The following is a 42,577-nucleotide window of genomic DNA, read 5'->3' as shown; positions in this document are numbered from 1 at the left end:
AGTTGCTCCGCAAACCGGGCATCTCCAGGAATCGGGGAAATCCGAAACTCCTGTATTCCGGCTTATTCCTGTAAGAGGGTCACCTTTCTCTTCGTCGTAAACGTAGATATTGCAGACAGTGCAGAGCCATTTAGCCATGATGTTCAAATAGAATTGTTACATTCCAGCCTGCTCTTTTCCTGAACCCTTCATGCAGTAACGATCCCACCTCAGGGAAAGGGTATTCTGAACCGGACAGCCAGGACAGAGACAACCTTTATCTTTTTCGATTATCGTACTCTTTCCTGTTGCACAGAACAATAATCTCGTTTCCCCTGTCCCCATATACGTAGGGCATCCGCCGCAGATGCACATCTTTGTAAGTTCTGCCACTTTAGCATCTCTTTCTGCGGGAGACATCTTATCCATTGCTTCCATATTCTGTTCAAAAGTCATTTTTTGAGTTTCTTTTGTCATATCTTAACCCCCGAATACTTTGAATTACCAAATTAATTATTCTAATTGTTCGTATATAATGATTTTCCAAATAAATTTCTCAAGGTTTGACTAACAACATGAACTTTCCAGTATCACATTTTACAGCAACCTTTTTGTTATCAGGGGCTAAAAATTATTCATGGTGAAGAAATGACAAAATATCGATGTACTGTTTGCGGTTATATATACGACCCGGCTGCAGGTGATCCTCCAAGAGCAAATCCCGGTACTGAATTCTCAAGTCTTCCTGATGACTGGGTCTGCCCTGTGTGCGGCGCGCCCAGGAATATGTTCGAGAAAGTTGAATAATAATTCTTGCGGAACAGCGCCAGAACTTTTCTCTAATTTTTTTTGTCATAAATGAACCGCTTTCCCAAGGGCTACTTCTGCGGCTTCTGCCAGCATTTCGGGAAGAGTCGGATGAGGATGGATCGTCCCGGCGAGGTCATCTAAAAAAGCAGCCATTTCTATGGAGTGCGAGGCTTCGCTTATCAGCATGGATGCATTCGCCCCGACTATGTGTACGCCAAGTATCTCACCGTTTTTTTTATTCGCTATCACTTTCACGAACCCATCGGTCCTGTCCAGGGTAAGCGCGCTCCCTGATGCGCGGAAGGGGAACTTGCCGGTTCTTATTTCAAAGCCGCTCTCTTTTGCGCTCTCTTCATCCAGCCCCACGGATGCTATTTCGGGATCGGTGAAAGCTGTCTCAGGTATCGCCCTGTTATCAAAAGCGCTTGGCAAACCTGCTATTACCTCTGCTGCGACCTTTCCTTCCCTGAAGGCTTTGTGTGCCACGAACGGGGCACCTGCCACATCCCCGACAGCGAATATTTTCGTATCCGTTGTTCGTCGCTTCTCATCAACTTTTATAGACCCGTCCTTTTCAAGCTCGACTTTCGTATTTTCAAGTCCCAGGCGTTCGCTGTTCGGTATTACGCCCACAGATACCAGTATTTTATCAGCGGTCAATTCGGTTTTCTTCTCCGCGCTGCTGATGGTCACGATGGCTTTGCCGTTTTCTTTACGCATTCCTTCAGGTTTTGAATTATAATAGACTTCCATTCCAAGTTTTTCCATTTTCCGGCTTACTACCTCAACCAGTTGCGGATCGAACCTGGTAAGAACCCGGGATGAGCGCTGTATCATCTTTACTTTAGTACCAAGCTTGGCGTACGTCGTCCCAAGCTCCATACCGATGTACCCGGCTCCAATTATCACCATTTCCTCAGGCACTTTAAAGAGACTGAGAGCTTCATTTGAACTGATAACAAGTTTACTGTCAAAAGTGAATCCCGGGAACTCTCGGGGACGCGAGCCTGTTGCTATTATGGCATTCTCGAAATGCAGGGTAGAGATGATGCCGTCCGGTGCGGTAATCCTGGCTTTTTCCGAGGATTCAAAGAACGCCTCGCCTTTTATTACCTGTACGCTGTATTTTTTGCACAGACTGCTGATGCCGTCCCTGAGTTTTTTTATGACCTCGAATTTCCACTGCTGGATCTTTTTTAAATCGAATTCTACCGAGCCCTTTATTCCTATATTCCCCGGGTTTTTTATATCATATATGAAGTTTGCAGCATGTATCAGCGCCTTGGAAGGTATGCAGCCGCGATATACGCACACGCCCCCGAGATCGTATTTTTCCACAAGTATTACATCCTTTCCAAGCTGGGCTGCCCTTATTGCAGCGGTGTATCCTCCCGGTCCCCCGCCCACTACCAGAACATCGCAGCCTGTGATAATATCTCCCATTACCATTTGAATGCCTCCTGCCCGGATGATGCACCATAATCCAGAACTCTTTCTTTGGTCAGATTACCACACTCTATACAAATTTAAATTGGTTCTGTACCTTTTTAACCTTTACTGAAACCCTCAACAATAAAATCAGCCATGTATGAACTTCTGACAAGAGGACCGCTGATGACTGAAAGGAATCCCATCTCCAGCGCCTTTTCCTTATAATATGCGAATCTTTCCGGAGGGATGAACTCTTTAACTTCCAGTTGCCTGACAGTCGGTCTGAGATACTGGCCCAGTGTAAGGATATCTACTTCTGCATTTTTTAGCTCTTCCATCGTCCGGAGCACCATCTCTTCAGTTTCACCGAGACCAAGCATCAGGGAGGATTTAGTGTAGATAGAGGGTGCCATCTTTTTTGCGTTTCCTAATACGTCCATCGATAGCCTGTAACCTGCCTTTTTGTCCCTCGCAACAGCCTGGAACTCTTCGGTAGTCTCTATGTTATGTCCCACTACGTCGGGATGAGCCTCAATTACTTTCCGCAGGCATTCCATATCGCCCTGGAAATCAGGAATAAGCGCCTCTACGATTAAATCCTTATTGATATCCTTTATTGCCCCAATGCAATCTGAAAAATGTCCTGCCCCGCCATCGGGAAGATCATCCCTGTCCACAGAAGTCAGAACAACGTACCGCAAGCCTGTTTCCTTCACAGCCTGCGCGATCCGTGAAGGTTCGGAATGGTCAAGAGGCTCGCCGTGCTTCCCTTTATCCACCGCGCAGAACCGGCAATTCCTTGTGCAGACCGAACCCATAATCATAAAAGTGGCTGTGCCCCTGCTCCAGCACTCCCCTACATTGGGGCATCTGGCGCCTGTGCAGACCGTGTTCAGGCCGTGCTCATTCAGGGCACTCTTTAAAGTTAAAAATTTAGCTCCAGCAGGAGGTCTTGTCTTGAGCCATTCGGGCTTTGTCATTTTTTCAGGCTTTCCTCAGCGTGGCTTTTCCCGGTTTCCACCCGACCGGGCACATTTCCCCTGTCTGCAGGGCGTTCAAAACGCGGAGTATCTCATCAACGTTCCTGCCGATATCAAGGTCATGCACTACCTGGTATCTGAGCACGCCTTCGGGGTCTATTATAAAAGCGCCCCGCAGGCTTACACCCTTGCTCTCTATCAGTACGCCGTAGCTCCTGCTTACATCTTTGGTTATATCGCTGAGCAGCGGATACTTCAACTCTCCAAGCTCTTTGAGCCATGCACTGTGAGCATGCACGCTATCCACGCTTACCCCCAGCAGCTGTGCATTTAATTCCGCGAACTCATCGTTCTGTTCACTGAACGCGGTTACTTCTGTGGGGCAGACAAATGTAAAGTCGCCGGGATAAAAGAAAAGCACGACCCATTTTTTTAAATAATCCTCAAGACGGATATCGCGGATTTCTCCTTTAACTATTCCCTGCACCGTGAAGCCAGGAGCTTTCTGACCGACCTGGATATTCATATTTATCACTCGCACCTGTGATAATTTATGGTAATTGTTTGGATATAAAGGTGTCTGAGATCTCGATGAATGGCAAATTTCAGGGTATATCCGGTCGCTGAGGCGGTCTCGTGAATTTTCTGGCGGATGAGAACATTGACAAGGCAAATCGCTGATAGTCTTCGATTGATGGGACATAATGTAGAGTACGTTGCCGAAAAGGACGCCGGGATTTCTGATGATGAAGTGCTTGAGATGGCTAATTACTTCATTGGGCGCCATCGTTCTTAAAAACCCTGTCTCCGGCTCAAGTCTCCCACTCTCGTAATTTCTCTTACAACTGCGATGATACAGCAGATGCAGGATTTTTATGCCGCTTAAGCAAATATTCTTTCTTTTCGTGCTATTTTAGTTCTATCAGTTTCTTCAATATCTCTTATTACTTTTTCAATCTCTTTCCTATCAAGCACTTGCTTCAGGTAGCATAATCTGAGGATATCAACAATATCCAACCACTCAACACCGTTCTCTTTGCAAAATCTCTTAGCTCTCGTATCGTTGGTTGCAAAATCCATACCTCTCTTTTTGCAAAACAGAATAGATGTCAGTTCACCTGCATGGAGGCTTTTTAAACTGTCTTTTTTCTGTTCATACTCTTCGATAAGATCAGCGTCTAAATGAACAACTTTGAATTCGTGATTTATAATGTCATCTATATAATCATATCCGGCTTCTTTTGCCCTTAAAAGCTCGTTATAGACCTCAAAAGTAATCAGAAGGCTTGATTCTGGAAATAATTTCTTTAGTAAATCAACCCTGCCGATCTTAGCAAGCATGCTCAAAATATCAGTATCGAACATCATATTACAGGTATTTTTTGAGCTTTTTGTCCATTTCTGCAGTCGGTCTTGCTTCTATCTCTCTTACAATCCCCCTTTTCCCTAAAATTTCTTTAAATTCGACTGTGGTCATCCCGGCAATCTCTGCCGCTTTGCTCAATGATACCTGTCCTTTTTTGTAAAGCTCTATCGCAGCGTTAATATTCAATTCCGCATTCTCGCGGAAAAGGCTTTTTACAGCATCTTTTATTACTTCGATTTCACTTGAATAATAGCCGCCGCTAACTAATGCCTTAACTTTTCTTTCAAGATCCACAGACAGGGCTTCCATTTTATTGTACCTCGTAATATAATATGATTATTACCTTCTATGATAATATCTTTTCCTATTAGGTTATAATTCTCACTATCGCATTTTTCATTAGCAGCGAACTTTTATAAACTCAAATTGAAAAGTTGTTAAGGTCCTGTATTCACTCGCGGTTTTCAGTCAGCGGCACTGCTCTGTCGTCGATTCAGAGAAGGCGCGCCTTCCCAAATCATCTCTATAATATTAATTTTTCAAGTTCTTCTGCCTCTTGGATATTCTCTAGAATAGCCGCTTGGATATTCTCTAGAGTACCGACATTTTTCATGTTTTCTATTCGCCCTTCTTTTCTTCCACTTCCTCCAGCTTCACCTGCTCTCCATTCCCGTTCTCCCCATTCCCATTTTCTTCCTTCGCCATCGTCGCCACGCCGACCACGCGGTCCCCATTCTCAACATTCATTATCTTAACGCCCTGCGTGTTCCTGCCCTGGACGCGAATGCCCTTCACAGGCACACGGATAATGATGCCTTTCGAGGTCGTAACCATGATTTCATCATCCTCGTGGACCGTCCTTATATCCACCACGTTCCCGTTCCTTATGCTTACATCTATAGTAATTACGCCCTGCCCGCCGCGGTTCATGGTTCGGTACTCTTCAAATCCTGTGCGCTTCCCGTAGCCGTTCTCCGTAACAGTGAGAAGAGTAGATCCTTCCTCTACCACTGCCGTACTGACAACTTCATCCTCGCCGACGAGTTTCACGCCCCTGACGCCGTATGCGCCGCGCCCCATGTCGCGGACGTCGTTCTCGTTAAAGCGGATCGCCTTTCCATGTTTTGTGCCTATCACGACATCCTTTGTGCCGTCTGTAAGCTTCACAGATACAAGCTTGTCACCATCATCAAGCGAGATGGCGATTATCCCGCTTTTCCTGGGATTTGAGAATTCAGAAAGCGCAGTCTTTTTGGCTGTGCCTTTCTTTGTTACCATAATGAGATAGTGCGTCTCGTCAAACTTATTGATAGGGATGTAAGCGCTTATCTTTTCACCCTGCTCAAGCTGGAGCAGGTTGACAATCGCTGTCCCGCGCGCCTGTCTGCCCGCGGTGGGTATCCCGTACACCTTCAGCCAGTAGACCTTGCCCTTGTCCGTAAAGAACAGGATGTAATCATGGGTATTGCCAATGAAAAGGTCGCTCACGAAATCCTCTTCTTTGGTCTCCATGCCCATCACGCCCTTTCCGCCGCGGCGCTGCTGCTTATATGCATCAACGGCGATGCGCTTGATGTAACCGCTGTTCGTGATCGTGATGACATCGTCTTCCTTCGGTATAAGGTCCTCTGTCACAAGGTCTCCCGTGCTCTCGATTATCTCGGTCCGCCTCTTATCCGCAAAGCGCGCCTTAAGCTCCGAAAGCTCCGTTTTTATAATCGCAAGTATCTTGCTCTCGCTGGCGAGAAGTTCCTTGAGCCATGCTATGGTCTTTAAGAGTTCATTATACTCTGCGTCTATCTTCTCGCGCTCAAGTCCTGTCAGGCGCTGAAGTCTCATATCGAGTATAGCCTTCGCCTGCTCTTCGCTCAGGCTGAACTGGGATACAAGTCCGGCGCGCGCTTCATCTGGCGTTTTTGAAGCCTTTATCAATTTTATGACTTCATCAATGTGTGAGAGCGCGATGCGAAGACCTTCGAGAATATGGGCACGCTGCTGTGCTTTCTTAAGCTCGAACTGGCTTCGTCTTGTGATTATGAGCTTCCGGTGGTTAATATAATGGACAATCAGGTCTTTTAGCGGGAGAAGTCTGGGCTGCCCGTCAACGAGCGCAAGATTGATCACACCGAAGGTATCTTCAAGCTGGGTGCTGGAATACAACTGGTTCAGGATAATATTTGCCTGCGCCTGTCTTGAAACCTCAATGACGATGCGTATACCATCTTTATCCGACTCATCCCTCAGGTCGGTGATGCCTGCTATCTTCTTATCCCTGACAAGACCGGCGATCGCCTCTACCAATTTTGCCTTGTTCACCTGATAGGGGAGCTCTGTAATGATAATCTGCTCTTTGCTCTTTATCTCTTCAATCGTGGCACGGGCACGCATCTTGATAGAGCCCCTGCCGTTTAAAAACGCATCTCTAATTCCCTGCCGTCCGTAGATTATGCCTGCTGTGGGGAAATCAGGACCTTTTATAACTGCCATAAGCTCATCCAGTCCGGTATCAGGCTTGTCAATAACCATGGTTATGCCATCGATCACCTCTCCCAGGTTGTGCGGCGGCATGTTGGTCGCCATGCCAACTGCTATGCCTGTTGAACCGTTTATGAGAAGGTTCGGAAGCTTGCACGGCAGGACCGTTGGCTCCTTTAACGACTCATCGTAGTTAGGCACGAAATCTACTGTCTCTTTATCAATATCCACAAGGACTTCTTCAGCTATCTTTGCAAGCCTGACCTCCGTGTATCGCATCGCGGCTGCGCTATCGCCATCGATCGAGCCGAAGTTCCCCTGCCCGTCTATAAGAGGATAGCGGAGCGAGAAATGCTGCACCATCCTGACAATGCTATCATAGACAGCCATATCGCCGTGCGGATGATACTTACCGAGGACATCTCCCACGATCCTTGCTGATTTCTTGTAAGGCTTGTCAGATGTCATTCCCTGCTCGTTCATCGCATAGAGGATGCGGCGGTGGACTGGTTTTAAGCCGTCCCTCACATCGGGCAGGCGCGCCCCACGATGACGCTCATCGCGTAATCTATATACGAGCGTCTCATTTCATCCTCGATATTTACTGGTATCGGGATTTTTTTCTGTACAAGCGTCTGCTGTGGGTCCTTGGGTTGTTGTTCTGGCATGGTATCAGCTCAAATAAATTAAGTTTTCATTAAGCCATCTTTCCGCGTCTCGCATCATAAATTTCAATTCCTTCTTCTTCAATAGTCATTATGAAATCTCTTTTTTCTTTTTTCATAGTTTCAAGCTCTGAAGGTGAATACACCAATGGCTCCAGTGGAAGCGATGTATTGTTCAGTTTTATTACATCTGCGATTCTATCAATGAACCTTTTTGATGTTTCTTTAATCAGCATGAGATCAATGTCGCTGCCTTCATGCGCTTCTCCTCTTGCATAAGAACCAAAAAGCACGATTTTCTGAGGTGCATAGTTGCGGATTATACTTTGGATAATGTCGGTGAATGCTTCCTGAATTTTCTTATCTTTTGAAATTTGTGCGATGTTTAAAGGCATTGTGAATCAACTCCCCAGACGTGCCTCGGAGAGGCGCGCGCACGTATGCCCTGCAGGCAGCGTAAACTGGATACCCGATAAACTAATCTGCGTTCATCTGCGTTTATCTGCGGTTTTTTATTTAATTTGATCATATTATCCATAAATGACCTTTCCTTTTTTCATACAAGAATATCTTTTGGAACACGTATGTCTCGAATTAATTTTCTTATTCTCATAATTCTTTTATGCATCGGCTCTTCTGTAGGAAGAATTACTAATAAATCCAGATCGCTGTCTTTCGTCGGGTTTCCATAAGCATACGAGCCAAAAAGTATAATCTTCTCAGGATGGACTCCTTTAACAATGCGGTTTTAATTTCCGGGATTATTTCTTCGGTTATTGGCTGCATAATTTTTTACTCTACCACCAGGCGCCCTAAACATCCAGATTCTTAACATCCTTCGCATGCCTCTCGATGAACTCGCGCCTCGGCTCTACCTTGTCGCCCATGAGTATGGTAAAAATCTCATCAGCTTTTATGGCATCCTCAAGTGTGACTTTAAGCATGGTACGCGTCTCAGGGCTCATCGTAGTCTCCCAGAGCTGCTGGGGATTCATCTCACCAAGACCTTTGTAGCGCTGTAATGCAATCCCGTCCCTTCCCATCTCAGCCAGTTTCCTGGTAAGTTCTTCCTCGTTATACACGTAAAACTCGACCTTGCCTTTCTTGACCTTGAAAAGCGGCGGCTGTGCTATATAGACGTATCCGGTATCGATAAGCTGGCGCATGTACCTGTAGAATAAAGTCAGTAATAAAGTTCGGATGTGGCTTCCATCAACATCAGCATCGGTCATTATAATTATCTTGTGATACCGCGCCTTGTTGATATCAAATTCCTCGCCCTCTCCGATGCCTGCGCCTATAGCTGTAATGAGCGCGCGTATCTCCTCGTTCTTCAGTATTTTCGTGAGCCGCGCTTTCTCCACGTTCAATATCTTGCCGCGAAGGGGAAGTATTGCCTGAAACTTCCGGTCCCGTCCCTGTTTTGCGCTATTGTGTACAAATACACCGTTTGCAAGAGCAAAGTTATGCGTATGCGGAACCTCGAAGTCGTAAACATCCATGCATTCTTCCAGGCGTTCAATGGCGATAATGCGGTGGTTAAAATTAGCTATAGCTTCACAGGCAAGTGCTTCATGATGGCAGTGTTCTCCATTGTCCTGCGCATATATACCATGCCAGCGATTGTACCAGTCTGCCAGGAGGTGTGTGAACAGCCAGGACTCCGAACGCGGATCCCACACCATTTCATAACCTTTGATTGTAATGCCGGGTTCGCTCATATCAGAAAACTTACGGTACAGCGGCATAAGTGAATCATCCTGAGTCAGATCCACAGCTTGCTTAAAACAGCCATCCTGAAGCATGAAGTTGTGATCAGGGGTACAGATAATATGTTCGCCTGTATCTAAGGTAACTCTGATAACTTCGGCTTTAGCCCTCGTCATGCGCGGGTTAATGATGCGCTCAAGTCCGATTGTGCCATCGCTGCGAATGGTGTAGCAAAAATTCTCTTTTCCCATCTCATATTCAGCTACAATCTCCTTAAAACTGAGTGCGCGACCATCTGCCAGAGCAACACGTGTATCACCGGAAAAACAGCCGCCTGCGGAGTCGCCCTCCACGATATATATCTCACTGAGTTTCGGGTCTTTCTCCGAGCAGTCAGCAAGCTTGCCGGGCAGCGAGCTTACCTCAAGTGCGTTCTTTCTCCGCGTGAGTTCCCGTGCCTTGCGTGCCGCCTCTCTCGCTTCAGCCGCTTCAAGAGCCTTGGACAGGATGTTCTTGGCTGCTGTGGGGTTCTCCTCAAGGAACTCGGACAGTCCTTCGGAAACGAGCGTTTCAACTATTCCTTTGATATCGCTGTTGCCGAGCTTTGTCTTTGTCTGCCCCTCAAACTGCGGGTTTGTGAGCTTAATATTGATTATTGCAGTAAGCCCCTCTCTTACGTCCTCGCCTGAGAGTTTATCATCGCCTTTCAGCATCGCTTTTGATTTTGCATAATCATTCGTCACCCTGGTAAGGGCAGCTTTGAAGCCGATAAGGTGCGTGCCGCCTTCATGGGTATTTATGTTATTGGCGAACGCGTAGATGTTCTCGATATAGCTGTCATTGTACTGCATGGAGATCTCTACAATGGTGGTGTCCTTTTGTTTCTGGAAATAGATAGGTTTTTCATGCAGCACGTTCTTGTTCTTGTTCAGGAACTCCACAAAAGAGATGATGCCGCCTTCATACTGGAATACCTGCTCTTTCTGGGAGAACTCGTCTTTGATCGCGATCTTCAGTCCTTTGTTCAGGAAGGCAAGCTCACGAAGCCTGCCTGCGATGACATCAATATCAAACTGCAGCGTTTCGAAGATGGTCTTATCGGGTTTGAATGTGACAGTTGTGCCTGTTCCCTGCGCATCGCCTATCAGCACCACATCCCTCGTGGGTCCTCCCTGTTCATATCGCTGCTTGTACAATTTCCCGTCACGCTTGACTTCCACCTCAAGCCATTCCGAGAGAGCATTTACTACAGACACTCCGACGCCGTGCAACCCCCCTGAGACCTTATAGGCATTGTTATCGAACTTGCCGCCTGCATGGAGCTTTGTCATGACTACTTCAAGCGCGGATTTGTTGTATTTTGGCAGTATCTCGACCGGGATACCGCGGCCGTTATCCACTACTCTTACACTGCTGTCTGAGCGCAGATAGACTTCGATACCGGTGCAATAACCTGCAAGCGCTTCATCTATGCTGTTGTCCACTACTTCATATACCAGGTGGTGAAGACCTCGCGCATCCGTGCTTCCGATATACATTCCCGGGCGCTTGCGTACAGGCTCAAGACCTTCAAGTACCTGAATCTGTTCAGCCCCATATTCTTTATTCGTGCTCTCCATGTCGATTTCCCTTATTGGTTTTATTGTTGGTTAATAAAAATAAAATTATTTCGGTTTTGCTTTTTCATTACATGCCCATATATCTAAAATCGGACTCAATGCCTTCGACTTGCTAAATATATTGCATTCAGATTATCCTCATAGCATATATACCTTGTCGCTTCAGAGCGTGTCGATTTTAATTTTTATTAGAGAGAGCAATTAATTATCGTGGCAGAGAAAGAAATATAAATAATTAAATTAAGTAATTAAATATGGCTTAATTAGAGCCCGGCTATTTTTGCTGTACAGCACAACCCCGCAATCTAACGAATACAACAAGGTTTAATACCCCATATAACAATAACATAAATGGGGTGTAATTATATGGGAGTTGTTGAATCTTTAGATGCTACTGTTGGCAGCATAATAGCATTTCTGCCAAATTTAGTTGCTGCAATAATCATACTAATTATTGCATGGATTGTAGGAAGAGCTGTTGGTAAGCTGGTAAGCTCCGGACTGGATAAAGCCGGTGTTGATGACGCATTGAGAAAAACAGTTATTGGGAAGTACATTGAATCATCGGGAACATCAATACCTCACGTATTTGATTTAATAATAAGATGGTTCATATATATTATAGGCATCATGGCTGCTGTCAATGTTCTCGGGATAACTATGCTGACCTCTTTCACACAGAGCGTGGTATTGTATATTCCCAACCTCATAGCAGCTCTGATTGTACTGATAGTCGGGTTCATACTTGCCGATTTCGTCGGTGATTTTATCAGAAGGACGGGGACTGAATCGGGGATGCCGTATATGGGCATTTTCTCAACAGCGATTCAGATATTCCTGTACTTTATAGTACTAATAATTGCACTTGACCAGTTGAGGATTAATACCAGTATTATTTACGTATTCGCAAATGCTCTTGCCTGGGGAATTGCAATAGGCGCTGGCGTAGGTATCGGAGTTGCCTTAGGTTTCGGTTTAAAGGATAGAATGCCACGGTTGCTGGAGAGTGTAACAGGAGAAGAGGCAAAACAAGAAGCTAAACGGAAGTTACAGAAGATGGAAGAGGCAGCCCGTCCTCCACCTGAACCTTCTCCAAAACCTGTCAGGAAACCTGGGGCAGTAGCGGAGTAGCGGAGTAGATATCAGTTACCTATTACTGTTGCAGCAGGTAACTGACTGAATTTTTTATATGTTGATAGCAAAGCTTATCAACCCTTAGTACCAAACATAAGAATGGGAGGTTAGATAATGGACTTATTAACAACTATAGTCGTAATCCTCTTGATTCTCTGGCTATTAGGAGTTGTCAGCTCTAACACAATCGGGGGTTTGATCTATGTGCTGTTGATCGTAGCTATTGTCCTGATACTGGTCAGAATCATTCGAGGACGTCAGCCGGTATAGTCGCTCATGTTTGAGCGTCTGAGATGCTATTAAAAACAACATAGAATCAGCACCCGGGTAATGGTAAATATCTGGTGTGAGATGATAAACTTGGTATAGAAAAGAGAATGGTTTATTAAATCCAGTATAAACCAAAACATATTAAGAAATGAAAAAAAACAATAAAATGAATATTAGCTGAGAGCAGATAGTAAATTTGGGGAGGAAGAACAATATGGCAAAAAATAAAGTGGTATTTGGAATATATACCACAAGGGTCGGGGTTGAAGCGGCTGTTGATGCCCTGAAAGCAGCAGGTTTTCAGAGCGACGATATCTCGGTACTCATGTCTGAAAAGGTAAGTACAAAAGAATTCGCAACCGAGAAACATACAAAGGCTCCGGAGGGCGCTGCCGAAGGTGCTGGAGCCGGAATTGTCATCGGAGGGGTTCTGGGATGGCTGGCAGGAATTGGCGCACTGGCAATCCCGGGTGCCGGTCCGTTCATAGCTGCGGGTCCGATTATGGCAGCGCTGGCTGGTGCAGGCGCGGGTGCTACGATCGGCGGGATTGCAGGAGCCCTTATCGGCATGGGCGTTCCCGAATATGAAGCAAAAAGGTATGAAGGGCTGGTAAATAAAGGCGGGATATTGCTCTCCGTTCACTCCGATAGTTCAGGGGAAACAAAGCGCGCTAAAGAGATTCTGGAGCGTACGGGTGCAGAACATATCTCTTCAACTACAGAGGCTAAAGCTGAGCATGGTGAAAAGGAACGTATTGAAAGGGAGCGTGCTGAAAAGGAGCGCATTATTGAAAGAGAGAGAGTGGTGCCTTATCCGGCTCCTGCTGAAGAGGCCCGTGAAGAGTAGTCATATGAAGACCTCTAATATCTTTTGGGCAGAAATAGAAAAGTAAGTATTAGCAGAGTATAGGGGGGCGGGTCTCCGATCCCCTTCGCCTGCAATCCGGATATCATTTTTTTAGATGATATTTGATTAAGCTTAAGCATAAGCTTTAACTAAAAGTAGAATCATTAAGCAGTACAATAATTAATTAGAAACAGACGGCAGACTTTATGGTACTGGACAAACTGGGTGGCTCTCTCCAGGACGCCCTCAAGAAACTCGTTGGAGCAAGCAGGATAGATGAGAAGATAGTGGATGAGGTAGTCAGGGATATCCAGAGAGCCCTGTTGCAGGCTGATGTGAACGTAAAACTTGTAATGGCGCTATCCCAGAAAATAAAGCAGCGCTCCCTCAAAGAGCCCCCGCCCGGCGGGATGAGCCCGAGGGAACATGTGATACGCATTGTTTACCAGGAACTGATAAACATACTTGGAAAGAGCGCAAACGTCAGGCTGGCCCCGCAGACAATAATGATGGTGGGTCTGCAGGGAAGCGGCAAAACTACAACAACAGCAAAACTGGCGCGTTATTTCCAGAGGAAAGGATTAAAAGCAGCAGTAGTATGCGCGGATACGTTCAGGCCTGGAGCCTATGACCAGTTAAAAACCCTGTGCGACAGGCTGGGAGTCTTTTTTTATGGCGAGAAGGATGTGAAGGATGCCGTGGCTATCACGCAGCGGGGACTTGCCGCGATAGAGAAATACGACGTTAAGATAGTCGATACCGCCGGAAGGCACGCCCTTGAGAAAGACCTGATAAAAGAGATGGAAGATATTCATCAGGTAGCTCATCCCGATCATAAACTGCTTGTCCTTGATGCTGCTATGGGACAGCTCGCAAGCGAACAGGCAAAGGCTTTCAATGCCTCCATCGGGATAACAGGCGTGGTCATAACGAAACTTGACGGTACTGCCAAAGGCGGAGGTGCGTTATCCGCCGTTTCCGAAACCGATTCGGCTATTGCTTTCATCGGAATAGGAGAAACACCTGACGACTTTGAAAGGTTCGAAGCGGACAGGTTCATCTCCCGTTTACTGGGCATGGGAGATATCAAATCCCTTATCGAGAAAGCCGAAGAGACCCTGAAAGGCGAAGAGCTGGATATGGAAGCCATGCTGAGCGGCAGGTTCACACTGAAGGACATGTACAAGCAACTGGAAGCTGTGAACAGGATGGGACCTCTCAAACAGGTGATGCAGATGTTACCTATGGGCAAACTCGGGCTTGGAACGAACATCTCTGATGACATGTATAATGTTACGCAGGAAAAATTGAACAGGTACAAGTATATCATGGACTCCATGACCGATAAGGAACTGGAAGACCCGAAACACATAAATAGTTCAAGAATCACACGGATCGCGCGTGGTTCCGGAACAGAGTATGAGGAAGTACGAGAACTCCTGAAATACCATAAGATGATGCAAAAAACCATGAAAGGTCTTAAAGGTGGAAAATTCAACGTCCAGAAAATGATGAAAAAATTCGGAATGTAAGTTATCGCACTTGAAAAAAGTTATATACTAAAACATCTATTAAAATATACAGGCCTAATTTTGAAGGAGGCTAAAAAATTGGTTACGGATTTAAAAGAATTTGCGAAAACCGCTAAACCCTCTGTTGCTGTGGTCGGGCTGGGTGGAGCTGGTTGTAATATAACGACTTGGATTGCTGAAAAAGGAATGACAGGTGGCAGGATTATTGCCGCGAACACCGATGTTAATCATCTTCATGTCCAGAAAGCCGATAAACTCGTTCTGCTTGGTGAAAAACTGTGCAAAGGGCACGGGTGCGGAGGCTACCCTGAAATGGGAGCCCAGGCTACCAGGGAAAATGTTACTGAACTGAGAGCCGAGCTTGAAGGGACGAACCTTGTATTCCTTGTAGCCGGACTGGGCGGAGGAACCGGGACCGGTGCTATACCAGTAGCTGCAGAGATTACACGCGAGATGGGCGCCCTTACAATAGGATGCGTTACTATCCCGTTCACGATTGAGATGGCAAGAAGGGAGAAAGCGAGGGAAGCTATAAACCTGCTTGCTTCATCCTGCGACTCTGTTGTAATTATCGATAACTCAAAATTAAGGGAAGTAGCTGGAAACCTCCCGTTAAAAGAAGCTCTTAATGTTGCAAATGCGCTTGTCGGAGCTTTCGTAAAGAACCTCACCGATACCATAACCCAGCCAAGCCTTGTTAACCTCGACTACGCAGACCTTCGCGCAGTAATGGAGCGCGGCGGAGTGTCGTCTATCGGAATAGGCGAGGGCGATGGCATGGACAGGGTCGGGAAGGCTGTTGCGCAGGCAATCAGCACACCACTGCTTGATGTCAGGGATATCTCGGCAAGCTACGGCGTTCTTGTCCATATCGTCGGAGGCGAAGACCTGACGCTGGAGGAAGTCGCGGTCGCAGGCGAATTGATAATGGATAAGGTCCCGAATACAAAGAGGATCATCTGGGGCGCGAAAGTGGATAACACCCTGACCGGCAAGGTCCGTGTAATGGCGGTACTGACAGGTGTGGAAAGCCCGTTTATAGCCGGAGAGTCAAGCCATGCCAAAAAAGAAGTCGAAGAGCCGGCACCTGAACCTGAACCACCGGCGAGACCGAAGATAGAACCTCCAAAACCAAAGCCAGTTGTAAAAGTTGAGACGCCAAAACATGAGATCAAGAAAGAAGAGAAGAGCAGCAATTCTTATATCTGGATTGGCTTAATTCTCCTGATAATATTGATCCTGCTCTGGTACTTCATAAATGGTGGAATAGGAATTTAGGTTGGTTGTTTCGGTAACAACCAGAGCCTCCTTTTTTATTTTTTTACAAATGGATAAGATATTATTACACTTTAAAAATCTCTTTCAGGCTGAGAACTTCCGTTTTCATATGTTTTGCGTCTAATCCATTTCTTTTACATATATTGCAGAGTGGAAAGTCATCTGTAAGAACCAGTGCATTATTTTCTTTCGCAGCTAAATCGAAGTATCAGTAAATCCAAATTTTACTACTTCTGGAGAAGTAAGAATCTCAGCTTTTGTTATATATTTTTCATCGATTTTCTCAAGGTTTGGTCTATTTTCTTCTATAAATTCAGAAAACCTATTTTTTAACTGATCAGCAAAATTTGATACTTCAGACAAAACTTGCGGAGTTACTATGATTTTTCTTTTTGCAACGAATTGGTAGAGTAAATCATAATCATTAGAATCATATTCTGAAAGCCTTTTGAAGTTATTTATCGCGTTTTTGTCATATAACCCCATTAAAAGTAATAATAATGGGCTTGTATCTATGACTATTACTTGTCCTTTATCAAGTAATTTCTTTGACATAAAGAATGTCCCCGGTGCTGTCTGCTACTGCTACCTCATATGATAGTGGTTCTTCTTCAAAGACATTTTGGATATCACATTTAACTATCCATGTATTATCTGAGAGTAGTTCAGATTTTTTTCAACACTTCTGACCTCGAACATAAATTTGATTTTTTTAATACTTGTGAAATACTCTCTAACTACCATTGTTGCTTCTTTTGCATCCATATAACCACCAGTAACTCTTACACATAGAAGTTATTAACTCTTTTGTTATTTTTTACCTTTAATCCTGGAATTCAGTGTACTCTACTATATTTTTCAAACCATAAGCTTTTAATTGCATCATCGCCTTACTACCCCCATTCTTTGGAGATTATTTTATGTTAAAAGAGGCTTCGCAGTACGATGCAAAAGTCGTTGAACAGAATATCCAGAAATTCTGGGAGGATATGGATGCTTATTCGCGTGTAAGGGAATCCAGGAAGAACGGAAAGAAGTTCTTTTTCGTAGACGGGCCGCCCTACACCACAGGCAGGATCCACCTGGGAACAGCCTGGAACAAGATAATCAAGGACTCGGTACTGCGCTACAGGTCAATGAACGGCTATCATATCCTTGAGCGTGCCGGATGGGATATGCACGGACTCCCGATTGAAGTGAAGGTAGAAGGAGTCCTTGGATTCAAATCAAAGAAGGATATCGAAAAATACGGCGTAGGTAATTTCGTGGCTAAATGCAAGGAATTCGCGTTAACCCACCGCGATGAGATGACGCTCCAGTTCAAGAACCTGGGGGTATGGCTTAACTGGAAAGACCCGTACATGACGCTGCGCGATGAATATATAGAAGCTGCATGGTGGACGCTGAAACAGGCGCATCAAAAAGCGCTTCTTGAGAAAGGATTGCGGGTCGTGAACTGGTGCCCCCGGTGCGAGACGGCTATAGCAGATTCCGAGGTTGAATATGCAGACGAGACCGATCCTTCGGTATATATAAAATTCCCGCTTGCAGATGAGGAAAATACTTTCATAGTGATATGGACAACCACGCCCTGGACGATCCCTGCCAACATTGCAGTTGCTGTGCATCCGTCTTTTGAGTATGTAAAAGTCAGGGCTGTTAAGGACGGGAAAGAAGAGATACTGATAATGGCGGCGCAGCTTATGGAAAATGTCCTGAAACAGGGGAAGTATAAGGATTATGAAGTACTTGATACCATGCTCGGTGAGGATGTGCGTATCGAATACCTGCATCCCCTGAGCGATAAGGTACCGAAGCAAAAGGATTTTCCGCATAATATTTACATGGCGGATTTCGTTACTGCGGAGAACACAGGATGCGTTCACATAGCGCCGGGTCACGGTATTGATGACTTCGAGCTTGGCGTAAAGAATAACCTCCCGATATTTTGCCCTGTCGGACCCGACGGCAGGTACACCGAAGAGGCGGGAGAGTACAAAGGTATGCACGTAAGGGATGCCAATAAAGTCGTGCTTGATGACCTGACAGGGAAAAACCTGCTCCTGGCGAGCGGCAAGATCACACACAGGTATGGTCACTGCTGGAGATGCAAGACACCGATAATCTACCTTGCGACCGAGCAGTGGTTCCTGCGCGTTACCGACCTCAAGCAGAAAATGCTTGAGGAGATAAAAAACGTCAAATGGTATCCCGACTGGGCAGGTTCTGCCCGGTTTGCTGACTGGATAGCAGGCTCGCGCGACTGGTGCATATCGCGCCAGAGATACTGGGGAATCCCTATCCCCGTATGGGTATGCGAATCCTGCGGAGAGATAGAGGTCATGGGAAGCATGGATGAGCTCAGGAGCCGCTCAGGGGTCCCGAAGCTGGAAGACCTTCACAGGCCGAACGTGGATAATATCCATATCAAATGCAAATGCGGAGGAAAGATGGACCGGGTCCCGGACGTGTTCGATGTGTGGTTTGATTCTGCCGTGGCATCGTGGGCTACGTTGAACTTCCCGCGCGATGACAAAACTATAAAAGAATGGTGGCCTGCGGATTTCATCACCGAAGGTCATGACCAGACACGGGGCTGGTTCTATTCGCAGCTTGGCGCAAGCATGGTCTCTTTCGGGAAAGCACCGTACAAAAGCGTACTGATGCACGGCTTTACTCTGGATACCGAAGGCAAGAAGATGTCAAAGAGCCTCGGCAACGTCGTATCACCTGAAGAAGTGGTCGCAAAATACGGTGCAGAATCACTCAGGTTATACGTCCTTTCGCAGAACGCGCCGTGGGATGACCTGAAATTTAGCTGGGATGAGGTCGGGAATGCGCACCGGATGCTGAACATCCTCTGGAACGTCTACCGCTTCCCGCTGCCGTACATGATCCTTGATAAGTTCAACCCGCTTGCAGGCAAAGTGACGGAGCTGCCGTTACGTCCTGAAGATAAATGGATACTCTCGCGGGTACAGTCGCTCATAAAACAGGTAGATGCAGAGATGGTGGAATACAACCTCCATAAAGCAACGCGCCCGATATCCGAGTTCATTCTCGAAGACCTCTCACGCTGGTATGTCCAGCTCATAAGACCCAGAACGTGGCGCGAAGCGAACGATCCGGATAAGCTTGCTGCTTATTATACCCTGTACGAAACACTTGTCACGGTCACAAAGCTCATAGCGCCTTTTGCGCCCCATATCTCAGAAGAGATGTACCAGAACCTTGTACGCAACGTTGATGCGGATGCGCCGGAATCAATCCACCTTTGCGACTGGGTAAAACCAAGGGAGGAGTTCATTGATACAGAGCTTGAGGTCAGGATGAATATAATCAGGGAGCTCGTCGAGGCGTCATCCAATGCAAGGCAAAAGTTAAAGCGCAAACTGAGATGGCCTGTTAAACGGATTATCGTAGCGCCAAAAAAAGATGAGGTCGCCGCAGCAGTTGCAAGCCTTGAATCTGTGTTAAAAGAGCAGACAAATGCCAGGGATATCATATTGCTCCCGGCAGGCAAGCCGTGGAAAGAACTCGGCGTAGAAGTACTGCCAGTCCATGCTGCGCTTGGCCCGACATTTAAGAAAGAAGCAGGTAAAGTGATCGCCGAATTAAAGAAAGCCGATGGCAGGGAAATAAAGAGAGCAATCGAAGAAACAGGCAGCTTTGAACTTGGGAACTGGACTATAACCAGGGATATGGTCACTTTCAAGGAAGTAATCCCGCCTGCCATTGCCCAGGCAAGCTTCTCTGTCGGGGATGTTTATGTTGATACCGAACTTACGCGGGAGATAGAATCCGAGGGTTATGCGCGTGAGGTTATCAGAAGAATACAGGATATGAGAAAGGAATTAGACCTCGCCGTAGAAGAAGGGATAGAAGCATCAGTGGAAATCAAGGATACCCGGGTAGCTGAGCTTGTATCCGAAACGAAGGATTTCATTGCAGGCGAGGTGCGGGCAAAGTCGCTTTCGATAGGCACGGATGTTAAAGTTGAAGGCGATCTTGTTAAGGATTGGGATGTTGAGGATATCAAGATGAAAATGGGGATAGCGAGGATACGATAGTAAAATCTTAGAGCGTGTCTGAATATTCCTTCATGTAGCAGCAATCCAGGAGTTTCAGTGGTTTTAACAGCTGGCCGTCTAATACAGCAGCACTCGGTTCTGGCTCTCGGCCATCTAAAACTCGGAGTTCGGTACACAAGGCAGCATCCGCCAGGCACAACCTGAACGCAATACATAAAATATAGCACTCAATATCTTTCGGTCTGTAAAGATAATTCATCTGGTTGATGGGTTTGGAAGGTTAAGAGCGAGAGATAAGGGTGTTGGTGTTACTGGTTGCTATGCTGTTTTATTATAGGATTGACGAAATACAATGGCACGAATTATACTCAGAATTGTCTTTAGATAAATAAACATGATCATTATAATTAATATTCGTTATAATTAAGAGAAAGCTTTATATACAAGTTATTGCTTGATAGGCGTGGTAGGTGGTCAGGAAAACTATGAAAGAGAACTATTTCTCTTTTATATTTATCAAAACCATGCTTTAAAAAATCCGAGATGCATGGGGTTTGCCCGCAAGGATAGTGGTGAAAATGCATCATAACATCGGTCGCAGAAAAAGCGATTTTGTTGAAACGAAAATGAGAGGCAATTTAGATGATAAATAAAAAAATAGAAATTAAAAATGGACTGGTAGCCCTCGGTTCGATGTTGATTATTATCTTTTTAATATTTCCTGCATCAGCAGATACACCGAAAGGTGACTATTCTGAAGAATCTACAGAAATAGTAAATGATGTATATGAAGAAAATGCGGTTAGTAGTGAGATGACCAGCAAAATTATAGAAAAAATAGCAAACAGGGAAAACATTCCTAGTGGAAGGTTAGAAGTTTTAAAAGCTGAAAAAGCAAAATTTGAAGTAACAAACAAAGAACTAATCGAAGTAAAAGTCGTTGATAAAGAGTCAGGAGACATATATGGAATCTCCGTAGATACTAAAGGAAATGAAGTCAATAAAAATACAGTTGAACAACAGGAAGAGGTTGCTTATAGACAGATATATGGAAAGCTGACAAAAGAATTACATGAAGAATTGTTAAGTAAAAACAATGCAGATAAGACAAATGTAGGTATATGGTTATCTGGTGGCACTGATGTTGAGCAAAACAAAGGAGAAAAAGATTCCATAGCCAAACATGAAGCTATAGAGGCACCGATAATAGCTGAAATTAAAAAGAAAGGAAAGATAAGATATGCCAGTCAATATGCACCTTTAATATACGCTGAATTGAGCAAAAAAGCCATAGAAGAACTGGAGGCGAGGGGAGATGTCGAGGTCATTGACAAAGAAGGAATAGCAAAACCAGAAATCAATTCTTCAGTCCCGACGATTAGGGCTAACCTGGTATGGCCTTATGGAATAACTGGCTATGGAGTAAAAGTTGCGGTGGTGGAAGATGATGGCATAGCTTTTGCCAATCCTTACATAAAAGATGGAATATATTATAAGCCTCTAACGCCCAATATTGATTTTCATGCAACTGCTGTTGCCGGAGTTATCGAAAGTACTCATTCAACATATAAAGGCGTGGCACCTGGCGTCGATTTGCTCAGTGCAAATTCACTAGATTATTATGAATCGAGCTTGATAGCAGCTTCAGATTGGGCATTAAGCAAAGGTGCAAATATTTTGAGTCTGAGCTGGGGAATTGAAAGCGATGGACGTTTGCACGTAATGGACAAATATTATGACTATGTAGTTCCGCGATGGCCTTATCCAACGATTGTTAAGTCTGCAGGAAATACAGCAGGGCTCATCACAACACCAGGGAATGCCTGGAATGTAATAACAACGGGTGCAATAGATGATTGGAACACAGCAAGTTGGTTCTCTCCGAATGACGTAATGGCATGGTATTCCTCATACATAGATCCATATTCACAACATTCTGATAGAGAAAAACCAGAGGTAGCCGCAGTAGGAAGCAGAATAACCAGTACAAGTACAGGCTATCCATGGATAGAAGGAGAATATGATGGGACCAGTCTGGCTGCACCGGCAGTTGCAGGCGAAGCCGCATTATTGATGAGCAATAACTCATCACTTAAATCATGGCCCGAAGCGGTAAGAGCCGCGATTTTCGCATCTGCTATTCACAATATAGAAGGAAGCAGTAGATTGAGTGAATATGATGGAATGGGAGCTGTTGTTGCCAGTGAAGCATACAAAGTTGTGGCAAATAATCAATTAAAATATGGTATGATCTATTCAACGACAAGTTATCCTATAAATTACACATTCTATGCGCCTTCAGGTAAGAAAGTACGGGTAGCAATAGCATGGAATTCGAGATCGAAAGGACCACATGGTAGAGATACGCTTAAAGTAGATCTCGATTTACGTGTAAAAAGCCCTTCTGGAAATTACACAGGATATTCATTGTCTTATGATAACAACTATGAGATTGTTGAATTTTATTCATCAGTTTCCGGATACTACACAGCAGAAATAATTAAATCCAGATGGGATGCCGGTTATTCGTCCGAACGTTTAGGTTACGCCTATTCTATAACTTGAATGCAGGAACAAATAAAGTCATAAATTTAAAATTAGGAGATTAAAAAGAACAGCATATGAGTATGTTTCACGATTTTAAACCGCACCTAAAAATTCGATATATGCATTGGAATTTGTCTGGAAACAGATAGCGCGGCAAATGCATTAGAACAGTAAACGAACAAAAAGATTGAATGAATTGAGAAAATAAAGAAAAGAAGAGAAATAAAAACGTGGGAGAAGAATATGAACAAAAAGATATTTTTAGTAGCGATATTGTCAGTACTGTTGTTGACAATATCCGTGGTAGCCGTAAACGAGAATGCAAAAAGAGAAATTGCGCCTGAAGACAAAACTCCTGTACAACCTGGCGGAAAGGAGTTGAGTAGTCCAGCCTTTCACGAGATGCAGTTCACATCCAGCACAGCTCTTATTGGTATGAATGCCGGACAAACAAGTTTACTGACGCAGTTTGTATCTTGCCCAGTCACCTGTGAATTTACTGCCACCTTTTCCGCAGAAACTAATACAGGCTCTGCAAACACATTATCTATAAGAGTTTTGGATAATGGAGTAACAGTTCCTCCAGGTGCCGTTTTTTTGATCAAAATTCTGAAGAAGATGGATGGCAGGCGCATAGCTTTACTTTCGGGAAAACTCTTACCGCGGGAGTCCATAATATAACGGTCCAAGGGTCTGGAGCCGGCACATCCCTGTTCTTCAAATCGTTGAAAACCGATATAGAAGAATTGCCATAAATAAAGAATTAAAAAATTGATGACAGAGCAATCTGTTATCAATCTTTTTATTTTTTCGTATGCTTGAGGAAGATTTGATACGATCCACCGGTGAGGTGGAACTTAGAAACCTTTGATATCATCATTACGCTTGACTATTTCCAATATCCAGCCGGAGACCTTCAACTTAAGATACCTTCAGGATCTTTGATACAATTCCTGAATCCGGCAAATGCCTCTATCCATAGCTGCATACTTTTTATGTTATAGTTTCCAAAGAAACCATTCCAAAATCTCCTTATCCTGCATTCGATATCTCCAAAAAACCGCTCAATAGCGCTTCTACACCCAAAAGATACAACGGTATAACTTTTGAATTCGGTCTTTTTAAGTCTTGAAGGGAAAATAAAATATGTATAAATGTGATCCCTTCCTTACTTCGTCCCACCTGCCTCAAAGCAGCCTCATTCTTTTCAAGAAAGACTCACTAACTTAAAGATAGCTTTTAGTTGATTTACAATTTACGGGCTATAAGAAGGTGCAGCTTTAGCCGTTTTCGCCCTCAACTCCGCACTCGCCCTGTACGCAGCAACAATCGCCCCGAGCAGGATAGGGGCTATAAAGAACCCTGCAATCCCGCCGACAAGACCGCCCCCGATGAATGCTATGATGATAAGCATCGGGTGCATGTTCGATTGATAGTTGATAATGTACGGTCTTATGAGGAGTTCGGGAGGGATTATTACCACCAGTAAAGAAACTATAAAAAAAACAGTCGCATTCTCGCTTCCCAATTCAATGTATCTATAGATCACAAGCGGTATAACCACCATCCAGCCTGCAAGGAACGGGACTATGGAGGCAATGAGCATCAGGGCGGAAAGCGCAAGTACATTGGTAAAACCGAATGCCCAGAAAACGATCAATGACAAAAGCCCGGTAGCAATCGCACTGTAGAAATTTCCTATGAATAATGCGGAAAGAATTCCGTCAAAGTGTTTTATGAATTTCCGGGAGAAATCATTTACTTCATGGGGAGTTATGTCTATTGCTTTATCAATAAGCCTGCTGCCGTCGACCAGCAGGTAAAAGCAGAGTATGACCGCTATCAGGATATTAATTGCAAAAAGCACAAGAGTGTAACCGATTTTTCCAACAGGCAATTGCTGTATTATCGGCAATATGTATGAAGCGAAGTTCGAAATAATATCTATGGTCTTGCTGCGTACAAATTCAGGCAGGTCAAGTCTTCCCACAAGGTTAATTAAAACCCCGGTAACATAATCCTGGTTATTTATCACCCAGACCATGTAGTTGAATATCTCGATGATACCCAGCCCGATGATAAGGAAAATGGGAATGACAATAGCACCTGTGGCAATATACGGGGATAATCGTGGGGCTCGCCTGTCGATAAAGTACTTAAGCGGTCTTGCGACGTATGCAAGGACCAATCCCATGATTATGCCATCCAGCAGCGGGAGAATAATATACATGAACGTGGCTGCGGTCAAAAAGATAATAAACGCCAGCGCAATAGTCCATTTATGTTTTATTAAAGTTGATACTCCGTCTGAAGCTTGAGTGTTCGGCATTTATACTGGGTAATGTTTTCAGGGAATATATAATTACTCTAATAGTATAGTATTCAAATTAAAAGATGTGTTCTTCCAGGATATGTCGATAATGGGCAGGCGGTATAAGCGAAATGAACGCCTTCTCCACGACCTCACTTAATGACGGATGGATGTGCATTCCATTAAGGATGGGAGAGAAGCTCTGCTCGGGAGTGTACATGAGGTTTACGACCTCCTGTATGAGGACAGATGCATGGGGGCCGATTATATGCGCACCCAGAATCCTGTTCGTATTAACTTCCACGATCACTTTCACAAAACAATGTTTCACTTCCATGGCTTCGCCTTTGGCTGTATCCTGGTACATGGAAAAACCTATGAGGACATTTTTCTCTCCATATTTTTCTATGGCTTCCTTCTCCTTCAAACCCACACCCGCTATTTCAGGATATGAGAAAATAGCATACGGGACGGCATGATAATCAGCCTTGACCTTTTTCCCGAGAAACGCATTCGAGAAGACGACGCGGGATTCATAGTTCGCCACATGTTTGAAAAGGTACTTTCCATCCGCGTCCCCGAAAGCCCAGATATTCGGCTTTGAGGTCTCAAAATACTCATTTACAACTATCCATCCCTGACCGTCTGTTTTTATCCCGCCCTTCTCCGGGTGGAGTATGTCCGTATTTGAAGCCCTTCCCGCAGCGACAAGTATTTCATCAGCAACAAGCTCGATGTTTTTCTCGCTGCCTCTTTGCTGCGCGATTATCTTTTTCTTTCTGCCGGCTGCCTGTACCTCAATGATCTCATGATTTGTAATAATGTCCATGTACTTTGACATCCCTCTCCTTGCCAGTTCTGAGGTCTCCGGCTCTTCGTCAGGCAGGAACCTGGGGTTTCTCCCTATGATGGTTACCTTTGAACCCATGGCTGAGAAAAAATGGGCATACTCTGCTGCAATGAACCCGCCTCCCATGATGGCGATGCTTTCCGGAAGTTCATTCATTTTCAACACAGTATCGCTTGTATGATACCCCGCTTCGGCAAGACCTTTTACAGGCGGTATTTTTGGTTTTGAACCCGTGCAGAGAAATATCATCTTTGCAGTGATCGTCTCAGTACCTACTTTTATTGTATAGGGTTCAACGAATTCGGCAAAGTCCCGGTAATAATCTATGTTCGGGCTGCTCGATAAACCCCTGCGTATCGCGTCTATGTCTTTTGAGATCTTGCCTCTCATCCTTTCCATTACTTTTTTAAAATCAATGCTTTTTAACTCCACACCGATGCCGAACTCTGCTGCACGCCCTATTTCCCGAACGAGTTCAGCGGGATATAGCAAAATTTTGGAAGGTATGCATCCCCGTGTCAGGCATATGCCACCGGGTTCGTCTTTATCAATGATCGCGATCTTTATTTTGACATGCGTTTCGGCTATAGGGCTGATAAAGTTCATTGAAGAGCCAGTCCCTATAACTATCATATCGTACTCTTTCAATATTTACCCTCCAAATCTTGACCTGTAAGACAGGATAATCACCAGAACCCCGATGAGCATAAGCACCCAGAACAATATTTTCTGCGCTCTTTCTTTTATCCCGAAGTCCAGAGTGAAAACACGGAAACCGTTCAGCGCATGAGGGACGGCGAGTAGAAGCAGGATAAAGAACGCTGTAGCTGTCGGGACAAATAAAAAATTAAATGGCGTGTTTATCCCGTGAACCCATGCGACGTGCATGAACAGATATATCACCAGCAGGAACCCTGTGATACGCTGAAGCAGCCATGCCCACATCCCGGTTCCGTATGCCCTTTCTTTCTCCATGGTTACCTTATTATTTTCAGTCTATGCATCATGATGCGTCTCATGAAATGCGTGATTGCATTGGTCGGAGGTACCTGTTTGGGGCACACTTCGACGCAGCGGTAGACCTCATCGCACGCCCATACGCCCCTCTTCAGGTCTACCCTTTTTAGGATATCTCCGACGTTCTTGTTCCGTGTGTCAGCGTAAAAACGCCAGGCTTTTGCAAGCGCTGCAGGTCCAAGATATTCCCTGTCCCTTGATGCGACAGGACATGAGCTATAGCACATGCCGCACAGGATACAGGCAGCATACCTGTCTACTTTTTTAATTTCTGTTTGCGACATCGGCGTTTCTTCCAGAGGCCTTGTATTATTGTCTTCAAACCACGGCCGGATATACTCATAATGTTCGAAGAAAGGCTTGAGGTCTACTATCAGGTCTTTAATTACAGGAAGGTTCGGGAGCGGCTCTACAAGGATGTAATCTCCTGTTTTTACAAGAGGTCTTACGATAGGACCGTACGCAGCCGGGCTTATAACCTGTTCGTTTGCTATCTCAGCTACCTGCGTGCGGCATGCAAGCCTGTGCTTCTTGTTTATGAGCATGGAGCTTGAGCCGCATACCCCTCCGCGGCAGGAATACCTGAAAGCAAGAGAGCTATCCAGCTCATCCTGTATCTGGAAAAGCCCGTCAAGCACTGACATCCGGGGCCTGACCTTTACTTCGAAAGTATCGTACCATATTTTTTTCCCGTCAAACCTTCTAATCTTGAACTTCATTATCTAACCCGTTACCTGTATAGTTTCTTTTTCTGGTTATATAAAGCACATGGTAGTGCAGGATTATGCGATAAAAAGTATGAACAGTAGTATAGACGGGATCATTACCATCAGCCATAATGAACGGTTGTACTGCCAGACTTTTGCACCATCAAGCGGACCGAAAGGTATCATGTTGAACACCCCAAGGAACACATTGATAAAGGCGCTTCTTATTAAGACCATACTTGCAAAGCTACGAGGCGCAACGAAAAATGTAGCTATTAAAAATAATATGGCAAGTACCAGGTTCACGACCGCGCCGGAGGCAGAAATATACGCAAGCTCCTTTGTGGCTTGATGGGAATCCCGGTAGCGGTCTTCAAGAGGGTTGTAATAGACCCTTTTACCACGAATCATCACCGCGCCTGGTGCTGCGAATACGAAACCCCCGTTTGTTGCTAATGAAAGACCAAGCGCCATCATAAGCCCCATTGGACTTGCTTCATAATCCGCGGCATAACCGTATCTCTGAGCCGTAAATTTATGAGCCAGCTCATGGAGAAGAAAACCAGTTCCCACGCCAAAAGCCGCTGCCAACAGCGCCTGAGGGATCAGGTTCGGGTATGTGAACGCTATTGTCAGCACGAGTAAAGAGGCTACAAGATGTACTATCTCTCGTAAGCTGGTTCTGCTCATGTGCCTTAAATTAATTTGAGCATATATAAACTATACTTTAGAGCCGGGTTTGGGAGAACAGGTTATCAGACAGTAAAGCATTTGGGTTTTGAGCAGTGGACATTTTAAATTTCTAGTAAGCATGCCTGAGTTTAGCAGCAGTCGGTTCAGTAAAATGAAAAGGCTCTCAAGGTAGCCTTGACAGGACCACTTCAAAATCACTTTTCTTTAATTTCTTCAATGTTTTATGCCAATCATACAAAAACAATACTAATCCTGAAAGTGCAATAAGCTCAAAAAATTCATAGGTTGTATAATCCGCCACATCTTTCTCAAACCCTTCAAGAAATTCATGGAGAAACATAAAAAAACCTGCAACTAATATATATATAGTATTTCTGTTGAAACTTTTTCTTTGTGGAATTGCACTATTTGAATCAGTTACGCTCTTTTTTGTGAATTTCAACGCAAGCGTTATTTGTATACTAAGATAAACCGCTACCAGGATAAGTATTGTAATAATTGATTGAATAATTCTGTATAGGGTATAATCATCAATTATACTTCCTAACAGCCTATCCATGAAACATGGTTATGTTTTATTTATTTATAACGATTTCGTAACAGTGTTGCAGGATTGGGCTGGGTCTGGTAAAAGGTTCTATTCAACCTTACAAGAAGTTGACCGTATCATATCAACATTTAACTCGTTTATTAAGGAATGGATGCAGCAGAAAAAAAACTATCCAGAAAATAACAGCGCCTATTAAAGCATTTTTCAAATCCAGAATATTATTATGTGGAGAATATTTTAGAATAACGGCTATAATAAAATAAGTTACCGATGCAATAGAAGCGGTGAGATAAAGACCCGTTTTTTTCATAATTTCAAATTGATATGGTTATCTAAATGTTTTTCCCAGTATTATACCCAAATTGTTTACCAAAATCAGCTTTCATTTGTCACCGTTTAAGGTATGAAATGCTGGAAAATAGCAGTTTTTATACAGTCTTCACCTTCTTCCGACCCGTAGTGACACCAGCAAAGTCGGGATGGCAGTATCGCTTCAAAAGCGGGTGCTTCAGGTGTTGCTGTCCCGCCGGCAACGACCACATTCAGATTGAACAGGCGCGACGGAGCAGCGCATGACGGCTTCACTCTCCGGCACAGGGGGTCGCCAACCGCGGTCAGGCTGGCTCTGCCGGGCTTGTGCGCCTTATAAACGCCCCGGGCACCCCTGATGACGAACACATTCCGGATTGGTCTACACTTCTTTTGCAGCTCTGAGCAGTTCTTCTTTTGATGTCTCCCAGTTGTGCATATTTTTGTTGTGCTTCTGTACGAACGAGACTAGCTCATCTTCATTCTCGCTTCTGATCATAAAGCTACATTTCTTACAGTTTATTTCCTTAGTCAAAGTTAATCACCTCCCCAAGCAGAGTTTTGGTCTGGGAATTAATAAACCTTGTGTAGTGAGTGAGCCCCATCCAGAAAATATTAAACTTTTGAAATTGCTTCCTGCATGAAGTTAGAATAATCCCTTTCTCATTTTTATGTATAATAATTGTTAGACCTCGCAACTCATTGACTATGCCTTTAGACGACTTCGAAATTGGATATCATACCGTTATCCTCGTGTTCCAGCCTGTGGCAGTGGATTAAGTAGAGGCCTTTGCCATCGCCGCCTACGCTCCTGAATTGGTCGAAGCGGATCAGGATCTCTACGGTTTCGCCATCATCAAGCAGGACTGTATCTTTCCATCCCTGCTCCCACGGGAAGAGCTGACCACGACCACCTGTCCGTGACTGTATTTGGAAGGATGCTCCATGTATATGCACGGGGTGTGGTGCGGCACCTTTCGTTGTGAAACGCCAGAGTTCAGTTTCGCCAAATGGTACCTGGAAATCTATCCGATTGATGTCGTATACTTGGCCGTTGATCCTTGACATGCCCTCAAAATTGAAGACTCGTGTCCTTACCGGGTTTGACAGCTTTGTGATTGTCGACAGTGCCGTGGGAGTCGTTCCAGTATCAGTGACCGTCCGTGTAACCCTGAACTCCAGCAGGTCCCAGCCTGTGCGGAGATCCTTCAGCATGATGCTACTACCCACTGGTAGTCCACGAAAGTCTATGATTATGTCAGCTCGTTCGGCTGGAGCCAAATCTATCTGCGTTAGCCCAGGAACAGAAGTCTCTAACAATCCACCATCGTTGCCTATGAGCGTGAATGGAGCACCATTACTCAATGCCAATCCGAAGATCCTATTCTGCGCACCGCTGAGTACTCGGAAACGATATCGAGCAGTGTCTACTTCTAGATACGGGTTGAGAGTGCCATTGACCATTGGTGTGTCGCCTCCCCCCGATCTGTACACCATATTATACGCTGCGTCGAAGCTGGCATCCCTCACCACGAGCGGAACCTGATAATTACCCGAAGGAAGGCCGAGAGCACTTTCTTCATTATCAGTTACAATGAAGGCGCCAGCAAGTCCCATAGCCACCTGTTCATTTGTGAGCATGTGGGTATGAGGATGGTACCAGTTCAATGCTGCCCTCTGGTTGATAGCGAAGTTATAGTTCTTCGTACCGCCAGGAGGAATTGCATACTTTGGATGGCCATCATTTAACCCGTCAACAATCATGCCATGCCAGTGTGTAATTGTCTCTTGTGACAAACCATTTACCAGATTGATGCTAGCTGTCGAACCCTGAGATGCTATGATAGTTGGGCCTGGTAGTGAGTTATTGTATGCCCATACCGACGCCATTGTTCCTCCACCTACGTTCACCGTGGCAGGCGCCTCCGTCAGAGTTAATCCGCTTGGTGAGACGATGGGAGGAATATATAGCGAGTTACGGGTGGTTGGGCCAGGCCTGGCGGCAACGACTTCAGGAATGTTGAGTAGCTGCCCACCGCCTAATGCTACCAATGTTACTGCTCCAGAAACTTTGAGAAAATCCCTTCTCGTAATCGAATCCATTATGCCTTTTTGTTCATTTTCGATTCTTTGTTGTTTTGTTTTCATATTTTTTTCCACCTTTCTTTTAATTTATTTACTTTTGTTTTTTATGTCCATATTTGATCTTTATATTTTACTTTGGTTTTTTTTGCCAATGGTTGACCCCCTATTAAGAATAATGGCATTAAGTTAAGGCGAAAATTACTGATCCCAGAAGCTAACTTAATGCCATTAACTCTGAAGAGTAGGGTATTGCTCACCCCTTGACCCCATTTTAATAAGCTGCACAGGATTGCAATCCTGGTGCAGCTTTTGTTTTCGACTCACGTCAGGACATTATACCTTGCGAGCATGCCAGCATCTATGTGGTCGTTTACATGGCAGTGGTACAGCCATATGCCCGGATTATCAGGTACCATATCCAGGACTTTCATGCTAGCTGGCAGAATGTCCAGTACATCGGTTCGCATTCCGTTAAACAGACCAGTATTGCCATGCCAGTGCGGCGTATGCAGATCTACCTCTGTGCCCATGCCGAATACATACCAGCGCACTCTCTCGCCCTGCCTCATTGTCAGGCTGTCTAATGGCAGGTTGCCGAACACGTAACCGTTGATAGAATGCATCAGATTGCTCTCGATGAACCCATCATCTGCTTTCAACAGTTCACGAGGCATTGTATGGTTATGTTGTAGGTTAATGAATGTCTGGATGTTCTGATCTATATAGGGAGCTCGGTTCTCGTCCATTACTGTGAACAAGGTCACGAACTCTTTGTCCACATCTTTGGGCTGGATATCATTTGGTTCTTTTGGATTAGTCGTGGTTGAATTGTCTTTGTATATTATCATCGGTCCTACAAGCCCTGCATTTGTATCTCCAGATTCGTCGACATGCGAATGGTATATCCACATAATGGAGCTACCATCATTTGGTCCTGGACCTGCACGTTCAGGAACCTGCCATGTCAGTGTTACGGTAGCACCTGGCTGTACGCTATCGTCAGCCTTATCCGAACCGAATGTGCTGTCGTTGTATGGTGCACCCTCGGAGTCTTTATTGTAGAATGCACCATGCGGATGCAGGCTGAAATTGAAGCTTGCGTTGTTCTTGAACACTATTTTGATCGTGTCGCCCACCTCAGCCTGGATCGCTGGTCCAAGTAGACCAAGATGCTTCCATTTCGCAGGTATAGGCTTCAGTTTTGTGAATGTGGCGTCTGTATACTCACGGTACAGAGCCTTGATATATACCTTGCCGATCCTATTCATCGTCTGCTGTACGAAGACATTTTCTGCATCACCAAAAGGCAAGCCTGTTATCTGGTTTATGCCGCTTGGAGCATAGTCCCACTCCACCTCATCTGCTGCGATGAAGTAGGTGTGTGTTGTTGTTTCAGTTGCAGTATTGCCTCCCAATCCTACCATACTGAATGCTGCCAGAGATAATGTCAGCAGAGCTACTGCTAACATAATTCCAAATTTACTCGTTTTCATATATTTTTCCTCCTTTTGCCAGGGATTCAGGGAGTAAATCCATCCGTAAAGGTCTGCATGAACGCAACTATTGCGTTCTCCTCAGTATCGGTGAGACCGAGGTTGCCCATAAAGCTGCTGTCTAGGTTCGTCATTGTCTCAGGTGCTGGCCAGCATGTAATGCCGAATCCAGGATCCGTGCTGTTGGAACACACGCCAAGAACATCTCTGGTATTATAGAAATGCACGACCTGCTTCAAGTTCTTCAATACACCGTTATGCATGTAAGGCCCTGTGACATTGATATTGCGCAGGTGCGGTGTTTTGAATTGGCCATTCTGCCTGGGGTCGTTCAGGAAACCTCCTAGACCGGGATCAGCAGGGAAATTTGCCGGATTCGCAGGGAACGGGAACTCTGAGTTCTTTGGTATGCCGATGTTGTGGAACTTAAAGTCGGAAAACACCACTGGATTACCGTTATCAGGGTGACAGTGGGTGCATTTGCCGCTGCCTCCGAACAACCTCCGCCCTCGGTCTTCATCTGGAGTCAGCGTATATGTACCGCTAAGATAAGCATCGAACTTCGATGTGAACTTGTTGAGCTCACTTGTCCCCTCGAACGCTGCTATCGCACCTGCCATGCAGTCGTAGGAACGATTGGTATTGGCCGAATCGAAGGCATTTGGACCGCATATCTGCTCGAAGAGTGCGGCATAGGCAGAATTATTTATCTTTCCTATAACGCTTGATCTATTAGGATTGTTCATCTCTACCGGGTTAACGAACGGTCCTTTTGCCTGCTCTGTAAGGTTAGCTGCCCTTCCGTCCCAGAACTGACCGCCCATGATACCACTTTTCAAAGTGAACTGTCCGTTGAAAACAGCGTATGCTGCACTGGGCGAGTTACGGGTTCCGAATCTGCCGGGTATCACACCTTCAGAGACGGGCAGATTCTTGTCTGGTTCTGCAAACGCAGTATTCGGGTCATGGCAGCTTGCACAGGTCTGTCCTGCCGGCTCTGACAGGTTTGTGTCAAAGAATAAATTCTTTCCAAGTTGCTCTTGCGGTGTAAGCGCTGCTGCAGTTCCTGCGGTCAGTAGCATAATCGCTACATAAATCCAAATTCTTTTACTTAACATAGATTATTCCTCCACCTATTGATGCTCCTTTTATTTTCCGGTCGTGTGTCTCAACAACTGAAAACATGCTATTGTAAAGTTACAATAGTTTATCGACCTAAGATTTTCACAGCGGGTAACCTGCTTAATTTCCTATTGTAACTTATTACAATAATATTTCAATCATAGGAGTACACGACCTATTTTCCTACCCTTTTATTTTCGGTCGTGCGTCTCAACAACTGAAAACCTACTATTGTAATAGAATCGTTTATCGACCTAAGATTTTCATAGCGGGTAACTCAATTACCTATTGTAACTATTACAATAGTATTTCAATCATAGACGTACACACAACCTTATTTTCCTTTCCTTTTTTTCGGGGAATAAAGCAGGTAACAAAACAATTAGCGAGCAATTATACCCCACTACGCTACGAAATGCATCCTGCCTGAGATTATAGACTCGCTGAGTCTACATCCACTTTCCCTGAAGCAAGGGTAAATATACATCTGAGTTCCTGTTATAAATAGTTTGTCGGTAGATGTAATTTCATAGAGTTGATGCAAAGGACGAGTAGATACAGAATGAGTGAACTTTTATTTTGGCTTTTATACATGAATCTCTGAGAGCTTTTATTTATGCTGTTATGGCACACTTAATGGTTAAACGACTGGTTCGTATTAAACTTTCAAGCGCATGAAGAAATATTCAGACAGGCTCTAAGTGTATTGCATATTTTCCTCTTTACTTCTTGATTTTACTCGCCAACAGCGAGCCAGCTCTCCTGCACAGCTCAAGCTCTTCATCACCCGGCATCCTCTTTATGTTAAGGTCCTGCACCATTTCCATACCGCAGGCTGTTAATATCCTGTTAATCTCCTGCGTGGCTTCAAAGCTCCACCCGTAAGAGCCGAACGAAAGCCCGGCTTTCCCGGATAAGTCAAGATCAGAAAGCCCGCCCAGGAATTTCTTCACCGTGGGCATCATGGCATGGTTGTAATTGGGCGAACCGACCGCTACGGCATCGGCGTCCCTGAGTTCATCCCTGTTCGCATCGTTCACATTTCTTAGCACGGTCTCTATCCCTTCTGCCCGTGCGCCTTCCTCTATTGCGACTGCCATGCGCTCGGTGTTATGCGAACCAGTGCCGTAGATGATAACAAGTTTTGGCATGCTCCCAATTTATAATTATTTTTCATGCTATTTTTACTTTCTCCCAAATTCCGCTGAACAGAACCCACAGAGGTTTTACATTATATCGATCAGCAGCAAATCCGGGTCTTTCAGGTGCTCTATCAGCGTATTCATGAACCGCGCAGCCTGCGCACCGTCAAGCGCCCTGTGGTCAAATGATATGACAAGCGGCAGGATTTTCCGAACCTTTACCTCCCCGTCAATCACCACTGGCATGTCCCTTATCCTGTGCACGCCGAGAATAGCGACATCCGGCGGATTGATTATTGGCGTTGAGAAAATCCCGCCTATGCTTCCTATGTTTGTTATAGTGAAGGTGTTGCCCTTCAAATCCGCAAGTTTGATCTTCCTGCTGCGCGCCTCCTCGGCAAGTTTTTCCGTCTCCTGCGCCAGTTCCATGATGCTCTTCCGGTCGGCGTTCTTGATAACAGGCACCATCAGGCCATCGGGAGTATCTACAGCGATCCCGATGTTGTAATAGTGCTTCAGCACAATTTCGTTCTTCTGGGAATCAATAGATGCGTTCAAATACGGATGCTGCTTCAACGCAACAGTTACCGCCTTGACGACAAATGCAAGGTAGGTAAGTTTTGTTCCTTTCTGTTCTGCTGCTTTTTTCTCCTTTTCCCTGAGTTTCACAAGCTCTGTGACATCAGCCTCATCCATCGAAGTCACATGCGGAGCCGTGAACATGGATTGGACCATCCGCTCTCCAATAGTTTTTCGGATGCTTTTTATCGCAATCCTCTCTTCCAGAGCTTTTATTTCAGGCACTGCCTCAGGCGGCGCAGCTTCAGGGGGCTTTGCCTCCGGCATTGCCTCAGGCTTAACTTGCGAAAACTTCCTGATACCTTCATCAGTTACCCTGCCGCCTGGTCCTGTACCTTCAACTTTTGATATGTCCACGCCGAGTTCCCTTGCAAGCCGCCTTGTAGAAGGCGTGGCTAAAACCCTCTCAGGCATCTCTTTTGGCTTTTCCGGTTTTTTGCCCCTTTCGGGCGGTTTGGGAGGTTTGATCTCTTCAGAAGGTTTGACCTCTTCTCCCGGCATCGCCAGGGAAGCCAGGGTGCTTCCTACTTTTATAATATCCCCCTCTTTTCCGTAAAGATTCGAGACCTTCCCTGCTTTCGGGGATGGGATCTCTACGATAGCCTTATCGGTCTCGATCTCAGCAACAGCCTGGTCAGCCTTTATTTCATCGCCTTCCTTCACCAGCCATTTCACAAGCGTACCTTCGGTAATACCCTCACCAACATCCGGGAACTTTACATCGACCATATTTTCACACCTCAGAAAGTTGCTACCTCTTTTATGGCATCTGCCACCCTCTCAGCATCTGGCAGGTAGTAATCCTCAAGCTTGGGCAGAGGCATTGGAACGTCATACCCCGTAACCCTTTTAACAGGCGCCTCAAGATAAAGGAATGCCTTTTCGTTAATCCTTGCAATAATCTCAGCACCTGGACCCAGCGTTCTTGGCTCCTCGTGCACTATCACTGCCCTGCCTGTTTTCCTTACCGAGTCTATTATCATCTTATCATCCAGGGGAGAGAGCGTGCGCAGGTCTATCAACTCAACACTGACATCCTTCACCAGTTTCAGGGCTTCAAGACATACTCTTGCCATAGCGCCCCATGATATCAGGGTAACGTCATCGCCTTCTGCGAGCTTCTTTCCTTTGCCGAGGGGCACGGTGTACTCGCCTTCCGGAACCTCTTCCCTGAAAGCGCGGTAAAGCCTCTTGGGTTCGAAAAAGAAAACCGGGTCGGGGTCCCTGATAGCGGAGATGAGAAGACCTTTCGCATCATAAGGGGATGATGGGATCGCCACTTTCATGCCCGGGATATGGATATAGAACGTTGCCACAGCCTCAGAGTGATGTTCCAGCGCCCGGACACCGCCTCCATAGGGCGCCCTTATTACCATAGGGCAGTGATACGTGCCCCGGGAGCGGTATCTTATCCTGGAAGCATGGGCTGCAAGCTGGTCTATGGTCATATAACTGAAACCTTCGAACTGTATCTCAGCCACAGGCTTGAGCCCGGAAACAGCCATACCTATCGCCGTCCCAACGATACCGGACTCAGCAAGAGGCGTATCTATCACCCTCTCACCTCCGAACTTGTTCAGTAGACCTTCTGTTACCCTGAATACCCCGCCATCCATGCCTACATCCTCGCCCATCACTATCACACCGGGGTCTCTTTCCATTTCTTCACGCAGCGCGAGGTTTATCGCCTGCACCATGTTGAGTTTAGCCACTCTCATCCCTCCGTCTTTTTTGAGACATAAGCAAGGAGTTCATCCATCTGCTCTTTCAGGCTCGGAGGCATTTGCGCGTACACATATTTGAATATGTTCTCAAGCCTCGGCTTATATGCTTCAGCCTCTTCAGCAGCTTTCTCGATTTCTGCCGTAAGTTCTTTAATCAGCTTATCCTCGTAATCCTGGCTCCAGATACCCTTCTTTTCAAGGTAAATCTGAAAGCGTTTTATGGGGTCTTTTTTCTTCCACTCCTCCACTTCCGCCATCTGCCTGTATTTTGTAGGGTCATCGGATGTAGTATGTGCACCCATGCGGTAGGTGACGCACTCTATCAATGTAGGTCCGCCGCCGGACCTTGCTTTTTCAAGGGCTGCTTTTGTTGCGCTGTACACGGCAAGCGCATCGTTCCCATCAACCTGGATGCCATCAAAACCATAAGCTAAAGCTTTCTGCGCAAGCGTTTTAGAGGCTGTCTGTCTTTCTCTTGGCAGCGAGATGGCGTACTGGTTGTTCTGGCAGATGAAAACGGTCGGGGTTTTGAACACGCCTGCGAAATTCATACCTTCGTGGAAATCCCCTTCAGAGGTTGCGCCATCCCCGAAATAGACGATAGAAGCTATATTTTCCTTTTTGATCTTCGCCGCCCACGCAGCCCCTACGGCGTGGAGTATCTGGGTGGCTACCGGTATGGCTATTGGAAAATTTTTAGGAGGCAGTTCGATGTAAGCATCTTCAGACCCCATCCAGTAAATATAGAGAAGCTTAACAGGTATACTTCTTGCTATCTCGACTCCCTGCTCCCTGAAGGCAGGGAAGAACCAGTCATCAGGCTTCAGGGCAAAAGCGCTCCCCACTGTGGTTGCTTCCTGCCCGAGAGACGAGGCGAAGGTAAGCATCCTGCCCTGGCGCTGGAGCTTTAAGGCTTTGTCATCGAAAAGGCGGGTCAATACCATCGTCCTGTAAATTTTTTCAAGCGTTCCCTTATCCAGGTCAGGCTCCAGACTCTCATCCACATTACCTTCGGGGTCAAGAATCGAAAGCCAGTCCACACTCAACTCCAAGATCTTTTTCCTCGGCAACCAGAAACCTCCCTAATCAATTAGTATGGTTCTAAACCTTTTTATCCTTTACTGAAACTTCTATTCTATCTTCCTCACGACCACAGACCCATTTCTCATCCGTATCAGCCTCTCTTTCATGAGCCCGTATTTGTGATAGCTCATAGCCTCCACATGACCTGCTCCCGGATGCTTCAATAGTGCTTCAGGTCAACGCCCATGCTGTAACCCAGTCTTTTCCCGGAACCCCAATAGTTAATTATATAGACATACCGAAGAATATGATAAACTCAGGTGCAAAAAATGAGTATTAAACTCGGATTTGTTGTTTCGGAATTCAACCGTGATCTAACTATCCAGATGGAAACCCTTGGGAAAGAACATGCGGCTTTTCTTGGCGCTTCGGTTGAGAAGATACTATACGTACCCGGTGTTTTCGATATGCCTCTGGCAGTAAAGAAGCTTGCTGAGGATACGGGTATTGATGCAGTCGTGACAATCGGCTGTGTGATACAGGGAGCCACAAAACACGATGAGATCGTGATCCAGCATGCTTCGAGGAAAATTGCAGATCTTGCTCTGGAGAACAATAAGCCCATAACCCTCGGGATATCCGGTCCGGGCATGAGCAGGCTTGATGCTCACGAGCGTGTGGATTATGCAAAGCGCGCGGTCGAAGCTGCAGTTAAAATGGTAAGAATGTTAAAAGATTAAAAAATAGAGCAGACCTGGAATTTTTATAATTTTATAATCCCTGCTGAACCGCTGCTCTGTATGATTGCATGATATTCATCCGGGTAAAAGTCCCGCATGTTCTCAAGCAAAAAGATGTTCCTTGTACACAGCATTACCTTATTTGCTGTCAGCCTCTCAGGAGCGCACTTCTCCATCCACAGAACTACCTCGTTTGATTCCATCTGATTTTCTCCAGTACCTCATAGCCTCCTATACCACATGCTCCTCATTATAATAATTATTATTAGAATATATATATGTTACGGTGATAGGATATTCCCGTGAAACCTACCCATGGAAAATCATCAGGATTCTAAAAAACCCTGACAACGCTCATGAATACTCCCGACAGGAGCGGTATCATGAGGTTGTCATCCACTGGTCTTCCATAAATCCGCAACGGGATTGCATCCCCCAGCGTGGCACCGGCAGCGCCCGCAATATATACAGGAAGAGATAAATAAACCATATCCTTTGCCAGAGGCAGGCTTAAAAGAGCAAGCCCTGTCATCAAACATACCACAAACATTGTAGCCATTATCGGCAAGGGCTTGATCACAATCTTTTTTGTATCATGGTTGCGGATATCCCCGCCTTTTATCATTGAACCTGCCAGCCCCGATGCCGTATCCCCGAATGCCAGCATCAATAATGCAGCTATGGCTATCGTTTTATCGAATACCAGGACAGAGATAAGAGCAGCCGCCTGGAAATAGATATACGCTGCGACCTGTTTATTCTCATGCGGACGCAGCAATACTTTCGGCATCTCTATTTTTCCTTTGAGGCGAAGCCATTCGATCAATAAAAGGACGGCATTAATAATTGAAAGCCCTATCAATGCCGTTTCCCTGTCCAGGAAATAATAGACTATCGGGATAAGAGAACCTGTCAGATGGAACGCTTTTCTTCGCAGCTCACTGGAGAATAGGTCGAACATACAAGTATTCTATACTCTTCTGCCGGAATCCTCAAAGGATTTGCCGCCATATATCAGGTCGCAAACATTGTCTGCAATATCACTCATGCCAGCTCGTACCTGTTTCATCGTGTCCCTGTCCCTGATAGTAACAGTGCCGTCCTCAAGCGTCTGGTAATCCACTGTTATGGAATACGGCGTACCGATCTCATCGTTCCTCCTGTACCGCCTGCCGATAGTGCCTGAATCATCATAAGCGACCAGTATCCCGGCTTTGCGAAGCATTTTTACTATCTCGTTCGCAGGTTTTACAAGTTCATCGCGCGTAAGCAGGGGCAGCACGGCTGCCTGAACAGGCGCAACCTCCGGCGGGAGGCGCAAAACTATCCGCGTTTTATCTTCTTCTCCTTCTTCAACGGCTTCCTCCTCAAAATAGGAGTGCTCAAGAAGAGAATATATTATCCTGTCTATGCCGAAAGAGGGCTCTATCACATGAGGTATGATAGTTTCGCCGTGAACTTCCTCCGTCACTTTTTCAAATGCGACCGCATCTTTTTCAATCGTTATTTTTTCACCGTCAATCGTCAGCTCGATAACATCCCCTGACAGCTCTTCAGGCTTCAATGCTTTCAACGCGTTTGCTATCTTAGCTGCTTTCCCTTTGAACCTGGGTCCGAGGATACCCATATTGGGTTTGACCGTGAAACGCTCGATCTTTTTTGGATTATCATAAGGAACATATACAGCCAGCTCGGTCTCGCTCTGTTTGGCATGGGCTTTCAGGTCATAATCAGTCCTGTCAGCAATACCCACGACCTCGACCCAGCCGAAGCGGTCGCTCAATATCTCGGCATCCCAGCAATCCGCTGCATAGTGCGCCATCTCGTCCTTCATATGCTGCCTGAAACGCAGTTTTTCAGGCGATACGCCGACGCGCGCCAAAAACTGATACGTCATTGCAAGGCAGTAGCCAAGAAATTCATGGGCAATTATGCCATTTTCTATCGCCTCTTTGATGGACATCTTTTGAGATTCTCCGGCTGCCTGTCCTGCCTGGGAATAAAGATTCAGGACAACATCCGAGATTTCATTGAATTTCGGATGTGTCTTGTCCCTGGGATCGATGAATATCTCAGCCTCTGCCTGTGTGAATTCGCGCAGGCGTATCACACCCTGGCGCGGGGATATCTCATTGCGGTAGGCTTTCCCTATCTGCGTTGCACCGAAGGGCAGATGGTCGCGGTAGAATTTCAGGAGGCGCGGGAAATCCACGAACATCCCCTGGGCGGTCTCGGGGCGGAGGTACCCTGCCCGTTTTCCACCCGGACCAATGCTTGTCTTGAACATCAGGTTGAACTCATAAACTGCGCCGGGTTTTCCACCGCATTCCGGGCATTTGATATTATTCTTATTGATTATCTCGGTAAGTTCATCGGCGCTCAGGGTATCGGGGTTATCCACAATATCCTTGACGAGATGGTCTGCCCTGAAAGCTTCGTGGCACTTCTGGCATTCGGTCAGGGGGTCGGAGAAACCGCCGACGTGCCCGGATGCGATAAAAATATCCTCAATACCGATGGTCGGCGCCTCTATCTCATAATACCCCTCATTTATTACGAATATATCCCGCCAGGTGTTCTCGACCCGGCGCTTGAGCATGGCGCCGAGCGGACCATAATCGTAAAAACCTGCGGTCCCGCCGTACAGCTCGAACGAGCTCCACAGGAACCCGCGGCGCTTTGCAAGCTCTATTACCTGTTCGTATTTGTCTGCCATGTGCTGCTTAATATATGTTTTAGATTATTATACTTACTCAATCAGGTATATTTTTAGCTATACCATCAATAAACCGCTGGATTTTGGATAAATTCGAGACTTTTTATTACCGTTGTATTTGAAAAAACCACAGAGTTCACAGAGGACACAGAGAAAAACTATAACTCTCTGTTTTGTTTAAATCTTCAACCCCTGGTATATTCTTGCTAAACTGTCCCGAAGGGTTGTTCTTGCGAGTAGGCGCACATTCGCTTTTGCGTGCTCCCTTTAGGGCGGGGGTCAATTCTTATGATTGCTTTGATAGCTCCGTCTTGGCTCATATACAATAATTGACCGTCAGTATTGGGAGATGGATTTGCTAAGAACAATTCAACAACGTTCCCCTATAACCTATTTTTCGGATCTTTCTTCGCGACACTTTCAAACATCTTTCAGTCAGCTCGACTCATATTAATATTTCTTTAATGAGATCATAACCTAACCAGAATGCAGCGGCTCCAGGTGGCACCATTTTATTTGGATAAAAGGAATATGAATTCAATAATTCATTCTCATCTTCAATGTATTCAACTTTATATATGAAATCGTTTTTATCTTTTACTTCAGTAAAACGGACGAATTCTTTATTGTAACTAATTTTTTTCAGTTTCTCTATTTTTGTAGCCATGTCTTGCGATTGTAATTTGTACCATTCAGGTGACTTGATAAGCAAGAGTGTACATATTTCTGGGCGTAAATTAAGTAGATTTACTGCTACACCTGTAAAAAATAATTCTGCTTCATTATTTTCAATAAGTTTCCTTAAAATTTTTAAACGCATAGGAAAGTATAAACGCATTTTC

General features: G+C 45.3%; 44 protein-coding genes and 1 pseudogene. 11 read left to right on the top strand and 34 right to left on the bottom strand.

What is annotated here, in order from left to right; translation table 11 throughout:
• Both MNV_RS21070 and MNV_RS04400 read right to left on the bottom strand, forming a co-directional pair.
• The coding region (locus tag MNV_RS21070) for a rubredoxin (RefSeq protein ID WP_096204163.1) at positions 1-138 on the bottom strand (138 nt) is incomplete at its 3' end.
• A gap of 18 nt (positions 139-156) precedes the next feature.
• Positions 157-456, bottom strand: coding sequence for a DUF2769 domain-containing protein (locus tag MNV_RS04400; protein ID WP_218837893.1), 300 nt, complete (start codon positions 454-456; stop codon positions 157-159).
• A 171-nt stretch (positions 457-627) separates the two neighbouring features.
• On the opposite strand from MNV_RS04400, the gene MNV_RS04395 reads away from it, so the two are divergent.
• Entirely contained in the window at positions 628-786 is a 159-nt protein-coding gene (locus MNV_RS04395; RefSeq protein ID WP_096204157.1) for a rubredoxin, read from the top strand.
• A 45-nt stretch (positions 787-831) separates the two neighbouring features.
• Here the strand turns inward: MNV_RS04395 and lpdA are convergent, their stop codons facing one another.
• The 3 genes from lpdA to MNV_RS04380 form a co-directional block, all read right to left on the bottom strand.
• Positions 832-2,238, bottom strand: coding sequence for a dihydrolipoyl dehydrogenase (gene lpdA / locus MNV_RS04390; RefSeq protein ID WP_096204156.1), 1,407 nt, complete (start codon positions 2,236-2,238; stop codon positions 832-834).
• 98 nt (positions 2,239-2,336) lie between these two features.
• Positions 2,337-3,200: a lipoyl synthase gene (gene lipA / locus MNV_RS04385; protein WP_096204155.1), complete on the bottom strand. Its 864-nt coding sequence runs from the start codon at positions 3,198-3,200 to the stop codon at positions 2,337-2,339.
• Positions 3,201-3,204: 4 nt separating this feature from the next.
• Complete coding sequence (locus MNV_RS04380; RefSeq protein WP_096204154.1) at positions 3,205-3,726, bottom strand: peroxiredoxin; 522 nt, start codon at positions 3,724-3,726, stop codon at positions 3,205-3,207.
• A gap of 135 nt (positions 3,727-3,861) precedes the next feature.
• Here MNV_RS04380 and MNV_RS20500 point away from each other — a divergent pair, with 135 nt between their 5' ends.
• Positions 3,862-3,996 (top strand): hypothetical protein, encoded by a 135-nt coding sequence (locus tag MNV_RS20500; RefSeq protein ID WP_256999944.1) that lies wholly within the window; start codon positions 3,862-3,864, stop codon positions 3,994-3,996.
• Between the two features lie 86 nt (positions 3,997-4,082).
• Here the strand turns inward: MNV_RS20500 and MNV_RS04375 are convergent, their stop codons facing one another.
• The 7 genes from MNV_RS04375 to gyrB form a co-directional block, all read right to left on the bottom strand.
• Positions 4,083-4,541 (bottom strand): hypothetical protein, encoded by a 459-nt coding sequence (locus tag MNV_RS04375; protein ID WP_143311630.1) that lies wholly within the window; start codon positions 4,539-4,541, stop codon positions 4,083-4,085.
• 28 nt (positions 4,542-4,569) lie between these two features.
• Entirely contained in the window at positions 4,570-4,875 is a 306-nt protein-coding gene (locus tag MNV_RS04370) for a UPF0175 family protein (protein WP_096204152.1), read from the bottom strand.
• Between the two features lie 309 nt (positions 4,876-5,184).
• On the bottom strand, positions 5,185-7,569 hold the full coding sequence (gyrA, locus tag MNV_RS04365) for a DNA gyrase subunit A (protein ID WP_306453617.1): 2,385 nt from the start codon (positions 7,567-7,569) through the stop codon (positions 5,185-5,187).
• Positions 7,566-7,709, bottom strand: a complete 144-nt coding sequence (locus MNV_RS21465) for a hypothetical protein (protein ID WP_306453616.1) — start codon at positions 7,707-7,709, stop codon at positions 7,566-7,568. The genes gyrA and MNV_RS21465 overlap by 4 nt, the downstream gene beginning before the upstream one ends.
• Positions 7,710-7,738: 29 nt before the next feature.
• On the bottom strand, positions 7,739-8,101 hold the full coding sequence (locus MNV_RS04360) for a nucleotidyltransferase domain-containing protein (RefSeq protein ID WP_096204151.1): 363 nt from the start codon (positions 8,099-8,101) through the stop codon (positions 7,739-7,741).
• Positions 8,102-8,262: 161 nt separating this feature from the next.
• Positions 8,263-8,421 (bottom strand): nucleotidyltransferase domain-containing protein, encoded by a 159-nt coding sequence (locus MNV_RS21145; RefSeq protein WP_394336529.1) that lies wholly within the window; start codon positions 8,419-8,421, stop codon positions 8,263-8,265.
• A gap of 97 nt (positions 8,422-8,518) precedes the next feature.
• Positions 8,519-11,035: a DNA topoisomerase (ATP-hydrolyzing) subunit B gene (gene gyrB, locus MNV_RS04350; protein WP_096204150.1), complete on the bottom strand. Its 2,517-nt coding sequence runs from the start codon at positions 11,033-11,035 to the stop codon at positions 8,519-8,521.
• Positions 11,036-11,401: 366 nt separating this feature from the next.
• Here gyrB and MNV_RS04345 point away from each other — a divergent pair, with 366 nt between their 5' ends.
• The 5 genes from MNV_RS04345 (at position 11,402) to ftsZ (ending at position 16,096) form a co-directional block, all read left to right on the top strand.
• Entirely contained in the window at positions 11,402-12,166 is a 765-nt protein-coding gene (locus MNV_RS04345; RefSeq protein ID WP_179293801.1) for a mechanosensitive ion channel family protein, read from the top strand.
• Between the two features lie 117 nt (positions 12,167-12,283).
• The gene (locus MNV_RS18940; protein ID WP_143311629.1) at positions 12,284-12,439 is read left to right on the top strand and encodes a lmo0937 family membrane protein; all 156 of its coding nucleotides are present in this window, start codon (positions 12,284-12,286) and stop codon (positions 12,437-12,439) included.
• Positions 12,440-12,653: 214 nt separating this feature from the next.
• On the top strand, positions 12,654-13,286 hold the full coding sequence (locus MNV_RS04340) for a general stress protein (RefSeq protein ID WP_096204148.1): 633 nt from the start codon (positions 12,654-12,656) through the stop codon (positions 13,284-13,286).
• Between the two features lie 206 nt (positions 13,287-13,492).
• On the top strand, positions 13,493-14,818 hold the full coding sequence (locus MNV_RS04335; RefSeq protein WP_096204147.1) for a signal recognition particle protein Srp54: 1,326 nt from the start codon (positions 13,493-13,495) through the stop codon (positions 14,816-14,818).
• 78 nt (positions 14,819-14,896) lie between these two features.
• Entirely contained in the window at positions 14,897-16,096 is a 1,200-nt protein-coding gene (ftsZ, locus tag MNV_RS04330; protein ID WP_096204160.1) for a cell division protein FtsZ, read from the top strand.
• Between the two features lie 195 nt (positions 16,097-16,291).
• Here ftsZ and MNV_RS04325 read toward each other — a convergent pair whose 3' ends face one another.
• The gene (locus MNV_RS04325) at positions 16,292-16,651 is read right to left on the bottom strand and encodes a PIN domain-containing protein (protein ID WP_096204146.1); all 360 of its coding nucleotides are present in this window, start codon (positions 16,649-16,651) and stop codon (positions 16,292-16,294) included.
• 84 nt (positions 16,652-16,735) lie between these two features.
• Positions 16,736-16,861, bottom strand: coding sequence for a hypothetical protein (locus MNV_RS20495; protein ID WP_256999943.1), 126 nt, complete (start codon positions 16,859-16,861; stop codon positions 16,736-16,738).
• Positions 16,862-17,016: 155 nt separating this feature from the next.
• On the opposite strand from MNV_RS20495, the gene ileS reads away from it, so the two are divergent.
• Complete coding sequence (gene ileS, locus MNV_RS04320) at positions 17,017-20,166, top strand: isoleucine--tRNA ligase (protein ID WP_096204145.1); 3,150 nt, start codon at positions 17,017-17,019, stop codon at positions 20,164-20,166.
• Between the two features lie 41 nt (positions 20,167-20,207).
• Here the strand turns inward: ileS and MNV_RS04315 are convergent.
• A pseudogene (locus MNV_RS04315) lies at positions 20,208-20,367 on the bottom strand (transposase); the annotation flags it as partial.
• Between the two features lie 402 nt (positions 20,368-20,769).
• Between MNV_RS04315 and MNV_RS04310 the strand changes: the two are divergent.
• Positions 20,770-22,692, top strand: coding sequence for a S8 family peptidase (locus MNV_RS04310; protein ID WP_096204144.1), 1,923 nt, complete (start codon positions 20,770-20,772; stop codon positions 22,690-22,692).
• Between the two features lie 225 nt (positions 22,693-22,917).
• Positions 22,918-23,355, top strand: a complete 438-nt coding sequence (locus MNV_RS04305; RefSeq protein WP_096204143.1) for a hypothetical protein — start codon at positions 22,918-22,920, stop codon at positions 23,353-23,355.
• Between the two features lie 574 nt (positions 23,356-23,929).
• Here MNV_RS04305 and MNV_RS04300 read toward each other — a convergent pair.
• The 15 genes from MNV_RS04300 to pdhA form a co-directional block, all read right to left on the bottom strand.
• The gene (locus MNV_RS04300; RefSeq protein WP_096204142.1) at positions 23,930-25,003 is read right to left on the bottom strand and encodes an AI-2E family transporter; all 1,074 of its coding nucleotides are present in this window, start codon (positions 25,001-25,003) and stop codon (positions 23,930-23,932) included.
• Positions 25,004-25,061: 58 nt separating this feature from the next.
• Positions 25,062-26,483 (bottom strand): dihydrolipoyl dehydrogenase, encoded by a 1,422-nt coding sequence (locus MNV_RS04295; RefSeq protein WP_096204141.1) that lies wholly within the window; start codon positions 26,481-26,483, stop codon positions 25,062-25,064.
• Positions 26,484-26,486: 3 nt separating this feature from the next.
• Complete coding sequence (locus MNV_RS04290; RefSeq protein ID WP_096204140.1) at positions 26,487-26,810, bottom strand: succinate dehydrogenase; 324 nt, start codon at positions 26,808-26,810, stop codon at positions 26,487-26,489.
• A gap of 2 nt (positions 26,811-26,812) precedes the next feature.
• On the bottom strand, positions 26,813-27,571 hold the full coding sequence (locus MNV_RS04285) for a succinate dehydrogenase/fumarate reductase iron-sulfur subunit (protein WP_096204139.1): 759 nt from the start codon (positions 27,569-27,571) through the stop codon (positions 26,813-26,815).
• Between the two features lie 63 nt (positions 27,572-27,634).
• Positions 27,635-28,249: a M50 family metallopeptidase gene (locus MNV_RS04280; protein WP_096204138.1), complete on the bottom strand. Its 615-nt coding sequence runs from the start codon at positions 28,247-28,249 to the stop codon at positions 27,635-27,637.
• 166 nt (positions 28,250-28,415) lie between these two features.
• Positions 28,416-28,811, bottom strand: a complete 396-nt coding sequence (locus MNV_RS04275; protein ID WP_096204137.1) for a hypothetical protein — start codon at positions 28,809-28,811, stop codon at positions 28,416-28,418.
• Between the two features lie 387 nt (positions 28,812-29,198).
• Positions 29,199-29,480, bottom strand: coding sequence for a hypothetical protein (locus tag MNV_RS04265; RefSeq protein WP_096204135.1), 282 nt, complete (start codon positions 29,478-29,480; stop codon positions 29,199-29,201).
• A 13-nt stretch (positions 29,481-29,493) separates the two neighbouring features.
• Positions 29,494-29,610: a DUF1059 domain-containing protein gene (locus MNV_RS04260; protein ID WP_096204134.1), complete on the bottom strand. Its 117-nt coding sequence runs from the start codon at positions 29,608-29,610 to the stop codon at positions 29,494-29,496.
• 215 nt (positions 29,611-29,825) lie between these two features.
• Positions 29,826-31,259 (bottom strand): multicopper oxidase domain-containing protein, encoded by a 1,434-nt coding sequence (locus MNV_RS04255; RefSeq protein WP_096204133.1) that lies wholly within the window; start codon positions 31,257-31,259, stop codon positions 29,826-29,828.
• Between the two features lie 257 nt (positions 31,260-31,516).
• Positions 31,517-32,689, bottom strand: a complete 1,173-nt coding sequence (locus tag MNV_RS04250) for a multicopper oxidase domain-containing protein (RefSeq protein WP_218837892.1) — start codon at positions 32,687-32,689, stop codon at positions 31,517-31,519.
• A 26-nt stretch (positions 32,690-32,715) separates the two neighbouring features.
• Complete coding sequence (locus MNV_RS04245; protein ID WP_096204132.1) at positions 32,716-33,807, bottom strand: cytochrome-c peroxidase; 1,092 nt, start codon at positions 33,805-33,807, stop codon at positions 32,716-32,718.
• A gap of 726 nt (positions 33,808-34,533) precedes the next feature.
• Positions 34,534-34,962 carry a flavodoxin domain-containing protein gene (locus MNV_RS04240; RefSeq protein WP_096204131.1) on the bottom strand — a complete coding sequence of 143 codons (429 nt, stop codon included), beginning with the start codon at positions 34,960-34,962 and terminating at the stop codon, positions 34,534-34,536.
• 75 nt (positions 34,963-35,037) lie between these two features.
• Positions 35,038-36,261: a dihydrolipoamide acetyltransferase family protein gene (locus MNV_RS04235; RefSeq protein ID WP_096204130.1), complete on the bottom strand. Its 1,224-nt coding sequence runs from the start codon at positions 36,259-36,261 to the stop codon at positions 35,038-35,040.
• Between the two features lie 11 nt (positions 36,262-36,272).
• Complete coding sequence (locus MNV_RS04230) at positions 36,273-37,244, bottom strand: alpha-ketoacid dehydrogenase subunit beta (protein WP_096204158.1); 972 nt, start codon at positions 37,242-37,244, stop codon at positions 36,273-36,275.
• 2 nt (positions 37,245-37,246) lie between these two features.
• Positions 37,247-38,326, bottom strand: coding sequence for a pyruvate dehydrogenase (acetyl-transferring) E1 component subunit alpha (pdhA, locus tag MNV_RS04225; protein WP_096204129.1), 1,080 nt, complete (start codon positions 38,324-38,326; stop codon positions 37,247-37,249).
• 282 nt (positions 38,327-38,608) lie between these two features.
• Between pdhA and ribH the strand changes: the two genes are divergently transcribed.
• Entirely contained in the window at positions 38,609-39,019 is a 411-nt protein-coding gene (gene ribH / locus MNV_RS04220; protein WP_096204128.1) for a 6,7-dimethyl-8-ribityllumazine synthase, read from the top strand.
• A 23-nt stretch (positions 39,020-39,042) separates the two neighbouring features.
• On the opposite strand, the gene MNV_RS04215 is transcribed toward ribH, so the two are convergent.
• The 4 genes from MNV_RS04215 to MNV_RS04200 form a co-directional block, all read right to left on the bottom strand.
• Complete coding sequence (locus tag MNV_RS04215; RefSeq protein WP_096204127.1) at positions 39,043-39,222, bottom strand: hypothetical protein; 180 nt, start codon at positions 39,220-39,222, stop codon at positions 39,043-39,045.
• A gap of 131 nt (positions 39,223-39,353) precedes the next feature.
• A complete protein-coding gene (locus tag MNV_RS04210) occupies positions 39,354-39,980 on the bottom strand; it encodes a diacylglycerol/polyprenol kinase family protein (RefSeq protein WP_096204126.1) in 627 nt (208 codons plus the stop codon).
• Positions 39,981-39,989: 9 nt separating this feature from the next.
• A complete protein-coding gene (gene glyS / locus MNV_RS04205; RefSeq protein ID WP_096204125.1) occupies positions 39,990-41,735 on the bottom strand; it encodes a glycine--tRNA ligase in 1,746 nt (581 codons plus the stop codon).
• Positions 41,736-42,180: 445 nt separating this feature from the next.
• Positions 42,181-42,577: hypothetical protein (locus tag MNV_RS04200; protein ID WP_218837891.1), on the bottom strand; the 397-nt coding region annotated here is incomplete at its 5' end.

The sequence above is a fragment of the Candidatus Methanoperedens nitratireducens genome (assembly GCF_900196725.1).
Lineage (GTDB): Archaea > Halobacteriota > Methanosarcinia > Methanosarcinales > Methanoperedenaceae > Methanoperedens > Methanoperedens nitroreducens_A.
Note: the sequence above shows the minus strand (reverse complement) of the source record. Positions and strands in the feature narration are given on the sequence as shown.

What these genes read in the sequence shown, in the direction of transcription:
- MNV_RS04400 (WP_218837893.1), bottom strand. Translation starts at nt 456, where the DNA reads ATGACAAAAGAAACTCAAAAAATGACTTTTGAACAGAATATGGAAGCA.
- MNV_RS04395 (WP_096204157.1), top strand. Translation starts at nt 628, where the DNA reads ATGACAAAATATCGATGTACTGTTTGCGGTTATATATACGACCCGGCT.
- lpdA (WP_096204156.1), bottom strand. Translation starts at nt 2,238, where the DNA reads ATGGTAATGGGAGATATTATCACAGGCTGCGATGTTCTGGTAGTGGGC.
- lipA (WP_096204155.1), bottom strand. Translation starts at nt 3,200, where the DNA reads ATGACAAAGCCCGAATGGCTCAAGACAAGACCTCCTGCTGGAGCTAAA.
- MNV_RS04380 (WP_096204154.1), bottom strand. Translation starts at nt 3,726, where the DNA reads ATGAATATCCAGGTCGGTCAGAAAGCTCCTGGCTTCACGGTGCAGGGA.
- MNV_RS04375 (WP_143311630.1), bottom strand. Translation starts at nt 4,541, where the DNA reads ATGCTTGCTAAGATCGGCAGGGTTGATTTACTAAAGAAATTATTTCCA.
- MNV_RS04370 (WP_096204152.1), bottom strand. Translation starts at nt 4,875, where the DNA reads ATGGAAGCCCTGTCTGTGGATCTTGAAAGAAAAGTTAAGGCATTAGTT.
- MNV_RS21465 (WP_306453616.1), bottom strand. Translation starts at nt 7,709, where the DNA reads ATGCCAGAACAACAACCCAAGGACCCACAGCAGACGCTTGTACAGAAA.
- MNV_RS04360 (WP_096204151.1), bottom strand. Translation starts at nt 8,101, where the DNA reads ATGCCTTTAAACATCGCACAAATTTCAAAAGATAAGAAAATTCAGGAA.
- gyrB (WP_096204150.1), bottom strand. Translation starts at nt 11,035, where the DNA reads ATGGAGAGCACGAATAAAGAATATGGGGCTGAACAGATTCAGGTACTT.
- MNV_RS04345 (WP_179293801.1), top strand. Translation starts at nt 11,402, where the DNA reads ATGGGAGTTGTTGAATCTTTAGATGCTACTGTTGGCAGCATAATAGCA.
- MNV_RS18940 (WP_143311629.1), top strand. Translation starts at nt 12,284, where the DNA reads ATGGACTTATTAACAACTATAGTCGTAATCCTCTTGATTCTCTGGCTA.
- MNV_RS04340 (WP_096204148.1), top strand. Translation starts at nt 12,654, where the DNA reads ATGGCAAAAAATAAAGTGGTATTTGGAATATATACCACAAGGGTCGGG.
- MNV_RS04335 (WP_096204147.1), top strand. Translation starts at nt 13,493, where the DNA reads ATGGTACTGGACAAACTGGGTGGCTCTCTCCAGGACGCCCTCAAGAAA.
- MNV_RS04325 (WP_096204146.1), bottom strand. Translation starts at nt 16,651, where the DNA reads ATGTCAAAGAAATTACTTGATAAAGGACAAGTAATAGTCATAGATACA.
- MNV_RS20495 (WP_256999943.1), bottom strand. Translation starts at nt 16,861, where the DNA reads ATGGATGCAAAAGAAGCAACAATGGTAGTTAGAGAGTATTTCACAAGT.
- ileS (WP_096204145.1), top strand. Translation starts at nt 17,017, where the DNA reads ATGTTAAAAGAGGCTTCGCAGTACGATGCAAAAGTCGTTGAACAGAAT.
- MNV_RS04310 (WP_096204144.1), top strand. Translation starts at nt 20,770, where the DNA reads ATGATAAATAAAAAAATAGAAATTAAAAATGGACTGGTAGCCCTCGGT.
- MNV_RS04305 (WP_096204143.1), top strand. Translation starts at nt 22,918, where the DNA reads ATGAACAAAAAGATATTTTTAGTAGCGATATTGTCAGTACTGTTGTTG.
- MNV_RS04300 (WP_096204142.1), bottom strand. Translation starts at nt 25,003, where the DNA reads ATGCCGAACACTCAAGCTTCAGACGGAGTATCAACTTTAATAAAACAT.
- MNV_RS04290 (WP_096204140.1), bottom strand. Translation starts at nt 26,810, where the DNA reads ATGGAGAAAGAAAGGGCATACGGAACCGGGATGTGGGCATGGCTGCTT.
- MNV_RS04285 (WP_096204139.1), bottom strand. Translation starts at nt 27,571, where the DNA reads ATGAAGTTCAAGATTAGAAGGTTTGACGGGAAAAAAATATGGTACGAT.
- MNV_RS04280 (WP_096204138.1), bottom strand. Translation starts at nt 28,249, where the DNA reads ATGAGCAGAACCAGCTTACGAGAGATAGTACATCTTGTAGCCTCTTTA.
- MNV_RS04275 (WP_096204137.1), bottom strand. Translation starts at nt 28,811, where the DNA reads ATGGATAGGCTGTTAGGAAGTATAATTGATGATTATACCCTATACAGA.
- MNV_RS04260 (WP_096204134.1), bottom strand. Translation starts at nt 29,610, where the DNA reads ATGATCAGAAGCGAGAATGAAGATGAGCTAGTCTCGTTCGTACAGAAG.
- MNV_RS04255 (WP_096204133.1), bottom strand. Translation starts at nt 31,259, where the DNA reads ATGAAAACAAAACAACAAAGAATCGAAAATGAACAAAAAGGCATAATG.
- MNV_RS04250 (WP_218837892.1), bottom strand. Translation starts at nt 32,689, where the DNA reads ATGAAAACGAGTAAATTTGGAATTATGTTAGCAGTAGCTCTGCTGACA.
- MNV_RS04245 (WP_096204132.1), bottom strand. Translation starts at nt 33,807, where the DNA reads ATGTTAAGTAAAAGAATTTGGATTTATGTAGCGATTATGCTACTGACC.
- MNV_RS04240 (WP_096204131.1), bottom strand. Translation starts at nt 34,962, where the DNA reads ATGCCAAAACTTGTTATCATCTACGGCACTGGTTCGCATAACACCGAG.
- MNV_RS04235 (WP_096204130.1), bottom strand. Translation starts at nt 36,261, where the DNA reads ATGGTCGATGTAAAGTTCCCGGATGTTGGTGAGGGTATTACCGAAGGT.
- ribH (WP_096204128.1), top strand. Translation starts at nt 38,609, where the DNA reads ATGAGTATTAAACTCGGATTTGTTGTTTCGGAATTCAACCGTGATCTA.
- MNV_RS04215 (WP_096204127.1), bottom strand. Translation starts at nt 39,222, where the DNA reads ATGGAATCAAACGAGGTAGTTCTGTGGATGGAGAAGTGCGCTCCTGAG.
- MNV_RS04210 (WP_096204126.1), bottom strand. Translation starts at nt 39,980, where the DNA reads ATGTTCGACCTATTCTCCAGTGAGCTGCGAAGAAAAGCGTTCCATCTG.
- glyS (WP_096204125.1), bottom strand. Translation starts at nt 41,735, where the DNA reads ATGGCAGACAAATACGAACAGGTAATAGAGCTTGCAAAGCGCCGCGGG.